The organism is Bacillus sp. FSL W8-0183 (assembly GCF_038006825.1).
In the GTDB taxonomy this organism is placed as follows: domain Bacteria; phylum Bacillota; class Bacilli; order Bacillales; family Bacillaceae; genus Bacillus; species Bacillus altitudinis.
In genome coordinates this window covers 2,873,700-2,931,370 of sequence record NZ_JBBOVY010000001.1, presented here as the reverse complement: position 1 = coordinate 2,931,370, position 57,671 = coordinate 2,873,700, and the positions used below count along the sequence as shown (strand labels likewise).

Below are 57,671 nucleotides of genomic sequence, written 5' to 3'. Positions count from 1 at the left end.
AAGTAAGATGAACGAACTGATTAATAAAAATGCCTCTATCGATGGGAAGCTTTATGGCATTTATAGAGAGAGACCACTTTCAAGACAAGGGATTGTCATTCGAAAGGATTGGCTTGAAAATTTAAATATGGATACACCAAAAACGCTGGATGACCTTTATGAAGTAGCCAAGGCATTTACTGAAAAAGATCCGAACAAAAATGGCAAGGACGATACAATTGGTTTTACAGACCGTAACGATTTGATTTACGGTGCATTTAAAACGCTCGGTTCTTATGAAGGAATGCCAACAGATTGGAAAGAAGAAAACGGCAAATTTACGCCAGACTTTATGACAGATGAGTATATGAATACAATGAAATATATGAAAAAGTTGCGTGACAATGGCTATATAAACAAAGACTTCCCAGTCACAAGCAAAACGCAGCAGCAAGAATTGTTCTCACAAGGAAAAGCGGGTATCTATGTTGGAAATATGGTAGATGCAGTGAACTTAAGAGATGATGCAACAGATAAGAACATGGAAGTGGATATTATCAACCGAATCAAAGGCCCAGATGGCAAAGAACGTGTATGGGCATCAGGCGGCCATAATGGCATCTTCGCCTTCCCTAAAACAAGCGTCAAATCTGAAGCAGAGTTAAAGAGAATTTTGGCTTTCTTTGACCGCATTGCAGAAGAAGACGTATATGGTCTCATGACGTATGGGATTGATGGAAAGCATTATAACAAACAAGATGGAAATACATTTGTGAGGGAAGAAAGCCAAGTGAAAAGCTGGCAGACAGATGTACAGCCGCTTGTCAGCCTCGTAGGGATTGATAAACGTTACTTGAAAAATAAAGGCGATGCAGTTCGTACAAAATATGAAGAGCTAGAAGAAGACAATAAAAACATCATTGTCGCTAACCCTGCTGAAAGCCTGTATTCAGAAACAGCATCAGAGCGAGGAAATGAATTGAAGAAAATCATCGATGATGCAACCTATAAGTTCATTCTTGGTGATATCAACGAAGAACAATTTAAGAAAGATGTAGAGAAGTGGAAATCAAATGGTGGAAATAAAATCATAGAAGAATATGAAGCTTCCTTTAAAAAATCAAAATGATGAACATGAAGACCCCCGCTTAGTAAAAAGCGGGGGTGTTTTCATTAAAAGTCGAAGTTGTCTGGATCAGGACCAATTCGTTTATTTTCATTTAAGGCAGACAGGCGCTTCATATCCTCATCAGATAGGACAAAATCGAAAATATCGGCATTTTCTTTTAAACGATGGGCTTTCGTTGATTTAGGAATCGTAATGACGCCTTTTTGCACATCCCAGCGCAAAATAATTTGAGCAGGTGTTTTGCTGTATGTGCCCGCAAGCTCTGTGATCAGCGGGTGCTTTAGCAGTTCCCCCTGCATAAGTGGTGACCAGGCTTCCATTTGGATGCCATGTGTTTTCAAATACGTAAACAGCGTTTCCTGCGTGAGTTTTGGATGAAACTCGACTTGATTAATCGCTGGAATGATGTCCGCATCTTTCAATAATTCATCTAGATGATGCGGCTGGAAGTTACTCACACCGATGGCTCTAACTTTTCCTTCACGGTACAGCGCTTCAAGCGCGCGCCATGCTTCCTTGTATTTCCCTTCAACTGGCCAGTGAATTAAATACAGATCAAGGTAATCAAGCTGAAGTTTTTTCAGGCTGTCTTCGTATGCTTTTAGTGTCGCTTCATATCCTAAATCGGCATTCCACACTTTGGATGTCACAAAGATGTCTTCGCGGCGAAGGCCTGTTTCTGCTAGACCAAGTTGTATGCCTCGTCCAACACCTTCTTCATTGCCGTAAATAGAAGCTGTATCAATACTGCGATATCCTAATTGAATGGCTGTTTTAACAGCTTCAATTAATTCCGTTCCCTCTTCAACCTGAAAGACCCCAAGACCAAATCCTGGCATGCGGACGCCGTTGTTTAATGTTTTTGTACTTTGTAAATCGTTCATATGAAAGACTCCTTTAAATGGTTTGTTTGTATTCTTTTTGTTCGATTTGATGACTCACCATCGTGAGTATGGCCGCCATGAGCACCATGATGCCGCCAACCCAGCCGGTATGCACAAGCCCAAGGGTATCTGTCACGATACCGCCTAAAAATGAACCAATGGCGATACCTGCATTAAAGGCAGCGATATTCAGAGCGGAAGCAACATCGACAGCTCCAGGTGTATACCTTTCTGCAAAATCAACGACGGCAACTTGAAGGCCGGGTACATTCATGAAAGCAAACAGTCCCATCAGCATCACAGTTCCAATCCCGAGTGTCATAAATCCAGCAGTAAAGCTAAGGATAAACAAGATGAGACTTTGAATGATAAACATATAAATCAGTGCTTTCATTGGCTGTTTATTCGCTGCTTTGCCGCCAATGACATTCCCAGCGGCGATGGTCATCCCGTATAACAGCAGGATCAAGGCAACTGTTCCAGGCGCAAGACCTGTCACATGCTGCAAGAGAGGGGATAAATAGGTGAAGACGACAAAAGTTCCTCCATACCCTGTAGCAGTAATGACAAATAAAAGCAAAATTCTTTTCGTCTTTAATAAGGCTGCTTGATCCTTAAACGTTGTTTTCACGCCCTGTTTCAATTGAGACGGAACAAGGAAATAGTTAGAAATCAGTGCGATTAGGCCAATCATGACAATCACACCAAATGACGTCCGCCAGCCGAGCTCATGACCAAGAAACGTACCGAATGGCACACCGGTCACAGTAGCGACTGTTAAACCAGTGAACATAAAGGCAATAGCGCTTGCCCGCTTTTCTTTCACCACAAGGCTTGCGGCAATGGTCGAGCCAATCGACATAAATACGCCATGTGATAGGGCTGAAATCACTCGTCCGATTAAGAGCACAGAAAAAGTCGGGGCAATCGTGGCGAGTGTATTTCCAATGAGAAAGACGAGCATAATGAGCAAAAGCAATGTCTTTTTGTTCATAGCGGAAGTCAGTGAGGTTAGAATTGGTGCGCCAAAGGTAACACCGAGTGCATATAAAGAAACGGTCCAGCCGGCCTGACTGACACTCACGCCAAAGTCCTCTGAGATCATCGGCAGAAGACCTACAGAGATAAATTCAGTTGTACCTATAGCAAATGCACTAATCGCTAGTGCGAGAAGGGCAAAGTGATTTTGTTTGTTTTGCATAGTGATTCACATCCTTCTTTCATGACATTTTAATAGACGAAGCCGATCGGCAAGAGTTATTATCTAACATAGATGACAGAAAAAAAAGTACGTACTTTTTTGTAATATAGGTACTAAAAAGTGCCTGTACAGCATCAAAAGGAGTGAAGAGACGTTGGAAAAGAAGAAATATAATATCTCTGTGGAGGCAACGCTTGAAGTGATCGGCGGGAAATGGAAGTGTGTCATTTTATGTCATTTAACACATGGGAAAAAGCGGACGAGTGAACTGAAGCGCCTCATGCCAAACATCACACAAAAAATGCTCACACAGCAGCTGAGAGAGCTTGAAAATGACGGTGTGATTAACCGCATTGTATATGAACAAGTGCCGCCTAAAGTGGAGTATGAATTAAGTGAATACGGACAGTCACTTGAGCGAATTTTGAATGCGTTATGTGATTGGGGGGCAGCCCATATTGAACGAGTGTATGGCGAGCCGCTTTCAGTGCTGGAAGACAGTATTCTAAATGAACAGTTTAAATAAAAAAGTCCCGCTTCTTGTGAGAGCGGGACTTTGCTTTATATGCCTTTTTTCTGATCACGGTATTTCCCAGGTGTCGTGCCTTCCAGCTTTTTAAAGGAGCGGATGAAATTTTGCGGATTTTTATATTTTAGCTTTTCCGAAATTTCTTTCACCGACATATCCGTTTCCACCAACCAGTTTTTGGCGACATGATGTCTGTAAGACGAGAGATATTCACTAAAGGAGATATCCATTTCTTTTCTAAAAATACTGCTTAAATAATTTGGGTTATAGTGCAGGCGTGTAGCGATTTCGTCCAATGTCAGATCTGAGTCAAATTCTTGATGAATGATATGAATGATTTTCTCTGAGATATTTTTATATTGAGAGTCTTCACGCGCGCCGAGCTGATCAATGATGGGTCGAATGATCTCATGTTTCAGCCACGCTTCTGTATCTTCAAACGTTTTAAACTCAAAGATCGTATCATAGAGCATTTTATTATCTTCGACTTCAAACAATTCAATGCCGAGCAAATGCATCAGCTCGATGAGATTGTTTAAAAAACGAGCGAGAGCAATCTGGTACTCATGTGGTCCAGCATTTTTAGAAAAAATGGATTGCAGAAGCACATGTAAATAGTGATCTGCCTTGCCTTGATCGCCTGCTTTAATGGCATCAAATAAATCATGCTGCAGCTGTTTTGGGAAATGAGTCTTAAACGTCTTTCCTTGCTGAATGTGCTCGTATAAAAGAATGGATTTTTTCTCTGCTTTGAGCCTGTATTTTAGGGCTTCTTTCCCTTCAATATAAGCATGTTTGGCCATAGGTAACTCTTTAAATGGGCGGCTGATCCCAATGCTGATCGATAAGCCCAGCTCTTCCTCAATCCGCTGCTGAATTGTTTCGGCTAATTGATTTAAATATTCAGTAAATTCCTCTTCTGACTTCGATTGATTGAGAACAATCGTCGTTTGATGCTGATTGACAACGGTCGGCTGAAGATGCTCATCTAGCGGAATAATCTGCTCGATCAGTCCATTTATCGCAAATAAAAGCAAGTCTGCATCCTTTTTTTCATACGGCGTTCCTTTTAGTGTATCGATTTGGGTCACAAGCATGGACAAATGGGACCAGTCACGAGGAAAGCCTAGACTTTGAAATCGGTTGTGAATCTCTTCTTCCGTCAGCTTGCCAAGCAGCAGCCGCACCATAAAGTATTGCTGTAAGTGGGTCACTTGCTGCTCAATCCGTTCCTCTAGATCATTGTTTTGATCTTTCATTTGTTTAATGCTCGATTCGATGAGCTCAAATTCATTTTGGAAAGGCTGTTTATGCAAAAACGACTCATTACGTGCAAAGGATTCGTATAATAAGCGAATCGGTTTATAAAAGTGTCTAGAGCCAAACCATGAAAATAATAATGAAAGCGCTAACAAAATAAAGCAAATAATAAAGGTGATCCACCCGATTGATTTCGTTTGCTGCTTTAGTTCTGGAATGGAGACAAAGGATAAGTATGTCCATTCGTTATAATCTGATTTTTGAAACGTAATTTGATAGTTTAGTTCATCGATTTTCATATCAAATTGTCCGGATCGTTCTTCAAGTGACAGGACATGTTTGACGAAATCTTGATTTTTTAACGAGTCACCAATTTGTTCTTTTCGATTATGTAGCAGCACTTTTCCGTTTGTATCAATGACAAACATACTATCAGATTGAGAGAAGTCAGGCATGTTGTCCGCAATCACGCAGCTTGGAATGCTGGCGACGGCGATCCCCTTCTTTTGGACACTGTTCATCGGAAGCTGCTTGATTAAATTCACATTGTATTTGCAAAAGGATGTCTTTCCTTCTTTTGTTGAGACAAGTGGATTATTTTCTTCAAGTGCCCAGCTGGAATGACTCGGAATATTGAGGTAAGAGGTTAACGCTTTCTCTTGATCTCCGTTTGAGACATGATAAAGACCAGAATTGTTCATATACCAATCTTCCATTTTACTAACAAGTGTAATATTGGAGAGATCGGTGTCGAAGGTTTGCAGGTAATTCAGTTCTTGCTGGACTTGATTATAAAGTTGGAATTGGTCTGGATTTAAAGGTTCTGCCAGTGTTTGAAGGAGAGGCGGCGAACTGACATAGTGAGTGAGAGAATGATCTACTGTCTTTAGAATATGCTCAATATTGGATTGCGTTTGTTTGACGCTGTCCAGCTTTTCATTTGAAATATTTTCGAGTGCAGTTTTTTGCGAATGCTGATAAGAAAAAATACCGACAATAATAACAGGAATTGTACTAAGCACGAAAAAAAACGTCACCAGCTTGTAATAAAATTTATACTGCTTTCTTTTCATAAAACCCCCCATTTCAAACGAAACAATCTTTTCCCCTTAGTTTATTAATCCAAAAATCTGGTAGGTTTGTCAATAATCATTTTCTGAGATTAGGATCATTTTCTTATGTTTTATGTAACGTTTTGAGTAGCTTCCCCTGAGTAAATATGATCTGATGATATGATTGTAGACGGATTTTTCATCCTTAAGATACAGTTAACACATGCATCAGCATGAGGGGAGGCTTTATCTGTGAAAACACAGGATGTCACTGCCAAGGGTGTGCCTGCGGCAGCTTTGAAAAAAGAAAAGAGAAAGCGCTTACTTAATCAATTACTTAGTCAAAAATTTCTGTATTTAATGATTTTGCCAGGGCTCCTTTATTTTCTTGTCTTTAAATATGTCCCTATGTGGGGGCTGATCATTGCCTTTCAAGATTACCAGCCGTTTCTCGGAATTCTTGGCAGTGAGTGGGTTGGCTTCAAACACTTTATTCGCTTATTTACAGAACCAACATTTTTCATCTTATTAAAAAATACGCTCATTTTATTTGCCATGAATGTCGTGATTTTCTTTCCGATTCCAATCTTATTAGCCCTTCTTTTAAACGAGGTCAGATTGGCACTGTTTAAGAAATTTGTTCAGACAATGATTTATATTCCTCACTTCATGTCATGGGTGATTGTCGTGTCCTTATCTTTTGTTTTGTTAACGGTAGATGGCGGGTTAATCAATGAATTGATTGCTTTCTTCGGAGGAGAAAAGATTAACTTCCTTCTTAGTCAAGAATGGTTTAGACCCATGTACATTTTGCAGGTAATCTGGAGAGAAGCGGGTTGGTCAACCATTATTTATCTTGCGGCGATTACAGCAGTAGATCCGCAGCTATATGAAGCAGCAAAAATGGATGGAGCCGGCAGACTCAGACAAATGTGGCACATCACCCTTCCTGCGATTAAAAGCGTCATTGTTGTACTGCTCATTTTAAAAATTGGTGATACATTAGAACTTGGATTTGAGCATGTCTATTTATTACTCAATGCGACCAACAGGGAAGTCGCAGAGATTTTTGATACGTATGTGTATACAGCTGGTCTGAAGCAAGGACAATTCAGCTATAGTACCGCTGTTGGTTTATTTAAAGCAGCCGTTGGACTTATTTTGGTCATGATGGCAAACCGTTTAGCGAAGAAGTTTGGAGAAGAAGGGATTTATTAAAAGGGGAGATGAAGACCAATGACATTATCGATTGAAAAGGGATCACCGCTTGAACATGCAGAGAAATTAGCACAAACAATAATGAAAGCGTATACACCGATTGAACTTCCGCCAGCTGGAAGGTGGCACTATCATCAAGGGGTTTTCCTTTGCGGAGTGATGAAGCTTTACGAAGCAACAGAAAACGAGACGTACTTTGATTATGTGAAAAATTATGCTGACTCACTCATTGATGACCATGGGAATCTGTTATTCCGCAGAGACGAGCTTGATGCCATTCAAGCAGGGCTCATTTTATTCCCGCTGATTGAAAGAACGGGAGAGAAGCGGTATGTGAAGGCAGCAGAAAAGCTTCGGGGGCTTTACCGGACGCTGAATCGCACGACTGAGGGCGGTTTCTGGCATAAAGACAATTATGCCTATCAAATGTGGCTAGATGGTCTTTATATGGGTGGGCCTTTTGCTTTAAAGTATGCCCAGTTGACAGGAGAATCGGAGCTGGTGGACATGGTCATCCATCAAGAGCATCTCATGAGAAAGCATACCAAAGATGAAAAAACGGGCCTTTACTATCACGCATGGGATGAACGGAAAGTGATGCCATGGGCTGATCAACAGACGGGCTGTTCCCCAGAATTTTGGGCAAGATCCTTTGGCTGGTATGTCCTTGCGTTAGCCGACATGATCGAAGATTTACCAGAAGGTCATGAAGGACGAAAAGTGTGGAAGGACACACTGACAGATATGCTGGAAAGTGTGGCAAAATATCAGGACGACGAAACGGGTCTATGGCATCAAATCATTGATAAAGGAAGTCATAGCGACAATTGGCTTGAAAGCTCAGGGTCATGTCTATTCATATATGCGATGGCAAAAGCCATGAATGAAGGATATGTCAGTCTTCGATATGTTGATCATGTGGTCAAAGCGTATCAAGGATTGATTCAGTATAAAACGGAGGAAAAAGACAACGGCGATTTTACGGTGAACGATATTTGTATTGGAACATCTGCGGGATTTTATGACTATTACGTTGGCAGAGAGCGGAGCACGAATGATTTGCATGGAGCAGGCGCTTTTATTATGGCGTTAACTGAACTAGAAAAGCTGTCTGTGTTTCAAAAGGTATGAGGCGGTATCAAAGGGCTGCGGCATGGCTCCTCAGCTTCATCGCTGCCTTTTATTTGTCCGCCTGTCAGGGGAAAACAGAGGGGATTGATGTCCTTATTTTTTCTGACATGTCAAAAGCAATGAAAGACCAATTAGTGGAGAAAGCTTTTCAACCAAATCAGGAGACATACGACGTTCACATCTTCCCTGCAATTCCTGAAAAACTTCTTGTTGAAATAACTGCAAAAGAGGGGGACGTGATGTTTGTCCCGGAAGAAATGTTTAGAACATATGATGACCCTGAAAGCTTTCAGCTGCTTGAAGAGATGCAGATAGATGGCGAAGGGGCAGGACCATATACGGTGGAAGATGCAACAAAGACGGGAAATACAGTCGATTATGCGGTCCAAATCAAGAAAGGAACAAAGCAGCTAAATGGCTATACCTTTCGATTACACCGAGATATGGTCGCCTTCATACCTGTGTATGCGGAGAAATCTAAAGAGGCACTGTCTCTCATGAAGCAGCTTCGTGAAAACCAATAGAAAAAGGGGTGGGGGAATGTGAAAAGGGTCGCTGTTTGCGGGCTCAGTCACCGTGCCTTCAATATGTTTATCAAACCGCTCACCGAGGATTTCAACGAGCATTACAGGATTACAGGGCTCTTAGATGTAGATGAGAAGCGATATACACTTTGTCAGGAGCGTTTTCCATCACTAAGGGGCGTCTCATTTTTTCATGAGGATGCATTTGGTCAGATGGTGAAGGAAGCAAGACCAGATATCGTCATTGTGGCGGGGCGAGATGATACACATGTCACATATATCCTGCAGGCACTGGATCATGATCTGGATGTCATAACGGAAAAGCCGATGGTCACAACAGCAAAAGACGCCAAACAGGTGATGGAAAAAGAGGCAGAAAGCAAAGGGAAGGTCACCGTCACCTTTAATTATCGCTACAATCCATTCCATCGAAAGATAAAAGAGCTCATTTTAGATGGAAAGATTGGAAGGGTCACGTCTGTTGAGTTAAGCTGGCTCATTGATACGTATCACGGAGCCAGTTATTTTAAAAGGTGGAACCGCTCGCGTCAATATTCAGGCGGTCTGTCTATTCATAAATCGACCCATCACTTTGACTTGGTCAACTGGTGGATTGATCAAAAGCCGAAGCAAGTATTTGCCTATGGCGCACTGAATTATTATGGGGATGAAAGTCCTTGGAATCCTTTGCAGGGTGAAGAGAATCGATATTGTGGAACCTGTCATGTAAGAGATACCTGTCATTATGAAGCAAGGTGGAATCCGCGGGTAGAGCGCACAAAGGTGGAGGATGACCATATTGAATCGGGTGAGCAGCAGTCAAAGCAATACTCAAATTATCGCCCGGATGCCTGTATTTTTGATCAAGAAATTGATATTGAGGATACGTATGTGGCGTCAGTGGCTTATGATCAGGGGGCTTTGTTAAGTTATTCGATTCAATTTTCAGCGCCATATGAAGGCTACCGGCTTGCAATTAACGGGACGAAGGGACGGATTGAAACAAATGAGTTTCATGTGCCATCAAGAATCCCTTTTCAATTCCCTGAACAGACAATTGCATACTACCCGATGTTTGGTGGAAAAGAAACGATTGAAGTTGTGAAACAATCAGGTGGTCATGGAGGCGGAGATCCGCTATTATTAGCAGATTTATTTTTAGGAAAAGATCCGCTCATTTCTTATGACATTTCGGCAGGAGCAGAGGCGGGAGCTTATTCCATTGCACTTGGCGAAGGCATGTGGCGCTCAGTTGCAGAAAAACGCCCGATTGAAATAGAAGAATTGTTTCAAAAAGAGACGGTGTAACGAGAAAGAGAGGAGGGAAGAGAGATGGATCATGATGGATCAATGAGCAGAATGTTGCGCATGTGTGAGTGGGTGATGAGACTTGCCTATACGAATTTGTTATGGCTTTTGTTCACTTTACTTGGGCTTGGAATTTTTGGCTTCATGCCTGCAACAACAGCGTTATTTTCTGTGATGAGAAAGTGGATACAAGGGCATGAGCAAGTCAGCGTCTTTCAAACCTTTTGGAAAGTATACCGCGAAGAATTTGTACGCTCTAATGTCATTGGAGTGGTGCTGGTCATCATCGGGACAATTATTTATGTAGACCTTGCTTATATTTATCCAACGAGTTGGTTTTTACACGTGCTTCGCTTTGCGATCTATATCTTTGGTTTTCTGTTTATTGTCAGCTTGTTTTATATCTTTCCGCTGCTGGCTCATTATGATTGGAAAAAGCGTCTTTATTTGAAATTTTCCCTTCTGCTTGGTATCTCGTATTTGCAATATACGCTCTCTATGCTCGTTTTCTCGGCTGTTCTCTTTATCCTATTTGCTTATTTGCCAGGGATCGTGCCGTTTTTTAGCATCAGCATTCTCGCATATGGCCACATGTGGCTGGCCTATCAAGTGTTTAAAAAGATAGAGTTTGAAAGCGAGCAGCCGGCAGTTGATGTGAAGAAACGATTCCCGTCTTTCCTTCAATCCAAGCGGGTGAATACGCAGTGATGTGTATGATTTGCTATAATGGTGTCACCGTGAATAAAAGGAGAGATGAGAGTCGTGTCAGTAAAAGAAATTTCAATAGAAGAATTAAAGCAAAAGCTAGAGCAAGAAGAAGTCATTCAACTCGTCGATGTGCGTGAGGATGAAGAGGTAGCAGAAGGCATGATTCCAGAGGCAGTCCATATTCGAATGGGCGATATTCCTGAGAAGCTGGATGCGTTTGATAAGACGCAAGAGTATTATATTATTTGCCGTTCTGGTAAACGCAGTGAGAATGTCTGCTATTTCTTAGAAGACCAAGGCTATCAAGCAACCAATGTCGTTGGCGGCATGCTTGCATGGACAGGAGAAACAAAACCGAAGCTGTAAAAAGAAGTCCTTTCATCGACAAGATGGAAGGCTTTTTTTTGTTCATATGTCCGTCTCTATTTGCATAAAAATAGAGTAGCAAGAGAAGGGAGAGTGGCATATGTGCTGAAGGTAGCTGTATTTGATGAAGAACACGAGAAAGATTTGCAAAGCGAAATCAATCTTTTTTTAAAAGGAATGGACGACGACCAAATTATTGACATCAAATACAATGTGGCGGTGATCTGTGAGCAAGGAGGAGAGCAGCTCTACTGTTTTTCAGCGCTCATTTTATATAAAAAATAAAAGGACCTGCTGAAGGGTCCTATCAGCGTGTAGACAAACCCTCGCATTCTTTGTCAGTCCTGCGTGCTGGTGCTCACGAATGTCAAATTCGCTCCGCGCCAGTACTCTTCCTTCCTAGGGCTGCAAAGGTTTTCTATCACGCTGAAAAGAAGAAAAAGGGCTCAAATAAAGGTCCTTTTGATATGATCAACTAGCATCAATATGTAAACGATGCTTTTTGCAGTGAACGCACTGAAAGAGGTAGCCTTGCAAGTCTCCTCCGTTCACGAGCCATTGTTTCAGGTTCTCTTTTGTGAAATGTCCACCGCTGCAAATCTCTTCAATATCCTCTGAGAGTTCTTCTTCTAAATGCTCAATCTCTTTCCAACCAACATACTGCACAATCGCGCAAAAATCCCCGCAATGGCTTAACCAATATTCCTGCTGCCATCCGCGGTAACCCGGCGTTCTGTAGATCAGTTCATCTATATATTCTTCATGATCGACGTCATCACAACTCACATCGTCTTGAAACATTCCATTATATGTTTGAGCAGCTGATCCATCTTTAATGCACCAAGGACAAATGCCAGAAGCGTCTTCAACAGAATAAAAAGGACCATGATATACATAATCTCGTTCTTTCTCACAAACGGGGCATATCGTCTGCTCTTTTTTAATTACATGTAATGAAACTGGGTCTGGGTTGTACTTGAACGTAGGTAACGTCATATAAACCTCCATTATGTTGAAAAGTGATGATTCAACACTATTTTATCGGAATACACAATGTCATGACAATCTTCAATTATTTCAACGAGAAAAAAAGCCGTTCGGATGAGGAACGACTTTTCTCTTGTGATGATTATGCTTTTTTTACTCTTGGACTTCTTGGTTTATTGTACTTATTTGCTTGTTTAATCGCTCTTCGTTCTTCATTTAATGATTTGTACAGAGATACAATCATTAAAATGATGACAACAGAGAACGGTAAAGCAGCAAGTTTGGCTGTGTTTTGCAAGGCTTCAAGACCGCCTGAAAATAAGAGCACTGCCGCAACTGCTGACTGGATAATACCCCAGCTGATCTTTACACTATTGGATGGATTTAATGATCCATAGGTTGTCTGCATGCCAAGCACAAAAGTGGCTGAGTCTGCTGATGTGATAAAGAATACCGCAATTAAAATAAGAGCTAGAATCGATGTGATCATTGCCAGCGGATATTCATTTAGTACACCAAAAAGCATGGTTTCCGTAGAAAGGCCTGCAACATCGACAATATTCTTTTGCTGTAAGTCCATCGCAGAAACACCGAAAATAGAGAACCAAAGAAATACAAGGATAGATGGAGCAACTAACACACCAACTAAAAACTCTCGAATGGTTCGTCCACGTGATACACGTGCAATAAAGATCCCGACAAATGGTGCCCAAGAGATCCACCATGCCCAATAAAAGATCGTCCATCCGTTAATCCATTCTCTCTTTTCAGGGTCATTTGGAGATAAACGAAAGCTCATTTGAACGATGTTGGATAAGTATTGTCCAATAGAGTCAGTAAATGAATTTAAAATATAAACTGTTGGACCTACCAAAAGTAAGAAAAACATCAGAACAGCTGCTAATACCATGTTGATATTACTTAAATATTTAATCCCTTTACCAATACCGCTAAGAGCAGATGCAAGGAAGAGCACCGTCACAATGATGATAATAATCAATTGTGTGCTAAAGGCATTTGGAATGTTAAATAGATAATCCAATCCGCCATTGATTTGTGCTGCGCCTAATCCTAAGCTCGTTGCAACACCAACAACTGTCGCGAACACAGCAATACAATCGATGGTTTTTCCGATCCATCCGTGCGTTTTATCTCCTAAAACTGGCTGCAGTGTTGCACTGATTAAGCCAGGCGCATCTTTTCTAAATTTAAAGTATGCAATGCAAAGCGCAACAATGGCATAGATCGCCCATGCATGAAGTCCCCAGTGGAAAAAAGTATAACGAAGGGAATCACGGAAGGCTTGTGCAGTTTCAGTGTCACCCGTTGGTGATTGAATCGCATAATGACTGATCGGTTCAGCTGCTCCGTAAAAAACAAGCCCAATGCCCATTCCAGCACTAAATAGCATCGCAAACCAAGAAAAAAGACCAAATTCAGGCTCTTCACCTGGCTTACCTAACGTAATTTTTCCGATAGGGCTAAAGATAAAGAATAGACAAAAGCCGACAAGCAGTGATACGACTAATAAATAATACCAGCCAAAGTCATTTGTAATGTATGTTTGAATTTGATCTGTCACATTTTGTAGTGATTCTGGAGAAAAGGCTCCCCATAGAACGGCAATAAATGTGATAGCAATCACAATCCAAAATACACTTGATACGTTTTTCACACCATCTCACTCTCCTGTTGTTCTACACGTTTAAGCAGAGGATTTAATTTAATATCCCCTGTCTCAACTATTTTCAAACAAAAAGAGGCGAGTTTCTCACTCGACCTCTATTTTACCGTAACATGTTTTGCTTCCATTTATCAACCATCGATATGTGAAGATGACTTTTCTTCAATTCGTTTGCGCAGACGGTAGACATATTCTTTTAAACAAACTGCGAAAATCGTAAACGCTAAAATAATGGCGATTTTTAACGGGGTAATGGACAGCTTCATAAAGAAAGCGGCTGTCAAACTAATGACAACTGCAAGGACAATCGGAAGTGCGCGTCTAATCATTGAAATCTCTCCTTTAGTTCTAGTGCGGCATTCATGCCAGCTAACCTGCCTGTCACAAGTGCTGACGTAATATTGTAACCGCCTGTGTAACCGTGAATATCTAAAATTTCTCCGCAGAAATAAAGACCGGCCATTTTTTTGGATGCCATTTTCTTCGGTTCAATTTCTTTGACAGAAACGCCGCCACCTGTAACAAAGGCTTTATCTAAAGAAAGCGTCCCATTTGCATGGACGATGAAATGTTTACAATCATGAGCAAAAGCGCGCAGTTTATCTTTAGCCAGACCAGAAAATGTCTCCTGCGGATCAATGCCATTTCGTTCTAAAAGGAACAATAAATAGCGCTCTTGCATCCAAGATTTCAGGACATTTTTAATGGCTTTTTTTGGTTCATCTTTTAGATCGCGATGAAGCTTTTGGAATAGCTCCTCGTCATTGAGCTTTGGGTATAAGTCAATTTGAAGACGGACGGCCTGTTGCTTTTTCAGTTCCTTCACAACAAATCCGCTGCATCTCAGAACGGCAGGACCTGATAAGCCAAAGTGTGTAAAGATCATATCCATGACATGAGTGACGACGGGTTTTCCTTTTTTATTTAAAACACTCACGGCCACACTTCTTAATGAAAGACCTTGAAGCACTTTGTCCTTAATAAAACGCTCGTCTGACGTGACGGGTACTTCGGTTGGGAAGAGCTCTGTAATGGTATGGCCAGCGGCTTCTGCCCATGCATAGCCATCGCCAGTAGAGCCTGTATGCGGCACACTTTTCCCGCCAACAGCAATGACAACGGCATGACTTGAAATTTTTTCATCATTATTTGTAACAATTCCAGCTGCTTGTCCGTCTTGATACAGAACGGTTTTAATCTTTTCATTCGTTCGAATGGTCACATTGAGCACGCGGAGCCTATCCAATAGGGCATCCACAACAGATTGTGCTTTGTTTGAGACAGGGAACATACGTCCATGGTCTTCTTCTTTTAGTTCAATACCTAGATTTTCAAAGAACGAAATAATATCCTCGTTATTGAACTCAGAAAATGCACTATATAGAAAACGGCCGTTTCCGGGAATATGCTTGATGATTTCTTCTACTGGAAGGCGATTGGTCACATTGCAGCGTCCACCGCCAGAAATGGCGAGCTTTCTGCCAAGTTTGTTTCCTTTGTCAATTAACAGAACCGATGCACCGTGTTCTGCCGATGCAATCGCGGCCATCAGTCCAGAAGGTCCACCGCCAATGACAATGACATCATAATGTTTCATGTTACATTCCTCTTTCTACTTTCAGTCATTTCTCTATTATAACGAAGATTGGGGAAGGCTGAAATATGAATTGATTGGTTTTGTGACTTCTGTATTGGATTTGTTACCTGTGCGATGAAATGATGTGTTAAAATAGTTAAGTTGAATATTCATTAGAAAAATGGTGGTTAAGCGCATGTCTAATAAACTGCTTCGTGGTACGTTGGTTTTAACGATAGGGACTTATCTCTCTCGTATTCTTGGTATGATTTACTTAATTCCATTTAGCGCAATGGTCGGAGCGACTGGTGGTGCGCTATTCCAATATGGATACAATCAGTATACGATCTTTTTAAGTATTGCTACGCTCGGTTTTCCAACAGCGGTATCGAAATTCGTTTCTAAATATAATGCAATCGGCGATTATGAGACAACAAGAAAAATGTTCAGGGCGGGTATGTCGGTCATGCTTGTCACCGGTATTATCGCCTTTTCTATTTTATATTTGACCGCACCGATCTTTGCCAAGATTCAGCTTGGAGGATCGAATGAAACGGGCGGTTTGACGGTCGATCAAGTGGTTTATGTGATTCGGATGGTCAGTTTGGGTCTGTTGGTTGTACCCATTATGAGTCTTGTGCGAGGGTTTTTCCAAGGGCACTCGATGATGGGCCCGACAGCTGTTTCCCAAGTCATCGAACAACTTGTCAGAATCATCTTCCTATTAACAGCGACGTTTATCATTTTAAAAGTGCTTGACGGCGGTCTTGTTATTGCGGTTGGTTATGCCACATTTGCCGCACTCATTGGTGCGTTTGGCGGTCTATTTACGCTTTATTTATATTGGCTGAAGCGGAAAGATCGGCTTTTGGCAATGCAGCCGAATACAGGGGACTATTCTGGATTATCTTATAAGCAAATGTTTACAGAGCTGTTCAGTTATGCAGCACCCTATGTGTTTGTTGGGCTTGCCATTCCGATTTATTCTTATATTGATACAAATACAATTAACAGAGCGATGATTGCATCAGGACATCAGGATATTAGTACAGCGGTTCTGTCTATTGTGACGTTATATTTACCGAAGCTTGTCATGATTCCTGTGTCACTTGCAACTGCATTTGGTTTAACATTGATTCCTACCATAACGGAATCCTTTACAGCGCGAAATTACAAGCTGCTGAATCGACAAATTGATCAAACGATGCAGGTCATTTTATTCTTCGTTCTGCCTGCTTCATTTGGTATTTCGGCATTGGCTGGACCAGTTTATTGGTTTTTCTATCCGTCTGTGCATCCTGAGATTGGGACTTCTATTTTGTTTTGGTATGCACCTGTTGCGTTACTGTTTTCTTTATTCACCATTAACGCAGCGATTTTACAAGGGATTAACAAACAAAAATTTGCGATCGTCAGTCTTTTGTTAGGGATTATCATTAAAACGGTTCTCAATATCCCGCTGATTAGCTGGCTGCAAGGAAACGGTTCTGTGCTTGCAACGGCATTAGGCTACAGTGCCTCGATTTTGTATATGTTCATCATGATCAAGCGCCATGCAGGCTATTCGTTCCGCAGGATTTTCAAACGGTTTATTTTAATTGGTATTTTAACGGCAATCATGGCTGTAGTGGCTTATGTGACATGTCAGCTTGTGAGTCAAGTCATTTCATATGAAGGCGGAATCATACAAGCGGGTATTGTCATTTTGATTTCAATGATCACTGGCGGCGGTGTGTATATGTTCTTATCTTATAAAGTTGGATTGTTAGAGCGTGTACTTGGCAGACGGATGCCGTCATTTTTAAGAAAAAAGAGTTAGAAGAGGTGGAGAAGCATGAGGCTTGATAAATTGCTGGCCAATACGGGCTTTGGTTCAAGGAAAGATGTAAAGAAGCTGGTCAAGGCCCGGGCTGTCACAGTGAATGGAGAAGTGGCGAAGCAGGTGAAAGATCATGTCGATCCAACAAATGATGAAGTGCTCGTGCATGGAGAGCGTGTAGAGTATAAAGAATTCATTTATCTCATGATGAACAAGCCAGACGGTGTCATTTCAGCAACGGAGGATCTGCGAGATGAGACGGTTGTTGATTTACTAGAGCCAGAGGATATTGCAAGGGAGCCATTCCCTGTGGGGAGACTGGATAAGGATACAGTCGGTCTCCTCCTCCTTACAAATGACGGCCAGCTTGCTCATCAATTGTTATCTCCGAAAAAGCATGTTCCGAAAACGTATGAAGTTCATCTAAAATACCCGCTTGGAGATCAAGACATCACTCGTCTTGAAGAGGGAGTTGTGATTTTAGACGACTACCGAACGAAGCCGGCGAAGGTTGAAGTAGATGCCAACCAAGAGGCAGATACACGAATCCGTTTAACGATTACTGAAGGGAAGTACCATCAAGTGAAGCTGATGGCACAAGCAGTGGGCAATGAAGTGATCTTTTTAAAACGGCTCTCGATGGGGGCTGTTTCATTAGACGAAGATTTGGCGCCAGGAGAATACCGTGAATTGACGGAGGAAGAGTTAGACAGCTTAATCAATCGTGATTAATATAGAGCAAATGAAAAGAACCGGCATATCGCCGGTTCTTTTTGTTATATGGAAGTTCATTATTCGCTTATGATGATATTTTTACTTTTTTTCTCGTTGTTTCCCATTTGCCTCTGCTTGGACTATGAACAAGATCGTTATAGGCAAGCACGTTTAAGTCTCTTTGGATGGTTCTAGGTGTGATCCCGAATTCATCAACCAGCTCTTGTGTCGTCACAAGACCTTTCTCTTGAATGAACATATAAACTGATTTTATTCGAGTCATCATACGGTTTGTTGAAGGTTTCAAAAAACCACTCCCTATCAATAAGATCGGATGGACTTGACTAACCACAACTTACTACACTAAAACTGCGACATAAGGACATGCAACAATGGTAAATGTTCGTGTTTCTTAATGTTTTATTCTATTATACACGTTATTATGCATCTAGTTCCACCAAAAAGTCAACTTTACGTGTTTTTAAACTTGTCTTCATGAATGAAATTATGGTATATATCATGATTTGAATCCGGTTACAACCCAATAAACACAAGGCGTATAAAGAAAATTGCCACTTAAGAAAGAGCAAAAAATAAACACAGAAAATTTACAAAATAAAAAATCATTCATACAAAAAAGACACATTCAAATGAGAAATGTGTCTTTTTATTTTGGTTATCCTTCTAAGAAAAAGAGCTGCACGAAAAATAAGACGGCAAAAATGAGCACAAGAATATGCACTTCTTTCCATTTTCCTTTTGCCAGCTTCACAAGTGGATATGAAATAAATCCTAGTGAAATTCCTGTAGAGATGCTAGATGTCAGCGGCATGGAAAGAATCACAAGAAAAGCAGGAAATGCTTCGTCAAGCTCATTCCAGCGAATACGTGACACTGAATTCATCATCAAACAGCCGACAATGATTAAGACAGGTGAAGTGATGGACGGCAAAGACGAAATGGCTTGAACGAGCGGACCAAAAAACAAAGCCACAATAAACAATGCAGCAACGGTTAAAGAGGTCAGTCCAGTTCTTCCGCCAGCAGCCACTCCTGATGAAGATTCAATGTAAGCTGTGGTTGGGCTTGTTCCAAACATTGAGCCAATTGTCGTTGCAGCAGAGTCAGCAAGTAAGGCTCTGCGTACTTTTGGGAGCTGACCATTTTTCATTAAACCTGCTTGTTCCGCAACCCCGATCATTGTTCCAGTTGTATCAAAAATCGTCACAAGTAAAAAGGAGAAGACAACAGCATACAAGTGATGGGAAAATACATCGCCAAACGCAGCGAATGGATTTGTAATCAGCATTCCTTCAGGCAGTGCTGGGGTATCCACTAGCACTTTAGGAAAATGAAGCTGACCTGTTGCAAGTGCAATTAACGTGGTTGCTAACATGCCGATAAACAGCGCTCCATTCACTTGAAGAACCATTAATATGACAGAAATCATTAAACCAACGAGTGTCAAAATGACAACAGGTGAGCTTAAATTACCAAGCTTCACAAGATTTTGTGGATCAGCAGTGATGATTCCAGACTGTCTTAGCCCAATGAATGCAATAAATAATCCGATACCTGCTGTAATCCCGTACTTTAAATTATCTGGAATCGCCTCAATGAGTTGTTTTCTAAGGGATGTTAACGATAAAATAATAAAGAGTATTCCAGCAACAAATACCGCACTAAATGCTGTTTGATAGCTGAGACCCCCACCACCGACAACAGTGACGGTGAAATAGACATTCAGCCCCATACCTGGTGCAATGGCAATCGGATAGTTTGCAAAGAGTGCCATCCAGAGTGTACCGACAACAGCAGCGATAATGGTTGCAGTAAAGACTTGGTCAAAAGGAATGCCTGCATCTGAAAGGATTCCTGGATTGACGGCTACAATATATACCATCGTAAAGAATGTCGTCATACCAGCGAGTAATTCTTTCTTTATGTTGGTTTGGTTCTCTTTTAACTGAAACATAAAATCCTCCATTTACGAACATTATTACAAAACACTTAATATAATATTCGTTTTAAGGGTGGATTGCAACCTTTTTTCAAGGAGGAATGGAAAAATGAATTGGGAAGCAGAAGTCATACGAAAAAAAGACAGTTTGATTCAGGATACACAATCTTTTTTACAAATTGAAAGTGTCTTGGATGAAGAAGGCGGCACAGCAGGAAAACCGTTCGGTGAAAAAGTGGATGAGGCTCTTCAGTATATGCTCAAAAAAGGGCAGGACGAGGGCTTCAAAGTGAAAAATGTTGATGGTTATGCTGGTCATATTGAATATGGAGAAGGCGAAGACATCGTCGGTGTGCTATGCCATGTGGATGTCGTGCCTGCGGGTGACGACTGGACAACCCCACCATTTTCAGCGGACATAAGAGAAAATAAAATCTTTGCAAGAGGCGCCATTGATGATAAAGGGCCGACCATGGCGGCGTTTTACGCATTGAAAATGTTAAAAGATGCCGGTCTGCCGCTGTCGAAAAAGATTCGAATCATCATTGGCACAGATGAAGAAAGCGATTGGAGATGCGTCGATCACTATTTCAAGCATGAGGCGATGCCGCAAATTGGCTTTGCACCAGATGCTGATTTTCCAATTATTCATGCTGAAAAAGGGATCATAGATGCCATCGTATCCTTTACATACGAACAATCAGAAGAAAACAAGCGTTACATCCTTAAGCAATTCACAGCAGGCATGCGTCTCAATATGGTCCCAGATGAGGCTCGCGCGATTGTGGCAGCAGCAAATGATCACGATGCTGAAGCATTAAAAACGGCTTTTGCAGCCTATCTTGCGGAAAATCAGTTAACCGGTGAGACAAACCATATAGCAGATGGACTGACATTCACATTAAAAGGTGTATCAGTTCATGCAATGGAGCCGGCGAATGGCACAAATGCGGGCATTCATATGGCGAATTTCTTATGTGCGCATGAATTAGATGAAAGAGGGCTCGCTTTTACATCACAAATAAATGCTTTATTTGATCAAGACACAAGAGGACAAAAACTCGGCATCGCTTGTAAAGATGATATTAGTGGTGACTTGACCTTGAATGTTGGCACAATCCGCTATTCGCAAAACGAAGAAGCGAATCTTGGGCTGAATGTCCGCTATCCCGTAACAGCGGACGGTGAGGAAGTCAAAAAAGGGATTGAACGAATAAAAGGGGCAGCGATTGAGAAATTTGATGACAGTCCTCCTCATCACGTCTCAAAAGACCATCCACTTGTGAAAACATTACAGCGTGTCTACGAAGAACAAACAGGAGATCCTGCCCATCTTATTGCGATTGGGGGAGGAACGTATGCAAGGTCATTAGAAGCAGGCGTTGCCTTTGGCCCTCTATTCCCAGGAAGACCTGATTGTGCACATCAAAAGGATGAATATATCGAAATCGATGATTTACTACGAGCAACTGCGCTATATGCACAAGCCATGTATGAATTGGCCAAATAAAAAAGGATAGAGAAGAGGGGATTCACTGTGAAAAAAATGTTCTTATGCTCTTCATTCAAAGACAGCTATTCTCTCTTGTCTGACTTTGTAGGCGACACCTTAAAAGGAAAAAGTGTGACATTCATTCCGGCAGCCAGTGAAGTGGAAGAAGTCACGCACTATGTCGATGCAGCAAAAGAAGCCTTTCATCAATTAGAACTGCGTGTAGAGACTGTTCAGCTGACCGGGCAAACGGTTCAGGAAATCACACAGATCATTGGAAAGAATGATGTCATGTATGTATCTGGCGGCAATACCTTTTATTTGCTGCAAGAATTAAGAAAGCACGGGCTCGATCGTGTATTGAAAGAAGAGATCGGCAAAGGCAAGCTGTATATAGGAGAATCTGCGGGGAGTATTATCATGGCGCCAAGCATTGAATACATCTCACTGATGGATGATCAAGAGAAAGCGCTAGAATTATCTTCCTTTGAAGGATTCAATGAGATCAACAGCTATCCGGTACCGCATATAAACAATCCTTATTTAGGTGAAGCCGCGCAGCATATCATAGAGAAAGATCAAAATACGCTCTCTTTATGCCCGCTCACTGATGAACAAGTTTTACTTGTGACAGGCGAACAGACTGAGGTCAAGACGGTCTGAGTTGTTCCTTTCAGCGTGTAGACAAACCCTCGCATTCGGTGTCAGTCCTGCGCTTCGGTGCTCACGAATGTCAAATACGCTCCGCGCCGATGCTCGTCCTTCCTAGGGCTGCAAAGGTTTTCTATCACGCTGAAAAGAAGACAAAGGGCTAAAATCAAGTTCATTTTAGCCCTTTGTCAACAATCTGAAAGGAACAGGAGCATACGCCCTGTTCCTTTTTTAATCTTGAAACACATCACTTGATAAATAACGTTCACCCGTGTCTGCTGTCATACAAATGACAATGTGATCCTTTGGCATTTGCTTGGCTGCTTCAATGGCTGCATAGCATGCCGCGCCAGATGATGGACCGACTAAAATACCTTCAAGACGGGCGAGCTTTCGTGTGATGTCGTAAGCATCTTCATCACTCACTTGCACAATCTCATCATACACCTGTTCGTTTAAAATATGTGGGATAAATCCTGGACTTGTGCCAACAAGCTTATGTTTGCCAGGTTTCCCGCCTGATAAAACAGGAGACCCCTTTGGCTCTGCCACATGTATCGTCAATTCCGGGAATGCTTTTTTGAGTTCCTCTCCAGTGCCTGTAATGGTTCCGCCAGTTCCAGCAGTTGCGACAAAAGCGGCAAGCGGCTGTCCAATCTGTTGCACTGCATCAATAATTTCTACAGCCGTTGTCCCTCTATGAGCATCGGGGTTCGCACCATTGTCAAATTGCATGGGAATAAAGCTGTTAGGAATTTGAGCAGCTAATTCTTCTGCCTTGCGAATACAGCCTGGCATTTTTTCCTCCCCCGGGGTTAAGACGACCTGTGCGCCGTATGCCTTTAAAATATTGATTCTTTCTTGGGTCATCGTATCAGGCATGATCAGAATGGCTTTGTAGCCTCTTGCAGCAGCGTTCATCGCTAAGCCAATTCCTGTATTCCCGCTTGTTGGTTCAATAATCGTTGCCCCTTTTGTGAGCTTTCCTTGTTTTTCTGCCTCAAGGATCATATTGTAAGCAGCCCGATCTTTTACACTTCCGCTAGGATTAAATGATTCCAGTTTTAAATAAATAGCAGCGCCATGTTCTGGCTGAAGGCGCTGTAATTTTACAAGTGGTGTATGACCTATTAATTCAGCTATATTTTGTGCAACCTTCATCATGTGACACCCTTTCTTCTCATTCCGCATTACTTTAGTTATACTATCATCAATGGGGATTCGTAAAGTTTGTTAAAAGGACAGGTGAAAATATGGCCGAAAGCCGTCATTATTTTATCGGGATTCCAATCCCTGAACAACTCGCGTATCAAATGAAAGCGGATATAGACAAGAGGAGCGGACTTTCCTTTCAAAAATGGACAGCACCCATTGATTATCATGTCACCCTTGTGTTTTTAGGTGCGATTCCAGAGGACCGTTTAAATAAGATTTCTGAGCTACTTGCACAGCTGTCTCCTGAGGTGTCTGCTTTCCCGCTGAAGCTGAATGAAGTAGGGATATTTGGCCAAAAGGAGCGGCCGAGAGTCTTTTTTGCAAAGCCTAGTGAAAGTAAGCCTTTGATGGATCTAAGAGAAAAGGTGAAAGCAGCCGTTTTGACAGCAGGTCATCCTGTCGAAAAGAGACCCTTTCATCCACATATGACGATTGCGCGCAAATGGAATAGGGAACAGTCCTATATAGAACAAGCACCCTTACGGAAAGAACCATATTCGATGGAGGTTTCTAGTATCGCTTTATTTGAAATCCGTCTAAAAGAAACCCCGCGTTATCACGCGATCAAACAATTTACACTACATAAATGATTCTAGAGGTTGGAGTGAGTAGCAGATGGCGCAAATTATTAAAATCCAAGATTATATATCACGATATGAACAAGACCCGCATCATTACATCAATCAGTTTATTCGGTTGAAAAAACAAAGATGGGACGAGTTAAAAAAGGCTTCCAAAGAGCAGGTGCAAAAGCAGGCTGACCAAGCCATCGAGCAAGCACCTGAACAAGAGGAAGAAAAGAGAAAAAAATTCTCCTTAAAAAGAAAGCAAAAAGAAGCCGATATGAAAAAGGAACGGGACCTGAGTCTTTTTAACGAGCCAACAGATATAGAACTAGGTGTCTTTACAAACGTTCCTACCGATGAAACGAAGCTGATTCACTTTTTTAAAGATCATCTTTACGATGTTCAGTTAAAATGGGCTAGCTCGACGATCTCTCATATTTCAACTGTCTCCCATCACATTCGCTATGATGAAAAGCTGCGGATGCTTGCAAGGCAGCTGCCAGATTCTTATTTTGTGATGTACAAGCCGGTGCTGCTCATTCAAAAAGCTGAGATGGAATTGTGTCCAGTGCTCATTACACCGCTTGAAGTCATCTGTTTATCTTTCTTAGAAGCAGAGCCAGACAGCGTATATATTGGATCGAAGGAACGTTTTTGGGAAAAGCGGGCGACGGGAAAAGCTGTTCAATCCGTTTTAAACCCTTGTGCAAGCCTTCTTCGCTCTGGAACTGTTGTGTCAAAAATTTTACAGCAAAGTGGTGTAGAGCTTCCTGTGAAAAAAATCCTCATCAGCCGCACCTCGTATATTGATTTGCCCGAAGTTCCATTCGGGATGGAGGTTGTCGATAAGAAGAAAGCGGAGGATTGGTTTGAAAAGCAGCGGAAAAACACGGCGCCGACAAAGCACCAGCAATTCAAAGCGACAAAGGCATTGCTCGCTTATGGTGAATCAGACAGCAAAAGAAGGCAGGAATGGCTCGATTAAAGGCATATCAAGGTCACCAAAAAATGAGACCTGAGTGGAGCTAATATATGAATGAATGGTACTTTATCGTCAATCCAGCAGCAGGACAAGGAAAAGGACTCCGCACTTGGAGAAGCATAGAGAAAGAATTACAAAAGGTAGAGATCTCATACAGATCGTTTCTTACCCAGCATGAAGGACATGCCGAAGTTTTGGCGAGACAGATTAGCGCTATGCAAGACGACAGATTGAAACGGCTGATCGTCATTGGCGGTGACGGCACATTTCATGAAGTACTGAATGGTTTGAAAGAAATTGATCATGTGCAGCTAAGCTTTGTCCCAGCAGGTCATTGGAATGATGCTGCGAAGGGGCTGGGCATCCAGCGTCATGATGTGATCAAAGAAGTGAGAAAACAAAAGAGGATGCTGACGAAAACATTTTCTCTCGGTTCCTTTCAAGATCATGCAGAAAGTCCGCAATCTGTTCTTTTTCTCAATCATATTGGTGTTGGTTTTGATGCGCATGTCTTGAAGAGAACGGTCCATTTTAGAGGGAAAAAGTGGCTCAACCGACTCAAACTCGGATTTATCATCTACCCGCTGTCCTTTCTACATTCGTTATGGTCTTTCAAACCGTTTGACCTTGCTCTTTTTATTGAAAATGAGAGAAAAGTTTTTCGCCAAGTGTGGTTTGTGATCGTATGTAATCACCCATATTATGGAGGCGGGCTGGAAGCAGCGCCGGAAGCAAGTGCGAGGCAATCAGGATTTCAAACAATCGTTGTCACGGATTTGAATCCATTGAAAGTCCTCTTATTTTTAAGTGCAATGGTTTTTAAAAAGCACCTTGTAATGGAGGGAGTCACCCTTTTTCAGCATGAAGAAGCCTACTTGGAGGCAGATGAAAAAATCCTATTTCACGCCGATGGAGAAGTGATTGGCGCCACTCCAGTGTTTGTTAAGGCTAGTGAGCGATCGTTAAAATTACGTGGCTAAGAAGCAGCCAGTGTGCGCACGAGCAAAAGAAACATGAAAAAAGACTTCCTTTTTCATAAGGTTCTTGTCCTGATTTTCTAGTTTTGCTTGACGAGTATAAGAAGGTAGCGATAAAATCTATAGGACGGCTATTGTTTAGCATCTCATTCTCAATAGCTGTCCTTTTTGTTTTTATGATCATATAAATAAAAAATAAACAGCCAATTGATCTCAATCGGCTGAATTTTGTCGACTAAAAAAGCATGATTTAAAATATTTTAAGAAATGATGGGTTGAAAATTGATATGAACTGGTTGGGACAAATATTAGGTAGCGAATGGCACATCTCTCCTGCTGGAGGCGCTACGGGAGATGCGTACTTCGCAACACACAATGACCAAAAGCTATTTTTAAAACGCAATACGTCACCGTTTCTTGCGGTTTTGTCAGCTGAAGGCATTGTGCCGAAGCTTGTCTGGACAAAACGGATGGAAAATGGGGATGTCATTACTGCGCAGCACTGGCTGAGCGGCAGAGAGCTGAAGCCAAAGGACATGAATGACCGTCCTGTAGCGGAGCAGCTAAGAAAAATTCATACATCAAAAGAGCTGCTCGATATGCTGAAACGATTAGAAAAGCACTCGCTTGACCCGGCATCGATCTTGATGCATCTCAAGGCATCGATCTTAAAAGAGCAGATTGACTCACATGATATCACGCGCGCCATCCAGTATTTAGAGAAACATGTGGAGGCAGTTCATTTCGAGGATAAGGTCGTATGCCATTGTGACCTCAACCATAATAATTGGCTGCTGACAGATGAAAACCAGCTCTATTTAATTGATTGGGACGGGGCAATGATTGCGGATCCAGCGATTGATCTTGGACCGCTCTTATACCATTATGTTGAAGAAGAGAACTGGGAAAGCTGGCTCTCTATGTATGGTGCTCCGCTGACCGACAACTTGCGAAAACGCATGGCATGGTATGTGCTGGCTGAAACCGTCTCGTTTGTCGTTTGGCATAAAAGAAAAGGAAATGAAAAGGCGCAAAAAGAAGTGCAAGCCGAGCTACATGCACTTTTAAAACGGTTAAACATCCATTAAGACAGTGGAATGTTCTCGACCCAGTCAGATAGATGCGATTGATGCGCTTCGATATGTGCATCAATTGAACTGACAGAGGTACCTTTTTGGCTGTAATCATAAATATCTGTTAGTAGCTGACGAACGTCAGCATCCAAATCTTCTTTTGCCAGCATTAATTGAATCACGCGTCCCACCTGTTCATATTCTGCAACAGTCCCGCAGCAATCCAGCTGGTGATCAGTTAAAATATCTTTGATTAATTGAAGCTGATGTTGGCGGTTTAATCCCATACGTATGCTCCTTTCAGGGCGTGTCATTTATGTGGTTAAACTGTGCATTCAGCTTTGATTTTATACATGAAGCAGACCAGCCCAATTAGCAGCTGGTCTTTTTCATATGTGCGGATAAGATGCTGTCTTGCGGCTCTTTATGTTTCATGGTATCTTGATAAAATGTAAAGAAAATAGAGGTGTATCAAATTGAGAATGCGACATAAACCATGGGCGGATGATTACTTAGCTGAAAATGCTCATATTGCTTTAGCTAACCCTGAACAATACAAAGGGAAATGGCATGAGCTGTTTGGAAATGATCATCCAATCCATATCGAAGTCGGTACAGGAAAAGGGAGTTTTATTGCCGGAATGGGCAAGCTTCATCCTGAGTTGAACTATATCGGCATTGAATTATTTAAAAGTGTCATTGTGACGGCAGTCGATAAAATCAAAGAAACAGATGTAGAAAACGTAAAGCTTCTAAACATCAACGCAGAGACACTGACAGATGTCTTTGCGGAAAATGAGATTGATCGGGTGTATTTGAACTTCTCTGATCCGTGGCCAAAATCAAGGCATGAAAAACGTAGGTTGACGTTTAAAGCCTTTTTAAAGCGATATGAACAGATCCTCCGTCCAGGCGGTGAATTACATTTCAAAACCGATAACCGCGGACTATTTGAATATTCCTTGAAAAGCTTTTCGTCTTACGGACTCCTTTTAACATATGTGAGCCTTGATTTACATGAGGATGGTCTCGAAGGAAATGTCATGACAGAATATGAAGAGAAATTCTCTTCCATGGGACAACCGATCTATCGATCAGAAGTAAAATTCCCTGAATAACAAGCGAACAATGCTGGCTGCAACGAACGATTGCGGTCAGCTTTTTTTTGATAAAAAGATTAGCACATGCGATTTTCCTTTGTATTTGCTACGATAGAAAAAGGAGGGATGACAGCAATGGAGACAATGAAAATAGGTGAAATGGAACTGTTCTGGTTAAATGGGGGAGATACACACATGGATGGCGGTGCCATGTTTGGCGTGGTGCCAAAGCCATTATGGTCAAAAAAATACCCTGTGAATGATCGAAATCAAATTGAATTACGGTGTGATCCAATGCTCATACGGTGGAACGGTCTTCATCTGTTAGTAGATTCCGGCATCGGGTCAGGGAAGCTGACAGAGAAACAAAAACGCAATTATGGCGTCACAGAGGAAACGAAAATAGAAGAATCACTTGCGGCTCTCGGTTTGCGCCCATCTGATATAGATTACGTCTTAATGACTCATTTGCATTTTGATCATGCAAGCGGGCTGACAAAACGTGAAGGCGATGAGCTCGTGTCTGTTTTTCAGCAGGCAAAAATCATCACGTCCAAAATTGAATGGGACGAAATGAGAGCACCGAACATCCGCTCAAGAAATACATATTGGAAAGAAAACTGGGAGCCTGTTGCCGATCAAGTCATGACATTTGAAGATAGCATCGAAGTAACAGAAGGCATTCGCCTGCATCATACAGGTGGACATAGCGATGGGCATAGCATCTTAACGCTCACAAGTCAGGGAGAAACAGCTATTCATTTAGCGGATATCATGCCGACACACGCTCATAAAAACCCGCTTTGGGTCTTGGCATACGATGATTATCCAATGACCTCGATCCCGGCGAAGCAAAAATGGCAGGCATTTGCCGAAGAAAACAATGCATGGTACTTGTTTTATCATGATGCCATCTACCGTGCTGTAAAGTGGAATGAAGACGGGGCAATGACCCATGAGGTCAAAAGAGAAACCGGAAGATAAAAGATCATCTGTATGTTTTTGCGCCTTTCACACAAAATAACGACAAAATGAACTTGTGAAAGGAAGAGTGCAGGTGAATCAATTTTATCGTGTACATGGTGATGTCATCGAGACACCGTTAAGAGGGATGGAAGTCATGTCTGTCCCTTATTTAAACAAAGGGGTCGCATTTACAAAGGAAGAGCGGGAAGAGCTTGGGTTAAAGGGATTTCTGCCGCCGAAGGTGTTAACACTAGAAGATCAAGCAAAGCGTGCATATGAACAGTTCAAAGCACAGCCAGACGCACTTGGGAAAAATGTCTATTTAACTGCGCTTCATGACAGAAATGAAGTGCTCTTTTATAAATTATTAAATGAGCATTTGGCAGAAATGCTGCCGATTGTTTACACACCGACCGTAGGAACAGCGATTCAGCGTTACAGCCACGAGTATAGAAAGCCAAGAGGAATTTATTTATCCATTGATGACCTAGAAGGAATGGAAGAAATTTTTGCATCTTACGGAGTGGATGAATCAATTGATCTCATTGTTGCAACAGATGCAGAAGGAATTTTAGGCATCGGTGACTGGGGTGTTGGCGGAATCGCCATTTCAGTCGGGAAGCTGGCTGTTTATACAGCCGCAGCAGGTATTGATCCTAGCCGTGTACTGGCAGTGGTGCTTGATGCTGGAACCAACCAAGAAAGCCTTTTAAATGATCCGCTTTATGTGGGAAATCAGCACTCCCGCGTTCGAGGAGAGCGCTATGATCAGTTTATTGATCAATATGTTGAGCTTGCCCGTGCGACTTTTCCAAATGCACTTCTTCACTGGGAAGACTTCGGTACAAAAAATGCGCGCGCCATTTTGGAAAAATATAAGGACCGTATTTGTACGTTTAATGATGATATTCAAGGAACTGGAGCCGTTTCACTGGCTGCGGTTCTGGCTTGTGCAAAAGCATCGAAGGTTCCGCTGAAAGATCACCGAATCGTGATCTTTGGAGCAGGTACAGCAGGGATTGGTATAGCCGAGCAAATTCGTGATGCCATCGTGAGAGATGGTGTCAAAGAAGAGGAATCATATGACCATTTCTGGTGTATTGATAAAACGGGATTGCTCACAGATGATTCACCCGACATTCAGCCATTCCAAAAGCCGTATGCAAGACGTTCTGATGAAGTGAAGGATTATGCACGTAATGGTCCAAAGCATTCAATTGATTTGTTAGAGGTCGTGAAGCAGGCGAAACCTACGATCTTAATTGGTACCTCAACTGTAGGTGGGGCATTTACAGAGGAAATAGTGAAAGAAATGGCGTCACATGTAGAGCGGCCAGCGATTTTACCGATGTCTAACCCGACACCTCTTTCAGAGGCAAAGCCGGAAGATCTCATTGAATGGACAGAAGGACGTGCGCTTGTCACAACGGGAAGCCCGTTTGATCCAGTTGAATATGGCGGTGTGACATATGAAATTGGGCAGGCAAATAATGCCCTTGTGTTTCCAGGGCTTGGTCTTGGAACGATTGTGTGTAAAGCCCGCCTCATGACAGACAGCATGTTTGTTGCGAGTGCTGAAGCGATTGCGAGCATGGTCAATGTCGGAAAACCGGGTGCTGCGATGCTTCCAAGTGTTGATCAGCTCAGAACGGTTTCAGCGACAGTGGCTGTCCGTGTGGCACAAGCAGCGATTGACGAAGGAATTGCGGAAGAAACCCCTGATGACCTCATTCAGGCTGTGCAAGACGCCATGTGGCACCCTGTATACAAAAAAATCAAAGCCATCTAAAAAAAGCTTCGCAAGGACTTGTCTTTGCGAAGCTTTCTTATTAAGCAACAGAATCAATGACATCAACGATCATGCCTGTTTTTGCATCAATCATGACTTCATACTGTTCCAGCTCGCCAAAGGCGGAGCGTGTAATGCCAGATTTGTACACATCAATCGTTTCACCATTTACGGTATACGGTTCTGGTACAGTATAAATCCAAGAGCCATCAATCGGGCCGCGCTGTTTAAAAGCGGATTTCACAATTTTTAACGCTTTTTCAGACGAGATATACGTCGGGAAAAAGACTTTCTTTGCAACAATTGCAGCGGCTACGCCAATACTCGCACCAATCAGAACATGTTTTAACTTCAACGTGCTGCACCTCCGTATTGCTGTTTTTTCCATTATACAAAACTTGTCCAGCGATGTTAAGAAATCCGAATACTTGAAAGCATATTCAAAATTTCTGGAGAGATACTTGGAAAACCGAAAGAATTCTTATAGTATAAAGTGAGTGTTATTTTTATAGGAATTTATATGGTCATTACATAGAAATGAGGGTAACTGTCAAATGAACGAAGAAACAATGTCGCTTTTCCGAAATTTAACAGAACTACAAGGGACTCCAGGTAATGAGCACCATGTGCGTGCTTTTATGAAAAAGGAACTTGAGAAATATTCCGATGAACTCATACAGGATCGTCTTGGTGGAGTGTTTGGTGTCCGCAAAGGCCCAGAGAACGCGCCGAAGATTATGGTGGCTGGTCATATGGATGAAGTCGGTTTTATGGTGTCATCCATTACGAAAAACGGAATGATTCGTTTTCAAACACTTGGCGCCTGGTGGAGTCAAGTGATGCTTGCGCAGCGTGTGGATGTTCATACGGATCACGGGCCAATTCCGGGCGTTATATCGAGCACACCTCCTCACCTTCTGACACCAGAACAAAAAAGCAAATCAGTAAAACCGTCAGATATGCTGATTGATATTGGTGCAGACAGTGAAGAAGAAGCGAAAGAGCTTGGCGTTCGCCCAGGGCAGCAAATCGTTCCTGCAACGGTCTTTACCCCAATGGCCAATCCAAAAAAGATTTTAGCCAAAGCTTGGGATAACCGCTATGGATGCGGACTTGCCATTGAATTATTAAAAGAATTAAAAGACGAAACCCTTTCATGTCAATTGTATTCAGGCGCCACCGTACAAGAGGAAGTAGGGCTCAGAGGGGCTGAGGTAGCTGCGAATATGATTCAGCCTGATCTGTTCTTTGCTCTAGATGCGAGTCCCGCAAATGATGTGACGGGAGACAAATCACAATTTGGCCAGCTTGGAAAAGGTGCACTTCTTCGTATTTATGATCGCACGATGATTACGCATCGAGGCATGAGAGAATTTGTTCTCGATACAGCCGAAACAAACAATATTCCATATCAATATTTCGTATCGCCAGGCGGTACGGATGCTGGACGTGTCCATATCTCAAATCAAGGTGTACCGTCTGCTGTTATTGGTGTATGCGCGCGTTACATTCATACAAGTCACTCTGTCTTGCATGTGGATGATTATGCAGCGGCAAAAGAATTAATTGTTCGTCTTGTGAAAAATTGTGATCAAAGCACGGTGGATTCGATTTATCAACAAGTGTAAACGATAAGAAAAAGGCTGCCTCTTTTAAGAGCACAGCCTTCAGCGTGTAGACAAACCCTCGCATTCGGTGTCAGTCCTGCGTGCTGGTGCTCACGAATGTGACATTCGCTCCGCGCCAGTACTCGTCCTTCCTAGGGCTGCAAAGGTTTTCTATCACGCTGAAACGAAGAAAAAGGGCTAAAATCAAGTTCATTTTAGCCCTTTTTCTTATTCTTGTTCAAACACGTATGACAACGCCTTAATTGCTTGATTCACTGTTTCGACAGTGATATTTGCTTTGTTTGATAGTTCCTTTAGTGGATGATGTAATTCTTTAGGACGAATCAAAATAAGGGGTTTTCCTTTGGCGATGGCAGAAGAAGCATCCATTGCCGTGTTCCACTGTTTATATTTCTCACCAAAGCGGGCGATGACAACGTCTGCCTTATTTAATAATAGTTCGGTGCGGAAATTGTTCAAATCAGAAGCCGCATCGTCTTTCAAGATGGCATTTGGCTGCCCGCCTAAAATATCTTCTCCGATGTTATCTGATCGCTCATGATTCTCCATTGGACCAACAAACGTCACTGGCAGCTTCAAAGATTGGCTTTTCTCCTTGATTTCATCACGCCACTGGCTATGAATTTCTCCAGCTAAATAAACCGTTAATTGCATAACAATCTCCTCCTTGTGCACAAACTTAGTAAAGGTTTGCCCTGTTTCTTTTCATGTTACACAAGAAGTGCTTGATAAAGCAAAAAAAATATGATTATGATATTCATGGTAGAGACTATTTTTCATCGTAAGAAGACTACATATAATGGGAAGGACAGGCCTCTTCGTCTTTCCTATGAGAAAGCAGGAAGACGACGTTGATGACTTATTTAAAAAGAAAGGGTATTTCCCTTTCGCCAAAGGTCTATTTTATTGATGCACTCTCTTATATGGCTTTAGGTCTATTTGCTACATTAGTGGTAGGGCTGATTTTAAAAACAGCAGGCGGCCTGTTATCATTTCCTCTCATCGTGGAAATGGGAACGCTCGCAATGGGGCTGATGGGACCAGCAATTGGCGTAGCGGTTGCTTATCGCTTAAACGCTTCTCCTTTAATTATTTTCGCAAGTGTTGTTTCAGGTGCTGCTGGAGCAGAGCTTGGGGGACCTGCTGGAAGCTTCGTGGCTGCTCTCATTGGTGTGGAATTAGGCAAACTGATCAGTGGTGAGACAAGAATTGATATTATTTTAACGCCGCTTGTGACCATTATCACAGGTTTTCTCACTGCTGCTTTCATCGGCCCTGGGATTCAGGCGGTGATGACAGGGCTCGGCAGGCTGATCGTATGGGGGACTGACCAAAGTCCACTCATCATGGGCATGCTGGTTGCAACCATTGTTGGACTTGCTCTTAGCTCACCGATTTCAAGCGCTGCGCTTGCGCTGATGCTTGATTTAAGTGGTCTTGCTGCTGGTGCGGCGACGATTGGCTGCTGTGCGCAGATGGTCGGCTTTGCTGCTGCAGGATTTAGAGAAAATCGTTTTGGCGGTCTTGCTGCGGTAGGCATTGGAACCTCAAAACTACAGCTGCCGAACATTGTGAAAAATCCGCTCATTCTCATTCCGCCGACGATTGCAGGACTGATTCTTGCGCCAATTGGTATTATTGGCTTTGGGATGGTCAATAATGCGGCAGGAGCGGGTATGGGAACGAGTGGTCTTGTCGGCCAGCTCATGACACTCACAGTCATTGGATTTCATCCTTCCGTTTTCCTTGCAATTGCTCTCTTGCATATCGTTGGCCCGGCAGTGATTAGTTTGGTAGTATCAGAATGGATGAGAAAGAAAGGCTATATACAATTCGGAGATTTAAGTATACAAACTGGAGGAATCAAACATGAAAAAAATTGAATCAAACGAAGAATTACAAAAAGTGATTCAAGAAGACTTAACCGTATTACTATTTTCAGCTGACTGGTGCCCGGACTGCACATTTATTGAGCCGTTTTTGCCAGAGCTTGAAGCAAACTATCCAGAATTTGAATACTTCTATGTGGATAGAGATCAGTTCATCGACACTTGTGCAGAGTGGGAAATTTACGGAATTCCAAGCTTTTTAGTCTTTAAAAACGGACAAGAGATCAACCGTTTTGTTAGCAAAGATCGTAAGACAAAGGAAGAGATTGAAGCATTTTTAACAGATTCTCTTTCTAAATAACGAAAGGAGAGTCTTATCATGGCGAAAATGACATCAAGACAGCTTGCCAATCAATTGAAAAGCCGTCTGACGAACGACAGCTGGACCCACCAGTTTGACAGGGAAAAAGATACGCTTCGTGTGGAAGATAAACATACAGGAAAGGGCATCACGCTTGAGCTCCCGCCGATTATTGCAAAGTGGGAAGTAAAGCCTGATGAAACACTGGATGAGATCGTTTATTATGTGAAAGAGGCGCTCAGCGCTATGAAAGGTGAAGCGCAGCACATCTCAGGCAAAGAGAAGCACATTTATCCGGTCATTCGTTCAACGTCCTTTCCAGAAACATCAAGTGATGAGATTCCGCTCGTTTTTGATGAGCATACAGCAGAGACAAGAATCTACTATGCACTTGACCTTGGAAGCACCTACAGATTAATTGACGAGAAGATGCTGCAAAAGGAAAACTGGACAAAAGAACGAATCAGAGAAACTGCAAGTTTTAACGTCCGTTCACTAAAGACTGTCGTGAAAATGGATGAAGTGGCGGGCAACCGTTTTTATTTCTTCCGTGCAAACGACGGGTACGATGCAAGCAGAATTTTAAATGAATCGATTTTACAAGAATACGCGCAAAAAGTAGAGGGGCAAATGGCTATTTCCGTTCCCCATCAAGATGTGTTCATCATTGCAGATGTACGCAATGAATCAGGCTATGATATTTTAGGGCAAATGTCGATGAGCTTCTTCGCCAGCGGCACGGTTCCGATTACGGCCTTGTCATTTTTATATGACGAAGGCAAGCTTGAACCGATCTTTATTCTTGCAAAAAGCAGACCAAAACAGCAGTAGAAGGGAATTTTGAAGAATGAACGTTTTTTATAATGCAGAAGGTGTCGGCGACACACTCCTTATTTCATTGAAAGATGTAACAAGAGAAGAAGTAGGTCATGAAACGTTTGGAGATGTCGTAAGAATCTTCAATCAAGACACAAAAGAAACAACAGGTTTTAATATTTTCAATGCATCTACTTACATGAAAATTGAAGAAAACGGATCTGTACCGCTTTCTGAAACGCTTGTTCAAGATATCAATGAAATTTTAAACCGCAACGGTGTCAGTGAAACATTAACAGTTGATCTATCACCTAAGTTTGTGGTCGGTTATGTGAAGGAAAAAGAAAAACATCCGAATGCAGATAAACTGAACATTTGCCAAGTAGATGTTGGCGATGAAACCTTACAAATCGTGTGCGGTGCACCAAACGTTGATCAAGGTCAATATGTTGTGGTTGCAAAGGTCGGTGCTGTGATGCCGAGCGGTTTGGTGATCAAAGATGCTGAACTAAGAGGTGTTCCTTCAAGCGGAATGATTTGTTCTGCAAAAGAATTAGATCTTCCGAATGCGCCTGCTGAAAAAGGAATCCTTGTTCTAGAAGGAAGCCGCCAAGCTGGCGAACCATTTGAAGCGTAACCTCCCATAAACGGGTACAAATGAGCGAAGAATGTGTTATACCAAAAGTCACTAAGTACGTACTTAGTGACTTTTTTTCATCTACAGACAGTATGAACAGCAAAGCGTAGCACTTTTCTCGCTTTTCTGCATGAAAAAGCAATGGTATACTAAAAATCGCCCAAGAAAACGTAAGGGGAGTTAAAGTGAGTGATAAATGATGAGTTGGTTAGATAAATTTTTTAGTGTATTTTTAGGAGAAGAAAAAAAAGAAGAAAAAGCTGAGAGGCCTGAAACAGGTCCGATTGCACCAAAGCAGCCAGCTGTTGAACAGCATAAAGAATATAAAAAAGTTGAAGATACGAAAGTGTATTATGAATATCCAAAAGGCAATTTCCGCTTTCCTCTCGTTCCAGATGAACCTGCACGTGAGGCAGCAAAGCAACAAGAAAGAAGGCGCACGCGGCCAAGTCAGCCAAAGGCAAAGCAGGCGACCTATCAGCCAAAACAAACGGTGCAGCCTGATCTCAATAAAAAGCCTTTTAAACCAGAGCAAATCCCTTCACCCATCTATGGCTACCACCAGGATATGCGTCCAAAACATGCAGCAGCCAAAGAAGACACATCTTCTGTCAAAATGAAATCGGCAGAAGAAACGTCACAGCGTGTCACACTGTTATCAGAAGAAGCAGAGCGTGAACGGAATGTAAGACAGCAAATGAACATCCCGTCTATACGAAAAGAACAACGTATGGAAGACATGATGTCAGCCCAAAGAGCAGAACAAGTAGAGAAGCAACCTGTCACGACGCCGCTTACTTTGCAAGAGGAACTCGCTTATCAAGATCACGTTCAATCAACGATGGAACGTTTATATGACGAGCCTTTCAGTGAGACAGAGGATCAAGATCAAGCTTTGTCACAGACCAAAGACGATCGAGAAGCTTCCTTACATATGGAGCAAGCTGAAGCATCTAAAGAGCCTCTAGAGATGGAGCAAGAACAGGCAGTCACCGTTGAACAAGAAGAGCCGATGATTCCGCTTGAAGATGATGCTGAGAAAAAAGAGAGCTTTACATTTGAAACAGCTTTAAGCGCATCACCAGCACTCGACATGGAGATAGAAAGCCCAGTAGAAGAAACTGCGATGCTGGAAGAGAATGAAGTAGAGGCTGCGGAGGAAACAACAGAGGCTGCATGGATAGAAGAAAGTCAAGCAGACGTGTCAGCGGCAGCATTTGAACAAGAAGAACCGTTGATCTTACAAGATTCGCAAGATGATGATTCTCTGCCGGAAGAAAAATTAACAGATGATGAAGTCATGCCAGTTGAAGAAGCATCAGATGAATTTGCTGACTCTGGACAAGCAGAGATCGCCGGGGATATGGCAGAAGAGCTTGAGGAAACACCTGAAGAAACGCCTGAAATAAAACGTGAAGAACCAAAACCGTCTTCTCCACAGCCAAAGCGCTCAAACGGTCAAACCTCCACCGTTCCTTTTAACGTCATGATGTTAAAAAGTGATCAGCGCGTGCAAGGACAGAAGAAAACGGCAGATGCACAAGGATATGTATTTCCGAGTTTAGCCCTTCTAGACGTTCCGCCAGCACAAAAAGAAGAGGACGGAACATGGGTGAAAGAACGGGCAGAACTGCTCAATGCCACACTGAAAAATTTCAATGTCAGAGCAAGTGTTGTTCATATGACGCAAGGTCCTTCTGTTACAAGATTTGAAGTGCATCCTGAACCAGGCGTGAAAGTGAACAAAATTACAAACCTGTCAGATGATATCAAACTCAGTTTGTCTGCAAAAGATATTCGCATCGAAGCGCCGATTCCTGGGAAGAACACGATTGGAATCGAAGTGCCGAACCTTCACAGCAAAATGGTTTTCTTAAGAGAAATGATCAGAAGCAGTGCTTTTAGAGACAACCCATCTCCATTAACGGCAGCGCTCGGATTGGATATTTCCGGTCAGCCCGTTGTGGTTGATTTGCAAAAAATGCCGCACGGCTTAATTGCCGGAGCAACAGGTTCAGGGAAAAGTGTCTGTATTAATACCATTCTCGTAAGCCTGATGTTTAAAGCTTCACCTGATGAAGTGAAAATGCTGTTAATCGACCCTAAAATGGTCGAACTGGCGCCGTATAATCACATTCCGCATCTTGTGAGCCCAGTTATTACTGATGCCAAGACAGCAACAGCTGCTTTGAAATGGGTAGTAGATGAAATGGAAAGACGCTATGAACTGTTTGCACACTCTGGTGTGAGAGAAATCAAACGATTTAACGAACTGGTGAAAGAAAAACAAATGGGTGAAAAACTACCATATCTCGTCGTTGTCATTGATGAGCTGGCTGATTTAATGATGGTCGCACCAAATGAAGTCGAAGAAAGCATTTGCCGAATTGCCCAAAAAGCAAGAGCATGCGGGATTCACTTACTCATTGCGACGCAAAGACCTTCTGTTGATGTCATTACAGGCCTCATTAAAGCAAACATCCCAACAAGAATTGCATTCTCTGTTTCAAGCCAAGTGGATTCAAGAACCATTATTGATATGGCAGGTGCTGAAAAGCTTCTCGGAAAAGGAGACATGCTGTTCTTAGAAAATGGCTCTGGCAAACCGACAAGGCTGCAAGGGAACTTTGTATCAGATCGAGAGATTGATGAAGTGGTAGCGCATGTGAGAAAACAGCGCAAACCTGTGTTCCTTTTTGAACAGGAAGAATTGATGCTCCAAGGCTCTGCCATTACAGACGAAGATGAATTGTTTATGGACGCATGCCGATTCGCCATCGAGCAAAATAGTGCAAGTACATCCAGTTTGCAAAGAAGATTTAGAATTGGCTACAATCGAGCAGCGAGATTGATTGATATGATGGAACGTGAAGGAATGATCTCTGGGGCAAAAGGCAGTAAGCCAAGAGAGGTCCTCATGACACTGAGTGATTTAGAACAATTGATCTAAACAAACCACTTCATTTTTTTGATAAACATGGTATGATAGCACATAGGTGCAATTTTTGAATTGGACGCTTTTCGCATGCCTGTCTGAACGCTTTTTAACGAAAATGAGCGAAAGCAGGTGTTAGAAATGGGAAAGTTGTCGGATACTAATCATAGTTAATATTGATTAGTATAGGAAGATCGGAAAAAAATCTTTATTTGGAGCTGCGATTTGTGATCAGCTAGAGACAAAAATCACAAGTTGCAAATTGAAATGAGCGTCATATACTGTAAGTCAGATAGACGTTTGTTGGAGGTACAATTATGACTGTTTATCATTTTGTTGGAATAAAAGGGACAGGTATGAGTCCACTGGCCCAAATTCTTCATGATACTGGGTATACTGTCCAAGGATCGGATATCGAAAAACATATCTTTACACAGAAAGCATTAGAAGAACGAAATATTAAAATTCTCCCATTTGACCCAGATAATATTCAGCCAGGGATGACGGTGATTGCAGGAAATGCATTCCCAGATACACACCCTGAGATTGAGCGTGCTCTTTCTGAAGGGATTCCTGTCATTCGTTATCATAAATTTCTTGGAGAATACATGGATTCATTCACAAACGTTGCAATTACGGGTGCTCATGGTAAAACATCGACAACAGGTCTGCTTGCACATGTGATGCAAGCGGCAAAACCAACTTCCTACTTAATCGGTGATGGATCTGGAATGGGGAAAGAAAACAGCGAGTATTTTGTATTTGAAGCGTGCGAATACCGCAGACATTTCCTCAGCTACCATCCAGACTATGCGATCATGACCAATATTGATTTTGATCACCCTGATTATTTCACGGATATTGATGACGTGTTCGATGCGTTTCAAAACATGGCACTTCAAGTGAAAAAAGCCATTATCGCCTGCGGTGATGACGAGCATTTGCTCAAGATCCAAGCAAAAGTACCTGTTGTGTACTACGGATTCAATGAAGAAAATGATTTCCAAGCACGAAATGTTGTGAAAAACACAGAAGGCACGACATTTGATGTATTTGTACGTAATACGTTTTATGATACCTTCTACATTCCTGCTTACGGAAACCACAATGTCCTTAACTCATTAGCGGTCATTGCATTATGCCACTATGAAGCCATTGATGTAGAGCTCATCAAAGGTGCTTTAACGACATTTGGCGGTGTGAAACGACGCTTTAATGAAAAAGTAGTCGGTGAACAAGTCTTAATTGACGATTATGCGCACCATCCGACTGAAATTGAAGTCACGATCGAAGCAGCTCGCCAGAAGTATCCAGACCGTGATATTGTAGCAGTCTTCCAGCCGCACACTTTCACTCGTACACAGCAATTTTTAAGTGAATTTGCGGACAGTCTGAAAAAAGCAGACTATGTATACCTCTGTGATATTTTCGGCTCAGCTCGTGAAAACATTGGGAAACTAAGCATTGAAGATTTGCGGGAAAAAATTCCGCAAGCCCAATTGATTGAAGAAGAAGAGACATCTGTGCTGAAAGCACATGAAAATGCGATCTTGGTCTTTATGGGAGCAGGAGATATTCAAAAGTATCTTCGTGCTTATGAGAAAGTCGCAGTATAAGTGCCTGTCAAAAAGTGCCGATTCAATCGGCGCTTTTTTATTTTGAATAAAATGTGACAAAGGGGCTAAATGTGACAAGATGTGCCGCTTTTTTTCGTTCGCTGTGGACAGGAATTGGCGAATAAGTGTAGAATTATTATTCAATCGGTCATTCTAGGCGATGTTTGAATGATACAACGAGAGGGTATTGAATTGAATATGCCCGCAGCAAAGGAGGTATCAGATGATTATTATTCTCTATTTAAGCGTTGCACTCATCGCAATCGCTTTCCTCATTCTTGTCATCTACTTGTCCAAAACATTGAAATCCTTACAGCTGACATTAAAGAATGTCGCATCAACTTTAGAAGGTCTTGAAGGACAGATGCAAGGCATCACCACAGAGACAGCACAGTTGCTACATAAGACCAATCAGCTTGCTGAAGATATTCAAGACAAATCGGCAAAACTTAACACAGTTGTGGATGCGGTGCAGGGAATTGGTGGCTCGATCAACCAATTTAATACAAGCATAAAGCAGGCAGCTGGTGCGGTTTCTTCATCCGTTGAACGAAATCAAGAGAAAGTCACGGATGTGGTAAGCTGGAGTAACGCAGCACTTGAAATCTATAAAAAATGGAAACAGCGTAAACAACAATAAACAACCATTTTCGCATAGGAGGAATAATCATGAGCAAAGACGGAATCAATAGCAAAGACTTTTTGATCGGAACACTTATCGGTGGCATTATCGGTGCAACAACGGCATTATTTTTAGCACCAAAGTCAGGGAAAGAGCTTCGCGATGATTTGAACACCCAAGCGAATGCCCTAAAAGAAAAAACAGATCGTCTTACAACAGATGCAAAGGAAAAAGGCACTGAATATGTGACGATTGCGAAAGACAAAACATCTGAATTGTCTCAGCTCGTAGCAGAGCAGTCAAACCAGATTTTAGACAAAGTAAAAGACATAAAAGATCGTACAGCTGGAAAAGCTAAACAAGTAAAAAGCGAAGCAGAAGATGCTGCAGCAAATATTGCAAATGAAGCTTCAGATGTAGCAGATGAAGCAAAAGTAAGAGCACAAGAAGCAAAAGCAGACATTGAAGACGGCATCAAAGATGTCAAAGAAAAAGTAGAACAATCTACGAAAGGCTAACTCGCTGCTTAAGTTAGGAAGGAGCACATCATGTCTAAACAACTCATAGAAACAGAAGAACAGTTTGATCAACTAACGAATCAAGACGGAACCTTTGTCTTTTTTAAGCACAGTTTGACATGTCCAATCAGCCAAGCTGCTTTTCAAGAGTTTGAAGCGTTTGCGTCAGAACATGAGGATGTTCCTGCTTATTTCTTGCAAATTCAAAACACAAGAGAGCTTTCATCCTATGTGACTGAAAAGTCAGGGATCAAGCACGAAAGCCCGCAGGCACTCATCTTTAGCGATGGCAAAGTAAAGTGGCATGCTTCTCACTCAAGCATTACAAAAGAAGCGCTTGAACATAACATGTAGAAAAACGTCAGCGATTGCTGACGTTCAAGATTGTTGACAAAGGGCTAAAATGAACTTTATTTTAGCCCTTTGTCTTCTTTTCAGCGTGATAGAAAACCTTTGCAGTCTAGGAAGGACGAGCACTGGCACGGAGCGAATTTGTCATTCGTGAGTACCAGCGCGCAGGACTGACAAAGAATGCGAGGGTTTGTCTACCTGCTGAAACGTCAGCGATTGCTGACGTTTTTTTTATAAAAAAGGTTTACTTGCATCAAAAGTATGCTATAATCTTACACATAATACTTTATCGCTTAAAAGCGTTTGGGTAATAAAGAATTTTTTCGTGACAATTCCGAAATCTTTGTTTATAATAAACCCTATTATAAGAGATCAAAAATAAAAAGCGAGAGCGGGCAGAGGAAAGGATGACAAAAATGAGCAACAATGAATTGGAACAATTGAGACAGCAAGCAGATGAACTAAATCTTCAAATCTTAAAACTGATCAATGAAAGAGGAAACATTGTAAAAGAAATTGGAAAGGCAAAAGAAGCGCAAGGTGTCAACCGTTATGACCCTGTCAGAGAGCGCACAATGCTTAATCAAATTCTTGAAGAAAATGATGGCCCATTTGAAAATTCAACGATTCAACATATTTTCAAAGAAATTTTCAAAGCAGGTTTAGAGCTTCAAGAAGATGACCACAGCAAAGCACTTCTTGTTTCTCGTAAGAAAAAACCTGAAAATACAATTGTAAATATCAATGGAGAAGCGATCGGTGACGGAAAACAACGTTTCATCGTTGGGCCATGTGCCGTTGAAAGCTACGAGCAAGTTGCAGAAGTAGCGGCAGCAGCGAAACAGCAGGGACTAAAACTTCTTCGTGGTGGCGCATTTAAGCCTCGCACAAGTCCATACGACTTCCAAGGACTTGGCGTAGACGGTCTAAAAATTCTAAAACGTGTAGCAGATGAATACGGTCTTGCAGTTATTAGTGAAATCGTGAATCCTGCTCATATTGAAGAAGCGATTGAGCATATCGATGTCATCCAAATTGGAGCACGTAACATGCAGAACTTCGAGCTTTTAAAAGAAGCTGGATCAGTGAACAAACCAGTTCTTTTAAAACGCGGTCTAGCAGCAACAATTTCAGAATTCATCAATGCAGCTGAATACATCATCGCACAAGGAAATGACCAAATCATCCTTTGCGAGCGAGGCATCCGCACATACGAAACAGCCACAAGAAATACACTAGATATCTCGGCTGTGCCAATCTTGAAACAAGAGACACATTTACCAGTCTTTGTTGACGTGACACACTCAACAGGACGCAGAGATCTACTCCTTCCAACGGCTAAAGCAGCTCTTGCGATTGGAGCAGACGGTGTGATGGCAGAAGTGCATCCAGATCCATCTGTTGCCCTATCTGATTCAGCGCAGCAAATGGACATTCCACAATTCGAAAAATGGTTAGATGCATTAAGACCACTTGTCAACATTCACGCGTAACCATAAATAGAAAAGCCGCCGGATGACAGCCCGGCGGTTTTTTCATGAAAAAATACGATCGGAATTGGCAATAAAAGGAAAAGAGCACATTGCAAGCTAAAAATACGCTTGTTCACAATGTTTTCATTTTTAAAATTCGATAGAATCTGCTAAGATCATTGTCATAGCTGACGTTCGCGACGATTTTTGGTGAAATATGATTCAATTTACAGGTAACAAGCTCATTAAAGTTTGTTTAATTTAGTTATAAAAAGAAAGGGAACGTTTTCATATGAAGAAAAAACGTGTATAATTTCATAAAAGAATGTCATTTTGATGTATATTGAAAAATTATGTGTCTCTTTTCATCGTTTTAATGACAAATAGGATATTATTTTCCTCGTATCTGACATGTCTCTATCCAATTGGTGAATGCTATAGATATGAAGTGTATTTGAAGGAGTGATTTATGTGAATAATGTTACAATATATGATGTAGCAAGAGAAGCAAACGTAAGTATGGCAACGGTATCACGCGTTGTTAATGGTAATCCAAACGTAAAACCAACAACAAGAAAAAAGGTGCTTGAAGCAATTGATCGTCTCGGCTACCGTCCGAACGCAGTCGCACGAGGCCTTGCAAGTAAAAAGACCACAACAGTTGGGGTCATCATCCCTGATATTTCGAGTATCTTCTATTCAGAGCTTGCACGAGGAATTGAAGATATTGCGACGATGTACAAGTACAACATTATTTTGAGCAACTCAGACCAAAATACTGATAAAGAACTTCATTTGTTAAACACAATGCTTGGCAAACAAGTAGATGGAATCGTTTTTATGGGCGGAAACATTACAGATGTGCATGTGGAAGAATTTAAGCGCTCTCCTGTACCCATTGTACTTGCTGCATCTGTTGAAGAGCAGGCACAAACACCATCAGTCAACATTAACTATGAACAAGCCATTTATGATTCAGTTCAGCTATTAGTTGAAAAAGGACATAAACGAATTGCGTTTGTATCTGGACCAATGTCAGAACCAATTAACTCTATGAGAAAGCTTGCTGGTTATAAGCGTGCGCTTAAAGAAGCTGGTATCGCGTTTGACGAAGCGCTTGTTGCTGAAGGAGACTACTCATATGACTCTGGTATTGAAGCGCTGGCTAATCTGCTTGATCAATCTGACAAGCCGACGGCTGTGATTGCAGCTACTGACGAAATGGCGCTAGGTGTCATTCATGGAGCGCAGGACAGAGGCGTATCAATTCCTGAAGATTTAGAAGTGATTGGTTTTGATAACACAAGACTATCCCTCATGGTTCGCCCTCAATTGACAACAGTTGTTCAGCCGACTTACGATATTGGCGCTGTTGCGATGAGACTTTTGACAAAGCTCATGAACAAAGAACAAGTAGAAGATCAAATTGTTGAATTGCCACATAGAATCGAAGAAAGACAATCGACGAAATAAAAAAGAAAGCAGGCTCACTTGATCAGTGGACGCCTGCTTTTTTTATGCCTTTTTCTTTTCTCGTCGAACAGGCATGAGTGCTTTTTCTACCGTTTGTGCATTTTTTTCTGTAATTTCTGCTCTTCTTGGAATCGGTGGATATAAATCGTCAGGATCTAGCCATGTGGATGGAAGCGGAACAGGCGATTGTTTTTCCCATGCCCGAATCCATTCCTGAGGAAGTGCATCTGGTGGTGTAATGCCTTTCATCTCAAGCCAAATGCGGCTCCATGCTCTTGGGACGACACGCCAAATATCATAGCCGCCTCCGCCCACAGCGATCCATTTTCCATCACAATATTGATGCGCCAGCTCATGGGCAATTCTAGGAATTTCCTCATATATTTTCATGGTAGCAGATAAATGCGTCAAAGGGTCATAATAGTGGGCATCTGCTCCATTTTGCGTCAAAATGACATCTGGTTTAAAAAAAGCAGCAATCTCTGTCACTGCTGTTCGATAGGCTTCTAAAAATGATTCGTCTTCTGTAAATGCGTCAAGCGGGATATTATATGCATAGCCATAGCCTTTATCATGACCCCTTTCCTGTACTTGTCCAGTTCCAGGGAACAAATAGCGCCCTGTTTCATGAATGGAAACAGTACATACCTCTGGATCATCATAGAAGCTAAACTGTACACCATCGCCATGATGAGCATCTGTATCAATATATAAAATTCTAGCGCCATATGTCTTTTGAATATACTGAATGGCTACAGAGCTGTCATTATAAATACAAAAGCCAGAAGCACGTCCTTTAAATCCATGGTGAAGCCCGCCGCCAAGATTGAGCGCATGCTGCGAATGCCCAAGCATCACTTGATCAACCGCTGTTAATGTCCCGCCAACTAGGAGAGAAGCTGCCTCATGCATCCCTGCAAACATCGGGGTATCCTCAGTGCCAAGACCATAACGTTCCCCCTCTGCGGTGGACAGTTTTCCTTCACTTGCCCGCTGTACTGCTTGAATGTAGTCTGTTGTATGGACAAGCTTTAATTCCTCCAGCGTCGCCATACGAGGTGCGACAATCTCATCATCCGTTAATGCCTTCATTTTTTGAAGAAGATCATAAGTTAAGTAGACGCGAAGCTGATTGAAGGGATGATCTTGGTGAAACTGGTACGTTTGAAAAGATGGTGAAAAAACAAAGGTCGCTTCCTTCATTTGATCGTCTGCTCCATAGGCCAGAGCACTTTATAGCCTTTTGCACGAATCAGCTTCATCACATGATCTGCATGCATCGTTTGAAGGCGGAAGACGAGCACTTTAGAGGCTTCATTGGCATGTGGGTACACGAGTACACTCAGCATTTGAATATGCTGTTCTTTTAAAATGGCCGTAATGTCTGCAAGACCCTCTGTCACTTGCGCTACTTCAACCTCTAAATGTGATCCAGGCTGATCTGCACCTGTTAGTCTTACAAACGTACGAAGTAAATCTGTTTTTGTGATGATCCCTACAAGCTTGCCGCGTCTCACAACGGGAAGACAGCCAATTCCGTGTTCAAAAAAGACACTTGAAATCTCCTCAACGAAATCAAGCGGATGAGCGGTAATCGTCTCTAGCACCATGATGTCTTCAACCGGCCGCTGAATAAAAAGCTGCCTTTTCTCTGTTTCAAAAATACTTGGACTGGCATTTTTAATATCCCGATCTGTCACCATCCCAATGACAGATCCCTGCTCAGATACGATGGGAATATGCCGAATGTGATGTGCACTCATTTTTTGAATGGCTTCTTCAATCGTATCGGTTTTGCGCAGCGTGATCACATCACGCTCCATAATTTGTTCAATCATCATGTTTACCAATCCCCTTTGCCAAAAAAACGAATTGAACGTTAATACATAAAGCGCTGATGGAAGCGAAGACGATCGAAACGCTCGATCGAATCAGGACTCACATGTTTTCCAATTCTGGCCATTAAACAATTGGCTGGATGTGAGCTAATCTCTGGCTCGTCTGTTGCAAACCAGACAAGACCGCCTGCGTTCATCATTTTCTCCATCATTTTGCGGTACTCCCACACGTTTTTCTTTGTCCCCTTTAAATCCCAATGCCAGTAATATTCAGTTGTAATAATAATGTAATTCTCCATTTGCTCATCCATCATGCTCACATCCAGTAAATGCTTGCCAAGTGAGCAGCCTCTGAATGGAGGAGCGACTTCAATGGCACCGAGCTCAATTAAATTGTCCATGTTGCCTTCTGACCAGCGTTCAAGCGGATCAGGGTACAAATACGTGACATAGCCTACGACAAGCTCATCCACCCTAGCAATGATAATACGTCCTTCAGGAAGATCTGCTATTTCAACAAGTGCTTGTTTCTGTTCCTCAGGCGTGCGAAATGCCGTTAGTCCTTCATGAAACATATAGTTCGCAAGCTCTGATGCAGGTACCGGTCCTTCAATCAGGATGGAACCTGTTTCTCGCTCAATGGTTTTTGAATAATAAGTTTTAGGATGCTCCACGTATCCACCGCCTCAAATTCTAGTGAGTCGTCTCTATTCTATCTTAAATCTTGCAATAATTAAAACGGTTTCATCAGAAGTTTTTTAAAAATTGAGAAAAAAAGTCATCTATACTATAATGGTCATTGTAAACGTATGCAAAGGGGGACTGTTTGATGAAAGTGGAAACGCTACCATCAGTAAAAGGGGACTATCATTTAAATGATTATGAGCAAGCATACAAAGAATTTTCATGGGAGGAAGCGAGAAAAAATTTCTCTTGGTATGAAACAGGAAAAGTAAATGCAGCTTATGAAGCGATTGACAGACATGCGGACTCGTTTCGTAAAAACAAGGTGGCGCTTCACTACAAAGATTCAGAGCGGGATGAAAAGTATACGTTCAGGGATATGAAAATCAAGACAAACAAAGCAGGAAATCTATTAAGAGAACAGGCGCATGTGCAAAAAGGGGATCGCGTGTTTATCTTTATGCCAAGATCACCTGAGCTCTATTTTCTACTGCTTGGTGCTGTCAAAATTGGTGCGATCGTCGGTCCGTTATTTGAGGCATTTATGGAAGGTGCCGTCAAAGATCGTTTAGAAAATAGTGAGGCAAAAGTGATTGTGACAACGCCTGATCTGCTTGAGCGGATTCCATTTGCAGAACTTCCAAAGCTTGAATCCGTCATCATTGTCGGTGGTGAAAAAGAGGATGCAGGTGGTGTGCGGACGATTCACTTTGAAGAAGCATTTGAACAGGCAGCGAAGGAGCTTGAAATCGAGTGGATGGATGAAAAAGATGGATATCTGCTTCATTACACGTCAGGGTCCACTGGTACGCCAAAAGGTGTGCTCCATGTTCATGGCGCAATGGTGCAGCAAGGCCAGACGGGTAAATGGGTACTTGATTTGAAAGAAGAAGATGTCTACTGGTGTACAGCTGATCCAGGCTGGGTAACAGGGACGGTGTACGGTATTTTTTCTCCGTGGCTGAATGGAGCGACGAATGTCATTTTAGGCGGCAGGTTCAATCCTGATACGTGGTACGAAACCATTGAATCGCTTGGTGTGACCGTTTGGTACAGTGCACCGACAGCCTTCAGAATGCTGATGGGAGCAGGAGACGATCTCATTCAAAAATATGATCTCAGCTCACTCCGTCATGTGTTAAGTGTAGGAGAGCCACTTAATCCAGAAGTGATCCGCTGGGGAGACGCTGTATTCGGTAAACGAATTCATGACACTTGGTGGATGACAGAAACAGGTGCACAGCTGATTTGTAACTATCCATGCATGGATATCAAACCAGGTTCGATGGGGAAACCAATTCCAGGCGTTGAAGCCGCGATTGTAGATAATGCCGGAAATGAACTTCCGCCATACCGGATGGGGAACCTTGCCATCAAAAAGGGCTGGCCGTCTATGATGCATACGATCTGGAACAATCCTGAAAAATATGAATCTTACTTTATGCCGGGAGATTGGTATGTTTCAGGAGATTCAGCTTATATGGATGAAGATGGATACTTCTGGTTCCAGGGACGTGTCGACGATGTCATTATGACGTCAGGAGAGCGGGTCGGTCCATTTGAGGTAGAAAGTAAACTGGTGGAACATCCGGCCATTGCAGAGGCTGGTGTCATCGGAAAACCAGATCCTGTGCGCGGTGAAATTATTAAAGCATTTATAGCGCTTAGAAGCGGATACGAACCGACAGATGAGCTGAAAGAAGAGATTCGCACGTTTGTGAAAAAAGGACTCGCTGCACATGCAGCACCGAGAGAAATTGAGTTTAAAGACAAACTGCCAAAAACACGAAGCGGTAAAATTATGAGACGTGTGCTAAAAGCGTGGGAACTGAATTTACCTGCTGGCGATCTCTCGACAATGGAAGATTAATCGCTTCCGTCAGTTGACTTGATATCAAAAGTATGTTAAAAATGACTTTAGTTGAATATGAAAAGGTTTTGACTGAGATTCAGTAGAATCATCTTTCCCTGTCCAAGAGAGCTGACGGCTGGTGCGAGTCAGTACAAAGAGATATTCGAATTACCCTCACGAACCGCTTTTACCAAAAGGAGCATGCATGTTGCCTGATTAGTGAAAGAACGGATCTGTCCGTTATCAGTGTAAGTGAAAAGACGTGTTGTTTTGTCTTTTAAGCAGGGTGGTACCGCGATATATATCGTCCCTTCGTTCATTCGAAGGGGCGTTTTTTATGTTGAATTGTAAAAAAAGGAGATTTGGATATGAGTCAATTGATGGAAGAATTATCGTTCAGAGGATTAATTCAGCAGCAAACAGATGAAGAAGGTTTAACAAAATTATTAGCAGAAGAAAAAATCAAGCTATACTCCGGCTTTGATCCAACAGCTGACAGCTTGCACATTGGTCACTTACTGCCAATTTTAACATTGCGCAGATTCCAAGAAGCAGGCCATCATCCGATTGCACTTGTTGGCGGCGCAACTGGACTGATTGGTGACCCAAGTTTCAAAAAAGCAGAACGTTCACTAAACCCAGCAGAAATCGTCGAACAGTGGTCAGAGAAAATCAAAGGCCAGCTCTCTCAATTCCTTGATTTTGAAGCAGGTGACAACCCAGCTGTCATCGTCAATAACTATGACTGGATCAGTCAAATGAATGTGATCACGTTCCTTCGTGATATTGGAAAGAACTTCGGCGTCAACTTCATGCTCGCAAAAGATATCGTCAGCTCACGGATTGAGACAGGTATTTCGTACACAGAGTTCAGCTACGTCATCCTGCAATCGTTAGACTTCTTGAACCTTTACAGAAATGAAAACTGTAAGCTGCAAATCGGCGGAAGTGACCAGTGGGGAAATATCACATCTGGACTTGAGTTGATCCGTAAGTCTGAAGCAGAAGGCGCAAAAGCATTCGGTCTCACAATGCCGCTTGTGACAAAAGCAGACGGCACGAAGTTTGGGAAAACAGAAGGCGGCGCCATTTGGTTAGATAAAGAAAAAACATCACCATATGAATTCTACCAATTCTGGATCAACACAGATGACCGTGATGTCGTGAAATACTTAAAATACTTTACGTTCCTATCAAAAGAAGAGATCGCATCGTACGAAGAAAAAGTGCAAACAGCCCCTGAAAAACGTGAAGCACAGCGCCGTTTGGCAGAAGAAGTCACAACACTTGTGCATGGCCGTGAATCACTAGAACAGGCTGTCAACATCTCAAATGCGCTATTTAAAGGTGAGATTAAATCTCTTACAGCAGAAGAAGTGAAAGTAGGCTTTAAAGATGTGCCATCAATGGAGAAAGACAGTGCAGAAGAATTAACACTTGTTGATGTTCTTGTCGAATCAAAACTGTCTCCATCAAAACGTCAAGCACGTGAAGATATCACGAATGGCGCAGTTTCCATCAACGGAGAGAGACAAACCGACAAAGACTACGTCCTTTCAGCTGAAGATAGAATTGAAAACCAATTTACCGTCTTAAGAAGAGGGAAAAAGAAATATTTCCTTGTGACGTATAAATAAATCCTTATGAAACAGTAAGTATCATGAAAAGCACCTCAAATGTTCATATACATTGAGGTGCTTTTCTTTTTTATTCACAAGTAGGAATTAAACTTTTACAGAGCGGTTTTCTCTCATTTGTCTGTTTCTTATTCAAGGAGTGAATCTTCGTTTGTATAAGCATGTTCTACCTTACAAATTCGGGTTGTATAGGATTCATACCAATCTTTTTTTCCTTTTTTTTGAACACGCTGATGTGCTGTATGTGCTTTCCATTCTTTGATGGCTGCTAATGAATCCCAGTAAGAGACAGTGATTCCAACACCATGTTCATCTCGTACACTTTCTATTCCAAGAAACCCGTCTAGTTCTTTCGCTAATTCTTCCATTTTTTGAGCAGCCACGGCGTATTCTTTCTGCTCGACATTTGTTCGTTTTGATGTGAAAATCACGGCATAATAGGGTAGTGCAGGTGTTTGAGTAAACAGCATCTAGCAGAACCTCCTTTTGTCTATTCACATTATATATGAAAGATAGAGGGGCTCGTAGTCTTTTTGTTTTAATTTAAAAAAGTCCAAGGTGCTTTATGATTATTTATATTTCTGTAAAATCATCTTATAAACATTACCTTGTTCACTTTTCTGACATATTTTTCTTGTATAAAATAGAGTCGAATAAGATGAATAAGGGGGAATGAAAGTGATTCGATTTAAGAAAAAGAGTTTGCAAATTCTTGTTGCCTTTGCCTTAGTGCTAGGTTCAATAGCCTTCATCCAGCCGAAAGAAGCCAAAGCGGCTGAGCATAATCCGGTTGTAATGGTACACGGCATGGGTGGTGCGTCTTATAACTTTGCTTCGATCAAACGATACTTAGTGTCACAGGGATGGGATCAAAACCAACTTTTTGCAATCGATTTCATAGACAAAACAGGCAATAACCTGAACAATGGCCCGAGGCTCTCTAGATTCGTCAAAGATGTACTAGCCAAAACGGGCGCCAAAAAAGTAGATATTGTGGCTCATAGCATGGGCGGTGCGAACACGTTATACTATATTAAGAACCTAGACGGCGGAGATAAAATTGAAAACGTCGTCACACTTGGTGGAGCGAATGGACTCGTTTCACTCAGAGCATTACCAGGCACCGATCCAATTCAAAAAATTCTTTACACATCTGTCTATAGCTCAGCTGATCTCATCGTCGTCAACAGCCTCTCTCGCTTAATTGGCGCAAGAAACGTCCTCATTCACGGCGTTGGACATATCGGTCTATTAACCTCAAGCCAAGTCAAAGGCTATGTGAAAGAAGGATTGAATGGCGGAGGACAGAATACGAATTAAAAAATCAAAAAGACAGCGGTTTGTGCTGTCTTTTTTGATGTCATGGTTATATGGGTGCTGCTGGGTGTTGGAGAAGATTTTTAGGAGGATAAAAGATGACGCAAAAACTCAAATATGCTTTCTTAGGCTACTTTCTCTATTTCCCATGTTCATTTCTGATCATCTATATGATCTGGATGGCAATCGTCAAATCAGTGCAATGGGCAGAAGTCATATCTAACTGTACATCCATCATTGGTATCTATTACTTAATAGCCAGTGTGTGTTTTGTCTTTTTACTGCAAAAACAGACAAAACATCGTACATAGACAAATAAAAACATGTACAAATCAACCACCATTCCTTACACTACAAGTAATGATTCAGATTCTTCGGAGGTGGGTATTTGTGCAACATCATCAAAAGGCTTTGATTATGGTCGATGTACAGAAAGCATTCGAGCACGAAAAATGGGGAGAACGGAATAACCTAGATGCAGAGAAGAATATGAGTCGTCTATTGACGTTTTGGAGAGAAAAAGGATGGAAAGTCATTCATATTCAGCATACATCGGATCAGCCGCACTCCTTATTTCATCCAGCAAATGAAGGGCACTCCTTCAAAGAGATCGCCAAACCGCTAGATGAAGAAACGGTCATACAAAAGAAAGTCAACAGTAGCTTTATAGGTACAAACTTAGAGGAACAACTAAGATCAAACGGGATCGACACTGTTGTGATTGCTGGACTCACAACACCGCACTGCGTATCTACCACAACAAGAATGAGTGGAAACCTAGGCTTTGATACATACCTCATGTCAGATGCAACAGCCGCCTTTGGTTTAACAGATCAAACCGGTACATATTATGATCCAGAAACGATCCATCGCCTTTCACTTGCAACACTGCATGACGAATTTGCGACTATCCTGACAACTGAGCAGCTGATCACAAATTGGGCAAGCAAAAGCTCCTAGAAATCATCTCTAGGAGCTTTTTGCTTGTTCATCCAGCGGCTGTTTTCGTTGTTCAATACTTGAGTAGATGAGATCAATTCCAATAAATAAGAAGCTGACAAAGAAAGATAAAATGAGTGTGCCGTGCTCCCAAATGGAGACATTGACTATGTTCATATTAAGTACAAACTTAATTGAGAAATGCACAACGATCCATGAGAGTAGAAACTCAAAGATAAACGTGAACCATTGAGGAAATCTTAGCAAAGAGGAAATTCCTTTACCAATGAATACTAAAAAGATCGACCAAAAAAGAACAATCCCACTGACGAATAGACAGAAGGTCAATAATGAAAGAAATGATGCATAGGTAATATATTCTCCAAAAAGAAAATTCACTCCTAATGAAACAACATAAAGTACAGAACTTGGAATGATGATGACAAAACTAATCGAAAAAAAGATGAGTAAAATGAGGAGAATTTCAGCGATAGCTCCAGGCGCTTCATCGACAACTTTTGTCTTTCTCAAAATCGCATAGATAACAATTGAAATGAGCATAAGTGCTAACATAAATGAAATGATCGACAAATTGTTTTCCTCCTTAACGTTCCTTACATTATTGTTTTAAGTTGTGAGTTATCCAGTAAATGTAATTGTAAGAGGAAAACGAAAAAGAGTAAAGAGTAATCGGTGTTCTAATTTTCTTGTGTGCAAATAAGTTATTTGTAGCTAGAGAGTATCATACAAAAGACCGAACAAAAAACCCTAGAAATCCTTGAACAATCAAGGTCTCTAGGGTTTGTTTGATCACTCTCTGAGAGAGTCATGAAATTAACGAGAGTAGAACTCAACGATTAGTTGTTCGCTGATTTCAGGCGCTAATTCAGAACGCTCTGGAAGACGAGTGAAAGTTCCTTCAAGCTTTTCAGCATCGAAAGTAAGGTATTCAGGTACGAAGTTGTTCACTTCAACTGATTCTTTCACAACTGCAAGGTTTTGAGATTTCTCACGAAGAGCAATCGTTTGACCTGGTTTCACAGAGAAAGATGGGATGTCTACACGGCTTCCATCAACAAGGATGTGACCATGGTTTACTAGCTGACGAGCTTGGCGGCGCGTACGAGCAAGGCCAAGACGGTATACTAGGTTGTCAAGGCGAGTTTCAAGAAGGATCATGAAGTTTTCACCTTGTTTACCAGGAAGTTTAGCAGCTCTGTCAAATAGTGTACGGAATTGACGTTCGTTGACACCGTACATGTGACGAAGCTTTTGCTTCTCTTGTAATTGTAAACCGTATTCAGATAGTTTTTTGCGTTGTCCTGGACCATGTGGGCCTGGAGCGTAAGGGCGTTTTTCAAGTTCCTTACCTGTTCCGCTTAATGAAATGCCTAAACGGCGGGAAATCTTCCAACTTGGACCTGTATAGCGAGCCATAATGTGACTCCTCCTTATTGTTTTTATTTGTGAAAAATAAAAACCGTCTGTTCTTTGTCTTTTCCGTCATTATGTTTTCATGCATCCTCGCTCCAGCAGCAGGGAGTTACAAGATGCACCTCCATATAGAAGGAACAAAATGATACAAAAAAGCCGAACAAAAAGGCTGCCATATTTCACACAAACTCTATTATATGACGCCAGATAGGAGAAGTCAACCTATTTAAAGAGGAGAATGTCAAACACGGCCGGCTTTTACCGAGAAAGAAAACAAAATAAAAAAGCAGACACATTGTCTGCTTTTCACGCATCATGACGCATCAGTAGAGGCTGATAACGCATTTTGGAGAACCTCTGTAAATTGAACTAAGTACGTTTCATCCACTTCATTGAAACGATCTTTCACTGGACTGTCAATATCGAGTACCCCAATGATTTGTCCATTTACTTTAAGTGGGATCACAATTTCAGATTGCGATGCTGCATCACATGCAATATGACCAGGGAATGCATGGACATCAGCGATACGCTGTACATCACCTGTCGCAAAAGCTGTACCGCAAACCCCTTTTCCAGAAGGAATGCGTACACATGCGGGCAGTCCGTTGAATGGACCAAGCACAAGCTCTCCGCCTTTTGCTAAATAAAATCCTGCCCAATTGACTTCAGGAAGCGAGTGATAAAGCAGCGCCGCAGCATTGGCTAGGTTGGCAATGAGATCAGGTTCACCATCCGTAATCGCTTCTACTTGCTTGATGAGTAATTGATAGTCTTTCGATGGATCACCAGACTGTTTTTCGACATGAAACATGAAAATCTCCTACTTTCTATCTCAAAAATACATAACTTGCGCTTCGCATGTGGGATTTGTCGAGCAATGATTAAAGGAACTTCCGCCTTCACCTTGAAGTATGTACACATGAAGAGGGGTGAGCGGATGAAAACATCAACAACCGTGCAAACAAAAGACCGTATTATTGAAGCTGCCATCAGACTTTTTAACCAAAAAGGATTTTCTGGAACCTCTGTCCGTGAGATTGCGAAGGAAGCAAACGTCAACGTTGCCCATATATCTTATTACTTTCAAGGAAAAGGAGGGCTGCTCGAGCAACTCGTATCCGATTTTTATGAAGGCTATATTCAGATGATTGAATCGCACATCCAGCACATGGAAACCCGTCATGCAAAAGAATGTTTACTTCATGTGGTTTTTGATATTTTATCTTATCAGCATGAAAATCGTCAATTAACCCGTTTCGTTTATCGAGAGGTGACCATTGATTCAACGCTGATCAGGGAAATCATGTCCACCTATTTAACAAAGGAAAAATACTTGTTTCAGCTCATCATTGAAAAAGGAAAAAGCACCCATGTGATTTGTAAGCAGCTGTCACTCTCATCATTTATGATCCAGCTAAAATCACTTCTGATGATGCCATATTTACAGCCGCAATATTTAACAGAGGTGCTTTATATCAACCCAAATGAGCCTTACTTTTATCAAACGTACTATAAGGAACTGAGCCGGTCGCTTCATCATCTGTTAGAACCAAACGAATCGGCACTTGATTCTCACCTTAAACTCATGATGTCTTCAAATTGATCATACGCATACCCGAGATCTTCCGCTTGATGGGCATCAGACCCGAATATGAGCGGAATTTTTTTCTGTTTTGCAAGATCGATCATCCATTGATCTAAATAGATACTTCTGGCATATGTTTTACGAAGACCTGATGTATTAAAATCTAAGGACATGCCTTTTTTTGCCGTTTCTTCAAGACAAAGGGTGACCCTTTGACATAGTTCTGGCGACATTTCGTATGGAAAAAGCTGTTTGAATTTCTGGACAAGGGTGATATGACCGATTCTCTTTGGCTTATATGGACCTAAAGATGATAGAATAGAAGAATGAATTTGGTCATAGTAGCTTTGATAGACGTGTTCGGTGCTGCCATAGATACTGATCAGCTGCTTGAAGGCGTGCTCATCAAAATCAAGACAAATATAATCATTGCCAGCAGGAAGAAAGTGAACAGATAAAATGCTATCGTCTAGTTCAGGGCCGTAGCAGTCTAAAAAGGCACTTGTTTCCTCTTCATACTCTTTGATATAGTCGACCTCAAGCCCAGTTTTTACTATTAACTGTCCTTTATATTCCTGTTTCAGCTGATCCAGCTTCGTCAAATATGCTTCAAGGTCTCGAAGCTTCATGGCGCTATCCTGCTCAGGCGTTGGATCTCGAAACGAAGGAGGCAGCGGGGCATGCTCGGTAAAGGTGATGGAATCAAATCCCTTTTTCATAGCTTTTTCAATATAAGAATGAAAAGGATCAAGCGTACCGTGCGGGCAAAATGGCGTATGTAAATGTGCATCTTGTTTCAACATGTCGTCACCTCTTGTCGATATTTTGAAAAACGTCATGTTTATCAGCGAAAATAATGAAAAATCATGACCAAAAATGCTGGTTACATGGTATCATAATAACAATGAAAACGACAGCTTCCGCATACATAAAAACAGGTCACATCAATACATGTGATCAAATGATAGAAAGCCTGAATGACTTTCTTGAAAAAACATACATAAAACCGTGAATGGATCGTATTGGGAAAAATACAATCCTGCTTATAAAAAACAAATGCAAAGCGGACACGAAAGGGTTCTCAGGTCTACTCGGGACACTACCCTGACATCACTTAGATCACAACAAGGGGGCTCATTATGGAGTTTATCATCGGTTTAATTGTCATTTTGCTTGCTTTGTTTTCAGTCGGTTATTTCCTCAGAAAAAATATATATAAAGAGATTGACCGATTGGAAGCATGGAAAATTGAAATTTTAAACAGATCAATTGTAGAAGAAATTT

Annotated in this window: 60 protein-coding genes and 1 other annotated feature (2 of these 61 cut by a window edge); of the genes, 39 read left to right on the top strand and 21 right to left on the bottom strand. The window is 41.9% G+C overall.

Annotation, left to right across the window (positions count from 1 at the left end; translation table 11 throughout):
- Positions 1-1,108 carry the 3' portion of an extracellular solute-binding protein gene (locus NSQ64_RS15515; protein ID WP_341017238.1) on the top strand. Its footprint begins 392 nt before the window's first position, so only the last 1,108 of its 1,500 coding nucleotides appear in the window; the start codon falls outside the window, past its left edge; the stop codon is at positions 1,106-1,108.
- Between the two features lie 44 nt (positions 1,109-1,152).
- On the opposite strand, the gene NSQ64_RS15510 is transcribed toward NSQ64_RS15515, so the two are convergent.
- The gene (locus NSQ64_RS15510; protein ID WP_341017236.1) at positions 1,153-1,992 is read right to left on the bottom strand and encodes an aldo/keto reductase; all 840 of its coding nucleotides are present in this window, start codon (positions 1,990-1,992) and stop codon (positions 1,153-1,155) included.
- A gap of 13 nt (positions 1,993-2,005) precedes the next feature.
- Positions 2,006-3,193 (bottom strand): MFS transporter, encoded by a 1,188-nt coding sequence (locus NSQ64_RS15505; RefSeq protein WP_024719303.1) that lies wholly within the window; start codon positions 3,191-3,193, stop codon positions 2,006-2,008.
- 154 nt (positions 3,194-3,347) lie between these two features.
- Here NSQ64_RS15505 and NSQ64_RS15500 point away from each other — a divergent pair, with 154 nt between their 5' ends.
- The gene (locus NSQ64_RS15500) at positions 3,348-3,719 is read left to right on the top strand and encodes a winged helix-turn-helix transcriptional regulator (protein WP_008343017.1); all 372 of its coding nucleotides are present in this window, start codon (positions 3,348-3,350) and stop codon (positions 3,717-3,719) included.
- 35 nt (positions 3,720-3,754) lie between these two features.
- On the opposite strand, the gene NSQ64_RS15495 is transcribed toward NSQ64_RS15500, so the two are convergent.
- On the bottom strand, positions 3,755-6,055 hold the full coding sequence (locus tag NSQ64_RS15495; RefSeq protein WP_341017232.1) for a helix-turn-helix domain-containing protein: 2,301 nt from the start codon (positions 6,053-6,055) through the stop codon (positions 3,755-3,757).
- A 231-nt stretch (positions 6,056-6,286) separates the two neighbouring features.
- On the opposite strand from NSQ64_RS15495, the gene NSQ64_RS15490 reads away from it, so the two are divergent.
- The 7 genes from NSQ64_RS15490 to NSQ64_RS15460 all read left to right on the top strand — a co-directional run bounded on the left by NSQ64_RS15490 (position 6,287) and on the right by NSQ64_RS15460 (position 11,574).
- Positions 6,287-7,252: an ABC transporter permease gene (locus NSQ64_RS15490; RefSeq protein WP_008343019.1), complete on the top strand. Its 966-nt coding sequence runs from the start codon at positions 6,287-6,289 to the stop codon at positions 7,250-7,252.
- 18 nt (positions 7,253-7,270) lie between these two features.
- Positions 7,271-8,383, top strand: a complete 1,113-nt coding sequence (locus NSQ64_RS15485; protein WP_341017230.1) for a glycoside hydrolase family 88/105 protein — start codon at positions 7,271-7,273, stop codon at positions 8,381-8,383.
- Positions 8,380-8,907 (top strand): lipoprotein YteS, encoded by a 528-nt coding sequence (locus tag NSQ64_RS15480; RefSeq protein WP_341017228.1) that lies wholly within the window; start codon positions 8,380-8,382, stop codon positions 8,905-8,907. Before NSQ64_RS15485 ends, NSQ64_RS15480 begins: the two co-directional genes overlap by 4 nt.
- An 18-nt stretch (positions 8,908-8,925) precedes the next feature.
- Complete coding sequence (locus NSQ64_RS15475; RefSeq protein WP_060781305.1) at positions 8,926-10,215, top strand: Gfo/Idh/MocA family protein; 1,290 nt, start codon at positions 8,926-8,928, stop codon at positions 10,213-10,215.
- A gap of 24 nt (positions 10,216-10,239) precedes the next feature.
- The gene (locus NSQ64_RS15470) at positions 10,240-10,923 is read left to right on the top strand and encodes a YesL family protein (RefSeq protein ID WP_007501858.1); all 684 of its coding nucleotides are present in this window, start codon (positions 10,240-10,242) and stop codon (positions 10,921-10,923) included.
- Between the two features lie 54 nt (positions 10,924-10,977).
- On the top strand, positions 10,978-11,289 hold the full coding sequence (locus NSQ64_RS15465; RefSeq protein ID WP_341017225.1) for a rhodanese-like domain-containing protein: 312 nt from the start codon (positions 10,978-10,980) through the stop codon (positions 11,287-11,289).
- Between the two features lie 102 nt (positions 11,290-11,391).
- Positions 11,392-11,574, top strand: coding sequence for a sporulation protein Cse60 (locus tag NSQ64_RS15460; protein WP_003217582.1), 183 nt, complete (start codon positions 11,392-11,394; stop codon positions 11,572-11,574).
- 186 nt (positions 11,575-11,760) lie between these two features.
- Here NSQ64_RS15460 and NSQ64_RS15455 read toward each other — a convergent pair whose 3' ends face one another.
- The 4 genes from NSQ64_RS15455 to NSQ64_RS15440 form a co-directional block, all read right to left on the bottom strand.
- A complete protein-coding gene (locus NSQ64_RS15455; protein ID WP_341017223.1) occupies positions 11,761-12,285 on the bottom strand; it encodes a CbrC family protein in 525 nt (174 codons plus the stop codon).
- Positions 12,286-12,418: 133 nt separating this feature from the next.
- Entirely contained in the window at positions 12,419-13,951 is a 1,533-nt protein-coding gene (opuD, locus tag NSQ64_RS15450; protein WP_041093413.1) for a glycine betaine transporter OpuD, read from the bottom strand.
- A 140-nt stretch (positions 13,952-14,091) separates the two neighbouring features.
- Positions 14,092-14,289, bottom strand: a complete 198-nt coding sequence (locus NSQ64_RS15445; RefSeq protein WP_008343027.1) for a hypothetical protein — start codon at positions 14,287-14,289, stop codon at positions 14,092-14,094.
- Positions 14,286-15,557: a BaiN/RdsA family NAD(P)/FAD-dependent oxidoreductase gene (locus NSQ64_RS15440; protein WP_144667093.1), complete on the bottom strand. Its 1,272-nt coding sequence runs from the start codon at positions 15,555-15,557 to the stop codon at positions 14,286-14,288. Before NSQ64_RS15440 ends, NSQ64_RS15445 begins: the two co-directional genes overlap by 4 nt.
- Positions 15,558-15,732: 175 nt before the next feature.
- Here NSQ64_RS15440 and NSQ64_RS15435 point away from each other — a divergent pair, with 175 nt between their 5' ends.
- The gene (locus NSQ64_RS15435) at positions 15,733-17,355 is read left to right on the top strand and encodes a putative polysaccharide biosynthesis protein (RefSeq protein ID WP_341017220.1); all 1,623 of its coding nucleotides are present in this window, start codon (positions 15,733-15,735) and stop codon (positions 17,353-17,355) included.
- A 15-nt stretch (positions 17,356-17,370) separates the two neighbouring features.
- The gene (locus tag NSQ64_RS15430; protein WP_017367874.1) at positions 17,371-18,087 is read left to right on the top strand and encodes a pseudouridine synthase; all 717 of its coding nucleotides are present in this window, start codon (positions 17,371-17,373) and stop codon (positions 18,085-18,087) included.
- Positions 18,088-18,154: 67 nt separating this feature from the next.
- Here NSQ64_RS15430 and NSQ64_RS15425 read toward each other — a convergent pair whose 3' ends face one another.
- Positions 18,155-18,376 (bottom strand): DeoR family transcriptional regulator, encoded by a 222-nt coding sequence (locus NSQ64_RS15425; protein ID WP_008356419.1) that lies wholly within the window; start codon positions 18,374-18,376, stop codon positions 18,155-18,157.
- A gap of 369 nt (positions 18,377-18,745) precedes the next feature.
- A complete protein-coding gene (locus NSQ64_RS15420) occupies positions 18,746-20,044 on the bottom strand; it encodes an NCS2 family permease (RefSeq protein ID WP_017358329.1) in 1,299 nt (432 codons plus the stop codon).
- A gap of 94 nt (positions 20,045-20,138) precedes the next feature.
- On the opposite strand from NSQ64_RS15420, the gene pepV reads away from it, so the two are divergent.
- Complete coding sequence (pepV, locus tag NSQ64_RS15415) at positions 20,139-21,539, top strand: dipeptidase PepV (RefSeq protein ID WP_341017217.1); 1,401 nt, start codon at positions 20,139-20,141, stop codon at positions 21,537-21,539.
- Between the two features lie 27 nt (positions 21,540-21,566).
- Positions 21,567-22,184 (top strand): Type 1 glutamine amidotransferase-like domain-containing protein, encoded by a 618-nt coding sequence (locus tag NSQ64_RS15410; RefSeq protein ID WP_341017215.1) that lies wholly within the window; start codon positions 21,567-21,569, stop codon positions 22,182-22,184.
- 219 nt (positions 22,185-22,403) lie between these two features.
- Here the strand turns inward: NSQ64_RS15410 and cysK are convergent, their stop codons facing one another.
- The gene (cysK, locus tag NSQ64_RS15405; protein ID WP_024719291.1) at positions 22,404-23,333 is read right to left on the bottom strand and encodes a cysteine synthase A; all 930 of its coding nucleotides are present in this window, start codon (positions 23,331-23,333) and stop codon (positions 22,404-22,406) included.
- Between the two features lie 92 nt (positions 23,334-23,425).
- Between cysK and thpR the strand changes: the two genes are divergently transcribed.
- From thpR to NSQ64_RS15385, 4 genes are all read left to right on the top strand, one after another.
- Positions 23,426-23,977 carry an RNA 2',3'-cyclic phosphodiesterase gene (thpR, locus tag NSQ64_RS15400; RefSeq protein ID WP_024719290.1) on the top strand — a complete coding sequence of 184 codons (552 nt, stop codon included), beginning with the start codon at positions 23,426-23,428 and terminating at the stop codon, positions 23,975-23,977.
- Between the two features lie 25 nt (positions 23,978-24,002).
- Positions 24,003-24,938, top strand: coding sequence for a hypothetical protein (locus tag NSQ64_RS15395; protein ID WP_341017213.1), 936 nt, complete (start codon positions 24,003-24,005; stop codon positions 24,936-24,938).
- Between the two features lie 47 nt (positions 24,939-24,985).
- The gene (locus tag NSQ64_RS15390; protein ID WP_007501831.1) at positions 24,986-25,915 is read left to right on the top strand and encodes a YegS/Rv2252/BmrU family lipid kinase; all 930 of its coding nucleotides are present in this window, start codon (positions 24,986-24,988) and stop codon (positions 25,913-25,915) included.
- Positions 25,916-26,199: 284 nt separating this feature from the next.
- Positions 26,200-27,000: a phosphotransferase family protein gene (locus NSQ64_RS15385; protein WP_025207816.1), complete on the top strand. Its 801-nt coding sequence runs from the start codon at positions 26,200-26,202 to the stop codon at positions 26,998-27,000.
- Here NSQ64_RS15385 and NSQ64_RS15380 read toward each other — a convergent pair.
- Positions 26,997-27,272, bottom strand: a complete 276-nt coding sequence (locus NSQ64_RS15380; protein WP_024719286.1) for a YtzH-like family protein — start codon at positions 27,270-27,272, stop codon at positions 26,997-26,999. The two genes, NSQ64_RS15385 and NSQ64_RS15380, sit on opposite strands and share 4 nt — an antisense overlap.
- 189 nt (positions 27,273-27,461) lie before the next feature.
- Between NSQ64_RS15380 and trmB the strand changes: the two genes are divergently transcribed.
- From trmB to NSQ64_RS15365, 3 genes are all read left to right on the top strand, one after another.
- Entirely contained in the window at positions 27,462-28,103 is a 642-nt protein-coding gene (gene trmB / locus NSQ64_RS15375; RefSeq protein ID WP_039168409.1) for a tRNA (guanosine(46)-N7)-methyltransferase TrmB, read from the top strand.
- Between the two features lie 117 nt (positions 28,104-28,220).
- Entirely contained in the window at positions 28,221-29,069 is an 849-nt protein-coding gene (locus NSQ64_RS15370; RefSeq protein WP_341017208.1) for a YtnP family quorum-quenching lactonase, read from the top strand.
- 73 nt (positions 29,070-29,142) lie between these two features.
- Entirely contained in the window at positions 29,143-30,840 is a 1,698-nt protein-coding gene (locus NSQ64_RS15365; protein WP_008343042.1) for an NAD-dependent malic enzyme, read from the top strand.
- 40 nt (positions 30,841-30,880) lie between these two features.
- Here the strand turns inward: NSQ64_RS15365 and NSQ64_RS15360 are convergent, their stop codons facing one another.
- Positions 30,881-31,195 carry a PepSY domain-containing protein gene (locus tag NSQ64_RS15360; protein ID WP_003217759.1) on the bottom strand — a complete coding sequence of 105 codons (315 nt, stop codon included), beginning with the start codon at positions 31,193-31,195 and terminating at the stop codon, positions 30,881-30,883.
- A gap of 199 nt (positions 31,196-31,394) precedes the next feature.
- Between NSQ64_RS15360 and NSQ64_RS15355 the strand changes: the two genes are divergently transcribed.
- Positions 31,395-32,468, top strand: coding sequence for a M42 family metallopeptidase (locus tag NSQ64_RS15355; protein ID WP_341017205.1), 1,074 nt, complete (start codon positions 31,395-31,397; stop codon positions 32,466-32,468).
- 207 nt (positions 32,469-32,675) lie between these two features.
- On the opposite strand, the gene NSQ64_RS15350 is transcribed toward NSQ64_RS15355, so the two are convergent.
- On the bottom strand, positions 32,676-33,122 hold the full coding sequence (locus tag NSQ64_RS15350; protein WP_041507650.1) for a YtoQ family protein: 447 nt from the start codon (positions 33,120-33,122) through the stop codon (positions 32,676-32,678).
- Between the two features lie 200 nt (positions 33,123-33,322).
- On the opposite strand from NSQ64_RS15350, the gene NSQ64_RS15345 reads away from it, so the two are divergent.
- From NSQ64_RS15345 to ccpA, 11 genes are all read left to right on the top strand, one after another.
- Entirely contained in the window at positions 33,323-34,351 is a 1,029-nt protein-coding gene (locus NSQ64_RS15345) for a PTS transporter subunit IIC (RefSeq protein ID WP_341017202.1), read from the top strand.
- The gene (locus tag NSQ64_RS15340) at positions 34,338-34,658 is read left to right on the top strand and encodes a thioredoxin family protein (RefSeq protein WP_003217665.1); all 321 of its coding nucleotides are present in this window, start codon (positions 34,338-34,340) and stop codon (positions 34,656-34,658) included. Before NSQ64_RS15345 ends, NSQ64_RS15340 begins: the two co-directional genes overlap by 14 nt.
- Positions 34,659-34,676: 18 nt before the next feature.
- Positions 34,677-35,489: a DUF1444 domain-containing protein gene (locus NSQ64_RS15335; RefSeq protein ID WP_008343044.1), complete on the top strand. Its 813-nt coding sequence runs from the start codon at positions 34,677-34,679 to the stop codon at positions 35,487-35,489.
- 16 nt (positions 35,490-35,505) lie between these two features.
- Complete coding sequence (ytpR, locus tag NSQ64_RS15330) at positions 35,506-36,111, top strand: YtpR family tRNA-binding protein (RefSeq protein WP_007501813.1); 606 nt, start codon at positions 35,506-35,508, stop codon at positions 36,109-36,111.
- A 196-nt stretch (positions 36,112-36,307) separates the two neighbouring features.
- Positions 36,308-39,061 (top strand): DNA translocase FtsK, encoded by a 2,754-nt coding sequence (locus NSQ64_RS15325; protein ID WP_341017199.1) that lies wholly within the window; start codon positions 36,308-36,310, stop codon positions 39,059-39,061.
- Positions 39,062-39,363: 302 nt separating this feature from the next.
- Positions 39,364-40,662: a UDP-N-acetylmuramate--L-alanine ligase gene (murC, locus tag NSQ64_RS15320; RefSeq protein ID WP_008343047.1), complete on the top strand. Its 1,299-nt coding sequence runs from the start codon at positions 39,364-39,366 to the stop codon at positions 40,660-40,662.
- A gap of 223 nt (positions 40,663-40,885) precedes the next feature.
- The gene (locus NSQ64_RS15315) at positions 40,886-41,302 is read left to right on the top strand and encodes a DUF948 domain-containing protein (protein ID WP_017367864.1); all 417 of its coding nucleotides are present in this window, start codon (positions 40,886-40,888) and stop codon (positions 41,300-41,302) included.
- Positions 41,303-41,331: 29 nt separating this feature from the next.
- Entirely contained in the window at positions 41,332-41,802 is a 471-nt protein-coding gene (locus tag NSQ64_RS15310) for a YtxH domain-containing protein (protein ID WP_007501807.1), read from the top strand.
- 30 nt (positions 41,803-41,832) lie between these two features.
- Complete coding sequence (gene ytxJ / locus NSQ64_RS15305; protein ID WP_041507651.1) at positions 41,833-42,156, top strand: bacillithiol system redox-active protein YtxJ; 324 nt, start codon at positions 41,833-41,835, stop codon at positions 42,154-42,156.
- Positions 42,157-42,569: 413 nt separating this feature from the next.
- Complete coding sequence (locus tag NSQ64_RS15300) at positions 42,570-43,646, top strand: bifunctional 3-deoxy-7-phosphoheptulonate synthase/chorismate mutase (protein WP_017358315.1); 1,077 nt, start codon at positions 42,570-42,572, stop codon at positions 43,644-43,646.
- Between the two features lie 450 nt (positions 43,647-44,096).
- Complete coding sequence (ccpA, locus tag NSQ64_RS15295; RefSeq protein ID WP_341017195.1) at positions 44,097-45,098, top strand: catabolite control protein A; 1,002 nt, start codon at positions 44,097-44,099, stop codon at positions 45,096-45,098.
- Between the two features lie 42 nt (positions 45,099-45,140).
- On the opposite strand, the gene NSQ64_RS15290 is transcribed toward ccpA, so the two are convergent.
- The 3 genes from NSQ64_RS15290 to NSQ64_RS15280 are packed head-to-tail and all read right to left on the bottom strand — an operon-like array spanning position 45,141 to position 47,610.
- On the bottom strand, positions 45,141-46,301 hold the full coding sequence (locus NSQ64_RS15290) for an acetoin utilization protein AcuC (RefSeq protein ID WP_045034170.1): 1,161 nt from the start codon (positions 46,299-46,301) through the stop codon (positions 45,141-45,143).
- Positions 46,298-46,939, bottom strand: coding sequence for a CBS and ACT domain-containing protein (locus tag NSQ64_RS15285; protein WP_041092583.1), 642 nt, complete (start codon positions 46,937-46,939; stop codon positions 46,298-46,300). Before NSQ64_RS15285 ends, NSQ64_RS15290 begins: the two co-directional genes overlap by 4 nt.
- 38 nt (positions 46,940-46,977) lie before the next feature.
- The gene (locus NSQ64_RS15280) at positions 46,978-47,610 is read right to left on the bottom strand and encodes a GNAT family N-acetyltransferase (protein WP_047945276.1); all 633 of its coding nucleotides are present in this window, start codon (positions 47,608-47,610) and stop codon (positions 46,978-46,980) included.
- A 155-nt stretch (positions 47,611-47,765) separates the two neighbouring features.
- Here NSQ64_RS15280 and acsA point away from each other — a divergent pair, with 155 nt between their 5' ends.
- Both acsA and tyrS read left to right on the top strand, forming a co-directional pair.
- On the top strand, positions 47,766-49,490 hold the full coding sequence (gene acsA, locus NSQ64_RS15275) for an acetate--CoA ligase (protein WP_144680003.1): 1,725 nt from the start codon (positions 47,766-47,768) through the stop codon (positions 49,488-49,490).
- Between the two features lie 59 nt (positions 49,491-49,549).
- Positions 49,550-49,787: a binding site (T-box leader), on the top strand.
- 53 nt (positions 49,788-49,840) lie between these two features.
- Complete coding sequence (gene tyrS, locus NSQ64_RS15270; protein WP_135009408.1) at positions 49,841-51,109, top strand: tyrosine--tRNA ligase; 1,269 nt, start codon at positions 49,841-49,843, stop codon at positions 51,107-51,109.
- A gap of 128 nt (positions 51,110-51,237) precedes the next feature.
- On the opposite strand, the gene NSQ64_RS15265 is transcribed toward tyrS, so the two are convergent.
- Positions 51,238-51,579 carry an antibiotic biosynthesis monooxygenase family protein gene (locus NSQ64_RS15265; RefSeq protein WP_039170277.1) on the bottom strand — a complete coding sequence of 114 codons (342 nt, stop codon included), beginning with the start codon at positions 51,577-51,579 and terminating at the stop codon, positions 51,238-51,240.
- Between the two features lie 232 nt (positions 51,580-51,811).
- Between NSQ64_RS15265 and NSQ64_RS15260 the strand changes: the two genes are divergently transcribed.
- The 3 genes from NSQ64_RS15260 to NSQ64_RS15250 all read left to right on the top strand — a co-directional run bounded on the left by NSQ64_RS15260 (position 51,812) and on the right by NSQ64_RS15250 (position 53,386).
- Positions 51,812-52,429 carry an esterase/lipase family protein gene (locus NSQ64_RS15260; protein ID WP_445684656.1) on the top strand — a complete coding sequence of 206 codons (618 nt, stop codon included), beginning with the start codon at positions 51,812-51,814 and terminating at the stop codon, positions 52,427-52,429.
- Positions 52,430-52,524: 95 nt separating this feature from the next.
- Positions 52,525-52,737, top strand: a complete 213-nt coding sequence (locus NSQ64_RS15255; RefSeq protein ID WP_341017188.1) for a hypothetical protein — start codon at positions 52,525-52,527, stop codon at positions 52,735-52,737.
- 49 nt (positions 52,738-52,786) lie between these two features.
- On the top strand, positions 52,787-53,386 hold the full coding sequence (locus tag NSQ64_RS15250) for a cysteine hydrolase family protein (protein WP_341017186.1): 600 nt from the start codon (positions 52,787-52,789) through the stop codon (positions 53,384-53,386).
- A gap of 9 nt (positions 53,387-53,395) precedes the next feature.
- Here NSQ64_RS15250 and NSQ64_RS15245 read toward each other — a convergent pair whose 3' ends face one another.
- The 3 genes from NSQ64_RS15245 to NSQ64_RS15235 form a co-directional block, all read right to left on the bottom strand.
- A complete protein-coding gene (locus NSQ64_RS15245) occupies positions 53,396-53,956 on the bottom strand; it encodes a hypothetical protein (protein ID WP_035702040.1) in 561 nt (186 codons plus the stop codon).
- Between the two features lie 243 nt (positions 53,957-54,199).
- Positions 54,200-54,802 carry a 30S ribosomal protein S4 gene (gene rpsD, locus NSQ64_RS15240; RefSeq protein WP_007501777.1) on the bottom strand — a complete coding sequence of 201 codons (603 nt, stop codon included), beginning with the start codon at positions 54,800-54,802 and terminating at the stop codon, positions 54,200-54,202.
- Positions 54,803-55,112: 310 nt separating this feature from the next.
- Complete coding sequence (locus NSQ64_RS15235; protein WP_041092574.1) at positions 55,113-55,613, bottom strand: GAF domain-containing protein; 501 nt, start codon at positions 55,611-55,613, stop codon at positions 55,113-55,115.
- A gap of 126 nt (positions 55,614-55,739) precedes the next feature.
- Between NSQ64_RS15235 and refZ the strand changes: the two genes are divergently transcribed.
- Entirely contained in the window at positions 55,740-56,405 is a 666-nt protein-coding gene (gene refZ / locus NSQ64_RS15230) for a forespore capture DNA-binding protein RefZ (protein ID WP_341017183.1), read from the top strand.
- On the opposite strand, the gene hisJ is transcribed toward refZ, so the two are convergent.
- Positions 56,375-57,190, bottom strand: coding sequence for a histidinol-phosphatase HisJ (hisJ, locus tag NSQ64_RS15225; RefSeq protein WP_335364468.1), 816 nt, complete (start codon positions 57,188-57,190; stop codon positions 56,375-56,377). The genes refZ and hisJ overlap by 31 nt on opposite strands.
- 336 nt (positions 57,191-57,526) lie before the next feature.
- Here hisJ and ezrA point away from each other — a divergent pair, with 336 nt between their 5' ends.
- Positions 57,527-57,671, top strand: the 5' portion of a protein-coding gene (ezrA, locus tag NSQ64_RS15220) for a septation ring formation regulator EzrA (protein WP_338705693.1). Its footprint extends 1,559 nt past the window's final position; 145 of the gene's 1,704 nt are visible here — the first part of the coding sequence; the start codon lies at positions 57,527-57,529; its stop codon lies beyond the right edge, outside the window.

Bases quoted from the DNA above. Each gene is read 5' to 3' on its own strand.
- NSQ64_RS15510 (WP_341017236.1), bottom strand. From the start codon at position 1,992: ATGAACGATTTACAAAGTACAAAAACATTAAACAACGGCGTCCGCATG.
- NSQ64_RS15505 (WP_024719303.1), bottom strand. From the start codon at position 3,193: ATGCAAAACAAACAAAATCACTTTGCCCTTCTCGCACTAGCGATTAGT.
- NSQ64_RS15495 (WP_341017232.1), bottom strand. From the start codon at position 6,055: ATGAAAAGAAAGCAGTATAAATTTTATTACAAGCTGGTGACGTTTTTT.
- NSQ64_RS15485 (WP_341017230.1), top strand. From the start codon at position 7,271: ATGACATTATCGATTGAAAAGGGATCACCGCTTGAACATGCAGAGAAA.
- NSQ64_RS15480 (WP_341017228.1), top strand. From the start codon at position 8,380: ATGAGGCGGTATCAAAGGGCTGCGGCATGGCTCCTCAGCTTCATCGCT.
- NSQ64_RS15470 (WP_007501858.1), top strand. From the start codon at position 10,240: ATGGATCATGATGGATCAATGAGCAGAATGTTGCGCATGTGTGAGTGG.
- NSQ64_RS15455 (WP_341017223.1), bottom strand. From the start codon at position 12,285: ATGACGTTACCTACGTTCAAGTACAACCCAGACCCAGTTTCATTACAT.
- NSQ64_RS15445 (WP_008343027.1), bottom strand. From the start codon at position 14,289: ATGATTAGACGCGCACTTCCGATTGTCCTTGCAGTTGTCATTAGTTTG.
- NSQ64_RS15440 (WP_144667093.1), bottom strand. From the start codon at position 15,557: ATGAAACATTATGATGTCATTGTCATTGGCGGTGGACCTTCTGGACTG.
- NSQ64_RS15435 (WP_341017220.1), top strand. From the start codon at position 15,733: ATGTCTAATAAACTGCTTCGTGGTACGTTGGTTTTAACGATAGGGACT.
- NSQ64_RS15430 (WP_017367874.1), top strand. From the start codon at position 17,371: ATGAGGCTTGATAAATTGCTGGCCAATACGGGCTTTGGTTCAAGGAAA.
- NSQ64_RS15420 (WP_017358329.1), bottom strand. From the start codon at position 20,044: ATGTTTCAGTTAAAAGAGAACCAAACCAACATAAAGAAAGAATTACTC.
- pepV (WP_341017217.1), top strand. From the start codon at position 20,139: ATGAATTGGGAAGCAGAAGTCATACGAAAAAAAGACAGTTTGATTCAG.
- cysK (WP_024719291.1), bottom strand. From the start codon at position 23,333: ATGAAGGTTGCACAAAATATAGCTGAATTAATAGGTCATACACCACTT.
- thpR (WP_024719290.1), top strand. From the start codon at position 23,426: ATGGCCGAAAGCCGTCATTATTTTATCGGGATTCCAATCCCTGAACAA.
- NSQ64_RS15395 (WP_341017213.1), top strand. From the start codon at position 24,003: ATGGCGCAAATTATTAAAATCCAAGATTATATATCACGATATGAACAA.
- NSQ64_RS15390 (WP_007501831.1), top strand. From the start codon at position 24,986: ATGAATGAATGGTACTTTATCGTCAATCCAGCAGCAGGACAAGGAAAA.
- NSQ64_RS15385 (WP_025207816.1), top strand. From the start codon at position 26,200: ATGAACTGGTTGGGACAAATATTAGGTAGCGAATGGCACATCTCTCCT.
- NSQ64_RS15380 (WP_024719286.1), bottom strand. From the start codon at position 27,272: ATGGGATTAAACCGCCAACATCAGCTTCAATTAATCAAAGATATTTTA.
- NSQ64_RS15370 (WP_341017208.1), top strand. From the start codon at position 28,221: ATGGAGACAATGAAAATAGGTGAAATGGAACTGTTCTGGTTAAATGGG.
- NSQ64_RS15355 (WP_341017205.1), top strand. From the start codon at position 31,395: ATGAACGAAGAAACAATGTCGCTTTTCCGAAATTTAACAGAACTACAA.
- NSQ64_RS15350 (WP_041507650.1), bottom strand. From the start codon at position 33,122: ATGCAATTAACGGTTTATTTAGCTGGAGAAATTCATAGCCAGTGGCGT.
- NSQ64_RS15345 (WP_341017202.1), top strand. From the start codon at position 33,323: ATGACTTATTTAAAAAGAAAGGGTATTTCCCTTTCGCCAAAGGTCTAT.
- NSQ64_RS15340 (WP_003217665.1), top strand. From the start codon at position 34,338: ATGAAAAAAATTGAATCAAACGAAGAATTACAAAAAGTGATTCAAGAA.
- NSQ64_RS15335 (WP_008343044.1), top strand. From the start codon at position 34,677: ATGGCGAAAATGACATCAAGACAGCTTGCCAATCAATTGAAAAGCCGT.
- ytpR (WP_007501813.1), top strand. From the start codon at position 35,506: ATGAACGTTTTTTATAATGCAGAAGGTGTCGGCGACACACTCCTTATT.
- NSQ64_RS15325 (WP_341017199.1), top strand. From the start codon at position 36,308: ATGATGAGTTGGTTAGATAAATTTTTTAGTGTATTTTTAGGAGAAGAA.
- murC (WP_008343047.1), top strand. From the start codon at position 39,364: ATGACTGTTTATCATTTTGTTGGAATAAAAGGGACAGGTATGAGTCCA.
- NSQ64_RS15315 (WP_017367864.1), top strand. From the start codon at position 40,886: ATGATTATTATTCTCTATTTAAGCGTTGCACTCATCGCAATCGCTTTC.
- NSQ64_RS15310 (WP_007501807.1), top strand. From the start codon at position 41,332: ATGAGCAAAGACGGAATCAATAGCAAAGACTTTTTGATCGGAACACTT.
- ytxJ (WP_041507651.1), top strand. From the start codon at position 41,833: ATGTCTAAACAACTCATAGAAACAGAAGAACAGTTTGATCAACTAACG.
- NSQ64_RS15300 (WP_017358315.1), top strand. From the start codon at position 42,570: ATGAGCAACAATGAATTGGAACAATTGAGACAGCAAGCAGATGAACTA.
- NSQ64_RS15290 (WP_045034170.1), bottom strand. From the start codon at position 46,301: ATGAAGGAAGCGACCTTTGTTTTTTCACCATCTTTTCAAACGTACCAG.
- NSQ64_RS15285 (WP_041092583.1), bottom strand. From the start codon at position 46,939: ATGATGATTGAACAAATTATGGAGCGTGATGTGATCACGCTGCGCAAA.
- acsA (WP_144680003.1), top strand. From the start codon at position 47,766: ATGAAAGTGGAAACGCTACCATCAGTAAAAGGGGACTATCATTTAAAT.
- tyrS (WP_135009408.1), top strand. From the start codon at position 49,841: ATGAGTCAATTGATGGAAGAATTATCGTTCAGAGGATTAATTCAGCAG.
- NSQ64_RS15265 (WP_039170277.1), bottom strand. From the start codon at position 51,579: ATGCTGTTTACTCAAACACCTGCACTACCCTATTATGCCGTGATTTTC.
- NSQ64_RS15255 (WP_341017188.1), top strand. From the start codon at position 52,525: ATGACGCAAAAACTCAAATATGCTTTCTTAGGCTACTTTCTCTATTTC.
- NSQ64_RS15250 (WP_341017186.1), top strand. From the start codon at position 52,787: ATGATTCAGATTCTTCGGAGGTGGGTATTTGTGCAACATCATCAAAAG.
- rpsD (WP_007501777.1), bottom strand. From the start codon at position 54,802: ATGGCTCGCTATACAGGTCCAAGTTGGAAGATTTCCCGCCGTTTAGGC.
- NSQ64_RS15235 (WP_041092574.1), bottom strand. From the start codon at position 55,613: ATGTTTCATGTCGAAAAACAGTCTGGTGATCCATCGAAAGACTATCAA.
- refZ (WP_341017183.1), top strand. From the start codon at position 55,740: ATGAAAACATCAACAACCGTGCAAACAAAAGACCGTATTATTGAAGCT.
- hisJ (WP_335364468.1), bottom strand. From the start codon at position 57,190: ATGTTGAAACAAGATGCACATTTACATACGCCATTTTGCCCGCACGGT.